The following is a 51194-nucleotide window of genomic DNA, read 5'->3' on the forward strand; positions in this document are numbered from 1 at the left end:
CCTATGGATGCCTTGAACCAGCTGAATGAGATAAAAAAGATTGCCGGCTTGTAGTTGGGCGTTTTCTAAGAAATTGATTTTTTTGATGTTATAGGAATGTGCCCGAAGGCCGCGAAAAAAGGGTGAAAAATTTGTGATTTTTTTGGCCGTTTGTGTTTGGGGAAAAGAAAAAAGGCTTATATTTGCACCTGCAATCGGGAAGGAAACGACAGAGATGCCGAAACGAAGGTGTCAGCCGGATTGCTAACATAAATAATGCGAAAATAGCTCAGTTGGTAGAGCACGACCTTGCCAAGGTCGGGGTCGCGGGTTCGAGTCCCGTTTTTCGCTCCACCTGAAAAACGAGAGGGCCTGAATTTCCAGGAAATCTCGTTTTTCTTTCCTTAAAAGCATGGTCTGCCCGGATGGTGGAATTGGTAGACACGCAGGACTTAAAATCCTGTGGCCATTGCGGCCGTGCGGGTTCAATTCCCGCTCCGGGTACCACTTTCAACAAAGCCTCTTGATTTTCAGGAGGCTTTGTTGTTTGGGTGTGATCCCTATTTTACTTATTTTAGCGCTTAAAATGAGGGTGTTCATGGCACAAAAAACAAATAAAAAAAGGGCCGTTGTTCAGAAAGGGAGAGATGCTGCCTTAAAGAGACAGCATAAAGTGACCGTTCTTCTTAATGATAAAGAGTTGGAAGCCATCGAGGTATACTGTAAAAAGTACAAGGTAAAGAGCAAGGCCGGTTTTTTACGCGAGGCGACCCTTCGTACCGTAATGGATCAGTTTTTGGAAGATTATCCGACCCTTTTTCACAAGCAGGAGCTGGACAGTTTGGTGGTTCGCCATGTGCCATGACCAGGTTTCCTTTCATAACCAAGGCTCACTTATTGTAAAAGCGGGGCAATTAATTTTACCCAGTTTTTAAGCCGGTAGTCGGTCAGATCCGGCTCATTGTCTTCGTCCAGTGCCAATCCTACCAAATTATTCCCTTTTGTCGCCCTTGAGGTCGTGAAATCGTATTCGTCGGCCGACCACTCACCAATAAACTGAACCCCTTTATTCTGGAGTAATTCATGGATTTTTCCCATCCCGTCGCAAAACGAATCGGGATAGTTTTGCTGGTCGCCCAGACCAAACAGGGCGATCGTCTTGCCTTCCAGATTTTGTTGTTGCAACAACTCCATAAAAGTATCAAATTCATCCTGTAAAAGTCCCACACCCCAGGTGGAGGTGCCCAGAATTAAATTCGGGAATTTGGCGATGCTTTCAGGGCTTACGGCGCTGGCTTCCATTAGCTGAGAACCAGGCAAAAGCAGTTCCAGTTTTTCGGCCACAAAACGGGTATTGCCCAGCGACGAGCCAAATATGATGAGGGTTGATTTTTGCATGGTTTTTTCGTGTTGTTTTATGACTAAGGAACAAAACAGAGGTGGAAGAGTTCATCGCAGGCGGCTATGAAGCGGACTATTATCGGCCAATTGTTTCGTGGATGAAATATGGAGCAGTGTGGAACCAATTACTTTTTCCGTATTAGAAGCAGACCGTCCCGTAGAGGTAAAATGGTCTTTTCCACGCGGGGGTCGTTTTTAACGAGGTCGTTAAAATCCATGATGCCTTTGGTGTAGGCGTCATCCGGCATGTTGGCCTGTGCCACTTTTCCGCCCCATAAAATATTGTCCGCCAAGATGTGTCCACCCGCATTTAAGAGTGGGAATACGGCTTCGTAATAGTCCGGGTACTGTCGTTTATCCCCATCTATAAACACCAGGTCAAAAGTAGTGGGGAGTTGCGGTATGATTTCAAGGGCATTGCCAATGTGCAGGGTGATCTGGTGTTCAACACCGGCTTTCTTGATAAAGGACCTTATGAGTTGTTCCAGTTCATCGTTGATTTCGATGGTGTGAATGTGACCGTCCTGCTCCATCCCCCTGACCATGCTGATGGCTGAATATCCTGTAAAAGTGCCTATTTCCAAAATATCTTTGGGTTGAACCATGCGGCAGATCATCTTCAGCAGGGAGCCTTGCAGGTGTCCGGAAATCATTCTGGGACGCAGCACATGTAAGTGGGTGTATCGATCCAGTTCCCGAAGAATGGCTTCTTCATCATCGATGTGATCCAGTATGTATTTTTCCAGGTCTAAGTCCATCAGCTTTGCCGGTAAATGAGGTAAGACAATAGAGCGGGGTCAAAAACTTCGTTGGCAATGTGCATGAGGTCTTCCGAAGTGATGCTGTCAATTTTTTGGTAGGTTTCTTCCAGGGAGTCCACCTTGTTGTACATCATGTAGCTTTTACCAATGGACAGCATCAGGTTTTCCCGGTTTTCGTTGGCGATGGTGATTTGACCCTTTAGTTGTCGCACGGCATTGTGCAATTGCAGTTTGCCCAACCTGGTTTCTCTCAGTCTTTTGAGTTCCCGGTGGACAATGCGCAGACTTCTGTTGATGTTTTCTTCATCGGTGCCAAAGTAAATGCAGAAAATGCCGGTGCCATAATAGGGTGTGTAGATGGATTCAATGTTATAGGCAATGCCGTTTTTTTCCCGCAGCGCCATGTTAAGGCGACTGTTCATGCCCGGACCACCAATGATGTTGTTCAGCAGTAACAGGCCGAATCTTTTCGGATGGTCCAGATCGTAAGCCACATTTCCCAGCACGATATGACTTTGAAAGGTGTCCATCTTTTTGTCCATACTCCTGGGTTGGTAGGGCAGGGTGATTGGTCTTTTTTGGGTTCTGTGGTTGGCCGGTACATCTTTGAAGTATTTGGAGGCTATCCGCAGTACTTTGGCCGGCTCCATTTGTCCCACCGAGCAAATAACCATCTGGTCGGTATGGTAATTGTTGCGGATAAACTTTTTGATGTCTTTTTGTTCAAAGGTGGTCAGCATTTCCGGTGTTCCGAGAATGTTTCGCCCCATCGGGTCCTTGTTGAAAATGAGCTCTTCAAAATCGTCGATGATGAGCTCCGAAGGGTTGTCCTTGTAGGAATTGATTTCATCAATGATGACCTCCTTCTCCTTTTCCAGTTCTTTAGCCGGAAAAGTGGAGTTGAAAGTAATGTCGTGCAACAATTCCAGCGCCCGGTCATAGTCCTGCATCAAAAACGAGGCATAAATACAGGTTTCTTCTTTGGTGGTATAAGCATTAAGCTCTCCGCCCACATCATCAATGCGACTTAGAATGTGGTAGGTTTTCCTTTTTTGGGTGCCTTTAAAAATGACGTGCTCAATAAAGTGGGCCATCCCGTGTTCGCTCTCCTTTTCGTCGCGCGATCCGGTATTAATCATGAGGCCACAATGCCCCACCGGTGACAGTGTCTTGTGATGAATCAGCCTGATTCCGTTGGGAAAAGTATGTGTAAATAGCTCCATTTAATCGATTTCAAAATCAACTACAAAAGTATAAAACCTAGCGGAATAAACGCGCTTAAACCGGAACGATCTCCAGGGCCGGGGTTTCCACCCAAAAAAAATAGGAAGCCCTGCGTTTTTGAGGGCGGTCCACTCGCCCTCGGCTCCCTGCTTTTGTGGGGATGCCTGTTTTTGAAAAGAAAGTTGCGGTTATAACTCTTTGAGAATTTGATGAGTAAACCCATACCGAAAGTCTGCACCAAGTTTGAGAGCAATATTTTTCATCTCAGCATTTTGAAGAAAGAAATCTTTCCGTATATTTGCACCGCGTTTTCAAAGAGGTACCATAGCTCAGTTGGTAGAGCAATGGACTGAAAATCCATGTGTCCCTGGTTCGATTCCAGGTGGTACCACAAGTCATTCATTGTTCATGACTGTTTTTTGAAGGTGATATTTTGAAAGGTTTTGCCAACAAAGATTGGAAGGGTTAAATGATTCCGGAGTAATGTTATTTTTGCTCCTTAAACTTAAAAGTAACGACGGGTACCATAGCTCAGTTGGTAGAGCAATGGACTGAAAATCCATGTGTCCCTGGTTCGATTCCAGGTGGTACCACCCACAAAGCCGGCTTTTTGCCGGCTTTGTTGTTTTACTACAGTTTCTTAGATTGATTAACACTTTGATGCTTTGATTTTGAGCATTTTTGGGTACTTTTGCAGGGCGTTTATGCCCCAGAAGATTAGGGCTTTGTCCTGTTTCTGATTTTGACCATAAACATAAGTGCTTTGGTGCTGTTTATTCAATAAAAAATATATATAATATCTCTTCTTATGGGTAAGAAAACAATATTGGTAATTTTAGACGGTTGGGGGTACGGAAACAAGTCCGACTCCGATATCGTTTACAAAGGTGATACGCCTTATTTTGACAGCCTTGTGGCTCAATATCCCAATTCTCAGCTTCAGGCTTCAGGTGAAAATGTGGGCTTGCCGGATGGACAAATGGGTAACTCGGAAGTGGGTCACTTGAATATTGGGGCCGGACGTGTGGTTTATCAGGATTTGGTAAAAATCAATCTGGCCATTCGTGACCATTCCATCGCACAGAATCCGGAATTGGTTAAAGCTCTGGCCTATGCCAAAGAAAACAATAAGCAGGTTCACTTTCTAGGTCTGGTTTCCAAAGGGGGCGTACACAGCAGTCAGGAGCATTTGTATAAGTTGACCGACGTGGCAACAGAGGCTGGTGTTGAAAAGGTTTTCGTACATGCCTTCATGGATGGTCGTGATACCGATCCCAGAAGCGGAAAAGGCTATCTGAACGAGTTGGTGAAGCATATTCAAGGGAATAACGCCGAAATAGCTTCTGTTATTGGTCGCTACTATGCCATGGACCGCGACAAGCGGTGGGATCGCGTTAAACTGGCCTATGATTTAATGGTCAAAGGGGTGGGTGAAGCCACCGGGGATGTTGTCGGGGCCATTCAGCAGTCGTACGACAACGGGGTAACCGATGAGTTTATCAAGCCCATTGTGAATGTGGATGCCAGCGGACAGCCGGTGGGTTCCATTCAGGAAGGGGATGTTATTATCTTCTTTAATTTCCGCAACGACAGGGCCCGTGAGATTACCGAGGTGCTCACCCAACGGGATATGCCCGAAGAGGGCATGCACACCCTTCCCTTGTACTATTGTACCATGACACCCTACGATGCTACTTATAAAGGCATGCATGTGTTGTTCGACAAAGACAATGTGAGCCGTACTTTGGGTGAAGTGGTGGCGGCCAACGGATTGGCGCAGTTGCGCATGGCCGAGACGGAGAAATATGCCCATGTTACTTTCTTTTTCTCCGGTGGACGTGAAGAAGTTTTTGCCAAAGAAGAGCGCATCCTGGTCAATTCACCCAAGGTAGCTACCTATGATTTACAACCTGAGATGAGTGCCTTTGAGGTGAAAGATAAAATGGTGGCCGAATTGAAAAAGCAAAAGTTTGATTTCATTGCTTTGAATTTTGCCAATGGTGATATGGTGGGACACACCGGTGATTATCAGGCCATATTGAAAGCGGTGAAAGCGGTCGATGAATGTCTGAAGGATGTGGTTGAAACGGCCAGGGAGAATGGCTACGAAGCCATTATTATTGCCGATCATGCAATGCCGACAACGCAGTCAATCCCGATGGTTCGCCGAATACGGCTCACTCCTTGAATCCTGTGCCTTTTATTTGGGTGACAGATCGCAAAGGAGAGGTGCAGGATGGTATCCTGGCCGATGTGGCGCCTTCTATTCTAACGCTCATGGGCATTGAAAAACCGGTTGAGATGACCGGAAAGAGTTTGATAGCCTTGGCGTAATGGAATAAAAATGATTTCTTTGTGCAGCAATTTCCTGGTGGAATTGCTGCATTTTTTTGATGATAAAAACTGAGCGATGGTTCAAATTGATGATAAATTGATTAGTCTGGATATTTTTGAGCGTCACTTTATTTGTGATTTGCCAAAATGTTTGGGGGCTTGTTGTGTAGAGGGAGAATCAGGCGCTCCTCTGGAAGATGAAGAGACCGCCATCCTTGAACGCATTTTTCCGGTCATTAAACCGATGTTGTCCAAAAAGGCTTTGGAGGAGATTGAGAAAACCGGGACCTGGGAAGTGGATGTGGATGGCGATAAAGTGACGCCCATTATTAATGGCAAGGAGTGTGTTTATACTTATTTTGATGACACGGGGGTGTGTAAGTGCAGCATCGAAAAAGCCTACAATGAAGGTTTAATTGATTTTAAGAAGCCCATATCCTGTCACTTGTATCCCATTCGGGTTACCAGATACAGCGACTTTGAGGCCATGAACTACCACCAATGGCCCATTTGTGGACCGGCTAAAGTTTTGGGGGCAGAAATCGGGGTGCCCATTTATAAATTTTTGCAGGAGGCCATTACCCGCAAATACGGGGCGGCCTTTTATCATGAAATGGAAGAAGCCGATAAAATTTTAAAAGAGCGGGGGTCAGACGATTCAGATAATTGATATTTGTTTAAATTTGTCACCCTAATTCGTCTTTGACGCTTTCTTACCAAAGACTGAAGAAACAGCAGTTTTTCTTATTGACACTAATTAATAACCGACAAGATGGGACGCGCATTTGAATATAGAAAAGCCCGGAAGATGAAACGCTGGGGTAATATGGCCAAAACTTTTACCAAAATTGGAAGGGAAATCGTTATTGCCGTGAAAAGCGGTGGCCCTGATCCGGTGGCCAACCCGCGTTTAAGGGTGCTGATGCAGAATGCCAAGGCTGCTAATATGCCCAAAGAAAATGTGGAGCGAGCTATTAAGAAAGCTTCCTCTAAGGATCAGGCAGACTATAAGGAAGTGGTTTACGAAGGGTATGGCCCCTTTGGTATTGCCATGATTGTTGAAACGGCCACCGATAATCCCACGCGTACGGTGGCCAATGTCCGGAGTTATTTTAACAAGAATAACGGCTCCCTGGGTACCACGGGCAGTGTGGATTATATGTTTGACCACAAATGTAGCTTTAAAGTGACCAATAAGGAGGGGGTTGATGCCGAAGAGCTGGAATTAGAGCTGATCGATTTTGGCGTTCAGGAGGTTTTTGTAGAAGAGGATTACATCATGGTCTATGGTGAATTCGAAGGCTTTGGACCCATTCAAAAGTATTTGGAAGAGAATGAATTCGAAATTTTGAATGCGGAATTTGAGCGCATTCCGCACGAGACGAAAACATTGAATGAGGAACAGCAGGCGGCTATAGAAAAGTTGTTGGGTAAATTTGAGGAAGATGATGACGTGACCAATGTTTTTCATAATATGGCTTAGAATCTGTTTAAAACAAATGCCCGCTTTTCGGGAAATCAAGCTGTGAGTGTTCGGTAAAAACCCCTTTAAAAAAGGGGTTTTTTGTTTGTCTTGGGTGCTGATTTTGCTATATTGCAATGTCTATGCCTGTTTTGGGATAAGTGTTTTTGCAAGGACTAATGGTATAAAAATTTTATGGGGAAGCGTTATTTTAAGCGTTCGGCGTGGGTGTCCGGACTCAGACTGGTTGTTGTTATGGTTTTGCTGGGGGCTTGTCAGACCAGTCGAAAACCCAGTGTTTCGGTGGAGGAACAGGTGCAGGATTCTTATGAACGCTACGTGCTGTTACTCGATGCGGGTGTCACCTCCATGATGGAGCTTAAATTGGTGGATGGCCAGGTGGAGGGGGAGATTTCCAGACCAACCGACGCGGATTTGGAAGCGTTTTTTTTGCTTTATACCGAGCATCCCTTGTGTGAGGATAGTGAAGATGAAGCGGCTGTGGTGGCTTGTTTGGTGGAGATATTGAAAGAAAAGGGCTGTGTGCGCCTGGCTACCTGTGCCGATTGTATTTATTTCTGCGACTAATAATGCAAGATATATGGATGATTTAAAGACTTATATTGCTGATAATCAGCAGAGATTTTTGGACGAGCTTTTTGAATTGATACGCATTCCTTCCATCAGTTCAGAAAGTAAGCATCGGCCCGATATGTATAGAGCGGCCGAGCAGTGGAAAAAGATTCTTTTAGACGGTGGTGCCGACAAGGCCGTTGTTATGGAAACAGCGGGTAATCCGGTGACCTATGGCGAGAAAGTTCTGGATGCGTCGTATCCCACTGTGTTGGTATACGGACACATGGATGTGATGCCGGTTGATCCGCTCAATCTCTGGGATACCGACTTTTGAACCGGTTATCAAAGCGGGGAAGATATTCGCCAGAGGCGCCGATGACGACAAGGGGCAGGCCTTTATGCACGCCAAGGCTTTTGAGTATCTGGTGAAGAACGACTTGCTCAAGTGCAATGTCAAATTTTTGATTGAGGGAGAAGAGGAGATAGGATCCCCCAATTTGCCTGCTTTTTGTGAGGCCCATAAAGAGATGCTTAAAGCCGATATTATTCTGGTCTCTGACACTTCCATTATTGCAAAGGATATTCCATCGGTGACTACGGGATTGCGTGGTCTGGCCTACTGGGAAGTTGAAGTGACCGGTCCCAACCGGGATCTGCATTCGGGGCTTTTTGGAGGTGCTGTTGCCAATCCCATCAACGTCTTGGCGAAGATGATTGCTGCCATGACGGATGAGAATAACCACATTACCATCCCCGGCTTTTATGACGATGTGATTGAAGTCAGTCAGGAAGAGCGCGCATTAATGGCAAAGGCCCCATACAATGAGGAGGCCTATAAAAAGGCCATTGATGTGGCTGAATTGTCGGGTGAAGCCGGTTACACCACCAATGAGCGAACGGGCATTCGTCCCTCTTTTGATGTGTGTGGTATTTGGGGCGGTTATACCGGAGAAGGTGCCAAAACGGTGCTGCCTTCCAAGGCCTTTGCCAAAATATCCACCCGCCTGGTACCCAACCAGGACCATGAAAAAATCGCAGAAATATTTAAGTCGCATTTTGAAAAAATGGCGCCAGCTTCCGTCCAGGTAAAAGTCACCACTTTACATGGAGGTCAGGGCTATGTCTGTCCCATAGATATCCCCGCCTATCAAGCTGCAGAGAAGGCCTATGAAAAAGTCTACGGCCAATTGCCCGTGCCGGTTCGCAGTGGTGGCAGTATTCCCATTATTTCCAGTTTTGAGGATATTCTGGGCATGAAATCGGTTTTGATGGGGTTCGGATTGGAGTCAGACGCTATCCATAGTCCCAATGAAAACTTTCCTGTCGAGCAGTTCCTAAAAGGTATCGAAGCCATCAGTTGGTTTTATCACCATTATAAAGGATAGAAAAAAGGAAATCCGGAGAAAGTCACCACCAGGTATAATAAGTGACTTTTCCGGATTTCTCAGGTTTAGGAAACGGAACGGTTTAGGACGGTTCTTTTTTATTCCCTAAGTTATTCCCCGCTCTTGCCATAGTTCGGAAGTATTCTGGCACTGGGGTCGTTGACATTACAGTTTTCCCATTCTTTATTGGGCATCCAAAAGTCTTTAATCATTTCCGCACGTCCCGGGAAGTGACTTTCAAAAATGTCCCGGTACATCAGGGATTCTTTAGAGAATGGAGTGGCATGTGGATACTTTTCTTTGGCTGCTTCTAAATCTGCGTCGGTGTAAATCTCTTCTGCGTAGGCTTTCAGATAATCCACCACGCTATGTCCTACGGCATCTGAAAAGGCCGCCTTTTCGCGGTATAAAATGTTTGTCGGCAGGTAATCCCCTTCAAATGCCTTACGGAGCAAGTATTTGCCGATGCCTGAAAAGTTCATTTTCTTTTCTGGATCAATGGCCATGACGTATTTTACAAACTCCAGATCACCAAAGGGAACCCTTGCTTCCAGTCCGTGCACGGAGATACAGCGGTCTGCCCGCAGCACATCATACATATAAAGCTCACGCAGTCTTTTTTCTGCTTCTTTTTGGAAAGCCTCTGCGCCCGGTGCAAAGTCGGTGTATTTATAGCCGAAAATTTCATCAGCGATTTCTCCGGTCAGCAGTACCTTTACCTCGGTATTTTTGGCGATGTATTCACACAAGAGATACATGCCCATGGAGGCACGAATGGTTGTGATGTCCCACGTCTCCGTACTGTATATTAAAGTGCTGAGCGAATCAAAGATCTGTTGTTTGGTAAACAATACCTCTGTATGGTCGGTTTTCAGATAGTCGGCCACAATGCGGGCATATTTGGTGTCGATGGGGCCATCTTCGATGCCTACAGCAAAAGTTTTGATGGGCTTATCGGTTAGTCTCGCAGCAATGGCACAAACCAGACTGGAGTCCAATCCCCCACTGCACAGAAAGCCCACCGGAGCATCTGCGTCCATACGTTTTTCCACCGATTTGGTAAACAGCTCGTTGATCTTTTCAAAGATGACTTCCTGTTCATCATCGTGAAATTTTTCCACCGTGGCAATGTCGGTATACTGGATCATTTTTTCGCCATCGTAGCAATAGCCCGGGGGAAAAGGGTGGATCTCGTCACAGATACGGTGAAGACTTTTCATCTCACTCGAAAAACATATGTTTTTCTGCTTGTCGTAGCCGTAAAACAAAGGCCGAATGCCTATAGGATCACGGGCTGCGAAATATTTCTTTTCAACATCATCATAAATGACACACACAAATTCGGCATCCAGCGCCTGGGCCATTCCAACGATGCCTTTCTCCATAAAAAGGGGAAGAATAACCTCGCAATCACTTTCCGATTGGAAGGAGAAGGTCGCTTCGTAATCTTTTCGCAATTGTCTGAAGTTATAAACTTCACCGTTGCATACCAGGTGGATATTATTATAACTGAGGGGTTGATTGCCGGCATCTGAAAGATCCATAATTTTTAAACGATGAAAGCCCATCCAGCCTTCATTTCCAAAGTCTCTGATAACGGTGTTGTCGGGCCCTCTGTACTGAATCTTTTTGAAATCATGGGCCATGTCAAGCTTCAGCTTTTTGTCCCCTCCGGTATAAACTGCAAATCCACACATGGTTTGATGTTTTTAAATAGTTAATTATAATGATTAGAAACAAAATACGATACAAAAGTAACGAACTGTTATGAAAAAACAAGCAATTGTGACAGAATGTTGCAAAAAATTTCAAAAATATGTCTTTTTGATATTCTGGTGTTGGTCTAACCTTTGTCAAAAAACGTCCCTATGTCTCAGCCATAAAGGGTTTTGTATTGTTTATGCTTAAAGCGTCATGAATTTGGCGCAAATAAAAATTCTTTTCTGGAATTGTTATTTTAGCAGAATACGGGTGTTAAAGAATTAAAAATGTCGCAAAAAGAACGATAAAAGTTTTAAAGTGTAAATTTTATATTTACTTTTGTGTTGTTTTAATACTTGTTAAGCGTAGTTTGTCTTAATGGGAGTCGAAATGAATATTCCTTCCCGGGCGAGAGCCCTCTCTTGCTTCAGAAAAAAAATAAAACAGAGTAATAAACCAGGTGTAAGACTCTGACAATGGTGAATGGGATTGCTGTCAGGATGGATGAAAGGTTAGGGTTTTACAAAGCCAGAAAATTATTTTAAGTATGAAAATGCGACAACGATTGCCTAAAGCTCAGGGGATGTATGATCCGGCCAACGAGCATGATAACTGTGGAATTGGGTTTGTGGCCAATATAAAAGGGGAGCAATCCAGTGAGATTGTACGCCGTGGGCTGGAAGTGTTGGTGAATATGACCCATAGAGGAGCCGAGAGTTCTGATAATAAGTCAGGTGATGGAGCCGGGATCTTGATGCAGTTGCCGCACGGTCTTTTCGCTGGTTTTGGTTTGAACTTGCCTGCTGCTGGTAAATATGGTTCCGGATTAATTTTTCTTCCCCGCAATGAAAAGGAAGGGATGGCTTGCGTGGATGAATTGAACCGCCAGCTTGAAAGTGAAGGTTTGGAATTGATAGGGTACAGAGATGTACCTGTCAACAATAAGGTTCTGGGTGAAATTGCCAAAAGCAATGAGCCGGTTGTCAAGCAGGTTTTTGTTCAGGGACAATATGAACAGGACGTGCTGGAGCGCAAACTGTTTATCGCGCGAAAGGTGACGGAAAACAAAATTCGTCAGTCCTCGCTCAAGCAAAAGGAGCATTTTTACATTGTGTCTCTTTCCAGTAAAATATTTATATATAAAGGAATGCTAACGCCCGAACAATTGGGCGATTACTACCTGGATCTGAGAAATCCCGCTATCGCCAGTGCCATTGCCCTGGTGCATTCGCGTTTTAGTACCAATACCTTTCCAACATGGGATTTGGCACAGCCTTTTCGCATGATGGCCCACAATGGAGAGATCAATACCATTAAGGGTAACCGTTTGTGGATGCAGGCCCGGGAAGGTTTGCTGGAGTCTGATTTGTTTGGTGAAGATTTGAAGAAATTGTTTCCGGTGATAGAGCCGGGCAAGAGTGACTCTGCATCGCTCGACAACGTCCTGGAGTTTCTGTTCATGACCGGCCGCACTTTGCCGCATGCCTTAACCATGTTGATTCCGGAGTCGTGGAACGACAAGAATCCCATTCCGCCCAGTCTGAAAGCTTATTACGAGTATCACAGTACCATCATGGAGCCATGGGATGGTCCGGCCTCCATTGTGTTTTCCGATGGTCGTTTTATTGGAGGAACGCTCGATCGCAACGGTTTGCGCCCCTCGCGTTACGTGATCACCAAAAACAATATGATCGTAATGGGTTCTGAAGTGGGGGTACAGACCTTCCCGGCTGAGGAGATTGTGGTCAAAGGCCGTTTACGGCCCGGAAAACTGTTGCTGGTGGATACGCAGTTGGGAATTATTATTCCGGATGAGGAGACCAAGTCGCAGTTGTCACGTCTTCACCCCTATGAAAACTGGTTAAGAGATAACCGGATCAGCATGAATGATATTGAAGTGAAACAAAGGGTTTCTTCTTCTTTGGGCGATAAGTTTAACACCTACTTAAAGGCTTTCGGTTATAATAAGGAAGATTTTGAGCAAATTATTTTTCCGATGGCCATGACTGCCAACGAACCGGTTGGTTCGATGGGCAATGACACGCCCATGGCTGCGGTATCCGGAAAGCCTCAACGCATGTTTTCCTATTTCCGACAGCTCTTTGCGCAGGTAACCAATCCGGCCATTGACCCTATTCGGGAAGGTCTGGTAATGGCTTTGACCAGTTATATTGGTTCGGTTTCTAAAAACCTGTTGACCGAAACTCCTGCTCAGTGCCGTTCCATTAAGTTTGCTTCACCTGTGGTAACCAATACCGATTTGGGTAAGATTAAAGATTACCGCCGGGAGGAATTTACGCATGTGACGATTCCCATGACTTATAAGGTCAGTGAGGGGGGAAAGGGGCTTAAAGCTGCCGTTGATGCCATTTGCAAAGCGGCCGAAAAAGCAGTGGATGATGATAAAAATTACGTGATTTTAAGTGACCGGAATATTTCAGCGGATGAGGCTGCCGTGCCTTCTTTGCTGGCTACTTCTGCGGTTCATCATCATTTGGTGAAAGCCAAGAAACGGATGCAAATCGGTTTGATTGTAGAGACCGGCGAGGCCCGCGAGGTGATGCACTTTGCACTGCTTTTGGGCTATGGTGCCAGTGTTATTAATCCCTATGTCTGTTTTGCTGCCATTGATGAGATGGTTAAGCAGGGAAAAATAAAAATGGGATACGATGAGGCGCGTGAAAACTACATAAAATCGGTTAACAAAGGTTTGATGAAGGTGCTGTCTAAAATGGGTATTTCAACGCTGAGAAGCTACCATGGCGCACAAATTTTTGAAGCTGTTGGGGTCGCCCGTGAAGTAATAGAGCCTTATTTTACAGGTACTTCTTCACGCATTGGCGGGGTTGGTTTTGATGAAATTGCCCGTGAAGCAGCGATGTTTCATGAGGCCGCCTTTGATGAGCTTCAGGAAGAAGGGCCTTTTGAAAATTTTGGTGCATACTCGTTTAGAAAAAAGGGTGAGAAACATGGTTGGAATCCTGAAACCATTGGTTTATTGCAGTGGGCCACTTCCGAAAACGATTATGCCAAATTCAAAGAGTACTCGCAAAGGGTGGATGAAGACAATCGGACGCCTTTGTTTTTGCGCGGCTTTTTGAAGGTGAAAAAAGGTGTATCCATTGATATTAAAGAAGTAGAGCCTGTTGAAGCTATAATGCGTCGTTTTGTGACCGGTGCTATGTCGTACGGCTCCATTTCAAAGGAGGCCCACGAGGCCCTGGCTCTGGCTATGAATAAGATTGGTGGACGAAGCAATACCGGCGAAGGTGGTGAAGATGCCAGCCGTTTTAAGTCCAAAGCCCGTAGTGCCATTAAGCAGGTGGCCAGTGGGCGTTTTGGGGTTACCAATAACTATCTGGTGAATGCCGATGAATTGCAGATAAAGGTGGCTCAGGGCGCTAAGCCCGGAGAAGGTGGTCAGTTACCCGGTTATAAAGTCGATAAGATCATAGCTCATTTGCGCAGTTCAACACCCGGGATTACCCTGATTTCACCGCCGCCTCATCACGATATTTATTCTATTGAGGATTTGGCACAGCTGATTTTCGATTTAAAATGTACCAATCCCAGTGCGCGGATCAGTGTGAAGCTGGTATCGGAGAGCGGTGTAGGTACAGTGGCTGCCGGGGTGGCCAAGGCGCATGCCGATCTGATTGTGATCAGCGGTACAGAGGGTGGTACGGGTGCCAGTCCCATGAGTTCTATCAAACATGCCGGCTTGCCGGTGGAGCTGGGGCTGACTGAAGTGCAGCAAACCCTGGTTTTAAACAATCTGCGTGGACGTGTGAAGCTGCAAACAGATGGCCAGCTAAAGACCGGTTTGGATGTCATTAAAATGGCCTTAATGGGCGCGGAGGAATATGGTTTTGCCACTTCCGGGTTGGTCGTATTGGGCTGCATCATGATGCGGAAATGTCACCTCAATACCTGTCCTGCAGGAATTGCCACCCAGGACGAGGATTTGCGGAAGCGTTTTATCGGGAAATATAAAAATCTGGTCAATTTCTTCACCTTTATTGCCATGGAGGTGCGTGAGCATCTGGCTGCCATGGGGGTTAAGTCGATGGATGAGATCATTGGTCGCGCCGATTTATTAAAGCAGGATCCGGAGGTGGGCAACTGGAAGACCAAGGGGCTGGACTTGTCGGCACTGACTTACTTTCCCAAAGAGGGACGGAAATATTCTTTGCGTCAAACCACCTTGCAGAAGCATAAAGTGGAAAATGTGCTGGATCATGAATTGATTCGTCAGGCCAGGCCAGCCATTCAAAATAAAACCAAGGTGTGGATGGCCCATCCGATTGGGAATACCGACCGTACCGTAGGGGCGATGCTTTCAGGTGAGGTTTCAAAAGTGTATGGCGAAGAAGGATTGCCTAAAGATACCATCAATTGCACATTTACCGGTTCAGCCGGTCAAAGCTTTGGCGCATTTCTGGTAAAAGGGGTGACTTTTCGTCTGGAAGGTGATGCCAACGATTACCTGGGTAAGGGCTTATCCGGCGGAAAAATTGTGGTCGTGCCACCCAAAGGCTCCAGCTTTAAGCCGGAGGACAATATTATTATTGGTAATACTGTGTTGTACGGTGCTACCGGTGGGTATTTATATGTACACGGCGTAGCAGGTGAACGTTTTGCCGTGCGCAATTCAGGAGCCAATGCTGTTGTTGAGGGGGTTGGCGATCATTGTTGTGAATACATGACCGGCGGAAGGGTGGCTGTCATCGGCACCACTGGCCGTAACTTTGCAGCTGGAATGAGTGGCGGAATTGCCTATGTGCTGGATGAGACAGGGCGTTTCGATTACTTCTGTAACAAGGGCCTTGTGGAGTTGAGTCCGGTGCACGATTATGAAGATGTGCAAGAGCTGCAGCTGATGTTAAGTAAGCATTTGTTGCATACCAACAGTGAAAAGGCACGGGAGATTTTAGTCAACTGGGATTTCTATTTGCCTAAGTTTATTAAGGTGATTCCGTTTGAGTATAAAAAAGTGCTGCAACAGGAAAAGCTCATTGAGTTGGAGCGTAAACTGGCTGAAACGGAGGATGCTCCCTACATCAGGGAATAAAAGTGTTTGAGGATGCTTGATAAATGGTATAGTTGAATTTGGGATGGGGCCTAAGGTCTTATCATAAAATAAAGAGTTATGGGAAATCCAAAAGGTTTTATAGAAGTTGAGCGCAAAGTGAGTGGCAACAGGGCCGTGAATGAGCGCGTAGATGATTACGGAGAGGTTGAGCAGGTGCTCAATGATCAGGATCGCCGTTTGCAGGCTTCCCGGTGTATGGATTGTGGCATCCCTTTTTGTCACTGGGCCTGCCCGGTAGCCAGTAAAATACCGGAGTGGCAGGATGCTTTATATAAAGGTGATTACGGGTTGGCCAGTCAAATATTACATTCCACCAATAGTTTTCCTGAATTTACCGGACGGGTTTGTCCCGCCCCCTGTGAAAAGTCCTGTGTCCTGGCCATTCATGATGAGTCGGTGACCATCCGTGAAAACGAAGCCTCTACGGTGGAGAAAGCTTTTGAGCTGGGTCTGATCAAACCCCGTATTCCTAAAAAGCGGACGGGTAAAAAAGTAGCCGTGATCGGTTCGGGTCCGGCCGGCTTGTCAGCAGCTGACATGTTAAATCAGGCAGGTCACACCGTTACGGTGTTTGAGCGGGATGATGCCATCGGCGGCTTGTTGCGTTATGGGATTCCTGATTTTAAGCTGAACAAAAAAGTGATTGATCGTCGTCTTCAGATATTTGAGACGGAAGGCATTGAGTTTAAGACCAATGTTTCCGTTGGTGAGACCATAACAGGGAAATCGGTATTGAAGCAATACGATGCTGTTGTTTTGGCCATAGGTGCCATGAAGCCACGCGATTTGGCGGCTGAAGGCCGGGAAATGAAAGGGGTTTATTTTGCCATGGAGTTTTTGAAGCAGCAAAATAAAGTCAATAGGGGTGTTATTTTGAACGGCGAGCGTATTGATGCCAAAGGTAAAAAGGTTTTGGTCATTGGAGGAGGAGATACAGGAAGTGATTGCGTAGGAACGTCTAACCGACAGAAAGCGGCATGGGTGGGACAGTTGGAAATTTTACCCAAACCACCTGTGAAACGTAAACCCGGAAATCCATGGCCCTATTGGCCGGCCACATTAAGAACTTCCTCTTCGCACGAGGAAGGGTGTGAGCGCATGTGGAGCTTGTCAACACGTCGTTTTATCGGAAAAAATGGTGCGGTTACCGGTGTTGAAGTCGTAGAAGTCGATTGGACCAATGTGGATGGTAAATGGCAGATGTCAGAAAAGGAAGATACGGTACGTGTCATTGAGGCGGATTTAGTGCTGCTTTCCATGGGGTTTGTGCACCCTGTGCATGAGGGATTAATCAAAGAATTGGGATTGGATCTGGATCAAAGAGGTAATGTAAAGATTGATGAAGCGTTTGCGACCAGTAAAAAGGGTGTGTTTGCTGCGGGTGACGCTGCCAATGGCGCCAGTTTAGTGGTCACTGCTATTGCCAAAGGCAGGGATGCCGCTGAAAATGTCCATAAATATTTAATGGGCTTATAATTGACATAGGTCATTCCCCTGTTTTTGGTAAGAGCCCCCAATTTTTTATGGTTGTGTGATGTTTGTTTATCTGTTTTGTAATAATGGATTGGTTTTGATGGGGGCTTTGCTTTGAAAATTATCGTATTTCAGACTTTTTAACAGCTATAATTAGGGGGTGTCTTCTAAAATTTGCATATTTGCACTGTCTAACTCTCAAACTAATAACTATATGGCAACTTTAAGATTTTTTGCATTGAAAGAGCTTCTGAACAGGAAGCCATTGACCATTGATGAGCCTGGAAGGCTGACTTCCGATTATTTCGGTAAGTTTGTGTTTGACCGGGCCAAAATGAAAAAGTATTTGTCCAGTGAGGCCTACGCCCATGTGATGGAAGCTATTGAAAAGGGGTCTCGCATCGACCGGAAAATGGCTGATCAGATTGCTTTGGGTATGAAGGCATGGGCCCTGGCTAATGGTGCTACTCATTACACACACTGGTTTCACCCCCTGACCGATTCAACAGCTGAAAAGCATGATGCTTTCATCGATATTGATGCCAACGGTGGTGTGGTAGAAGGGTTTAGTGGAAAGCTTTTGGTTCAGCAAGAGCCTGATGCCTCCAGTTTTCCATCAGGAGGTATTCGTAATACCTTTGAAGCACGTGGTTATACCGCCTGGGATGTTTCATCACCTGCCTTTATCGTAGGAACCACGCTTTGTCTCCCCACCATTTTCGTTTCCTATACGGGAGAGGCGCTGGATTACAAAATGCCTTTACTTAAAGCATTGGCTGCCGTTGATAAGGCTGCCGTAGATGTTTGTCAGTTTTTTGATAAGAATGTTTCTAAAGTCAATAGTAATCTTGGATGGGAACAGGAGTATTTTTTGGTTGACGAGGCCTTGTATATGGCGCGTCCCGATCTGATGCTGACCGATCGTACCCTGATGGGACACTCCTCTTCCAAGGATCAGCAGTTGGAGGATCATTACTTCAGCTCTATACCCACGCGGGTGATTGCCTATATGGAAGATTTTGAAAGGGAAGCTTATTTGTTGGGTATTCCTGTTAAAACCCGTCACAACGAGGTGGCTCCTAACCAGTTTGAAGTCGCGCCTATTTTTGAAGAGGCCAACCTGGCCAATGACCACAACCAGTTGGTGATGGATATCATGAAGAAGGTGGCCCGACGTCATAAATTCCGCATCCTTTTCCATGAGAAGCCATACAAGGGCATCAACGGGTCAGGAAAGCACAATAACTGGTCGTTGAGCACCGATACCGGGGTTAACTTACTGTCGCCCGGCAAGAATCCCCGCACCAATATGCAGTTTCTGACCTTCTTGCTGAATGTGTTGAAAGCGGTATATGAGCATCAGGATTTGCTGTTAGCGAGTATTTTAACAGCCAGCAATGCCCATCGCCTGGGTGCCAATGAGGCTCCACCATCCATCATTTCCGCCTTTTTGGGGCATGAACTGAATCGCATTCTTGATGAATTGGAAGAAACAGTACCTGATAAAAAGATGACACCTGATGAAAAAACCTCTATTAAACTGAATATTGGTAAGATTCCGGAGATTCTTTTAGACAATACAGACCGTAACCGTACATCGCCATTTGCCTTTACCGGTAATCGTTTTGAATACCGGGCTGTAGGTTCCTCGGCCAACTGTGCTTCTGCTTTGATTGTTTTAAATACGGTGGTGGCTGAGCAGTTGAAGAAATTCAAAAAAGAGGTGGATGCCATGGTAGAAAAAGGGGTGAAGAAAGACGAAGCCATCCTTCAGATTCTTAAGCAATACATTAAGGATACCAAAAAAATCCGTTTCGATGGAAATGGTTATAGTCAGGAATGGGTAGACGAAGCAGCCCGTCGCGGTTTGTTAAATATTTCAAGTGTGCCTGAGGCGCTCAATGCTTATTTGAAAGAGAAGTCGGTGAAGGTCTTTGCTGCCAACGACGTGTTCAATTCTAAGGAGCTGGAAGCCCGTGTGGAGGTTGAGTTGGAAAAATATACCAAAAAGATCCAGATCGAAGCTCGTGTTTTAGGAGATTTGGCCATCAACCACATTGTGCCAACAGCGGTAAGTTACATGAATACCTTGATCACCAATGTTCAGGGCTTGAAAGATTTGTTTGGTGATGGTGATGAATATAAAGCGTTGGTGGGAGACCGTCTTGAGCTTATTAAGAAGATTTCTAACCATATTCAAAGCATTAAAGCCAAAACGGCTCAAATGATTGATGAGCGAAAGATAGCCAATAAGGAGGAGGATATGCACAAGATGGCAGAGCTCTACAGTGAAAAAGTGAAGCCGTACCTGGAAGACATCCGCTACCACATTGATAAGTTGGAGCTGATAGTTGACAATGAAATGTGGCCTTTACCAAAGTATCGTGAGCTTCTGTTTGCGCGATAGTTTGATCAGATCTTTAATAAAAACATCCGGCCCCTTAAGAAAGTGGCCGGATGTTTTTTTTAGCGGCAATGCAATTTCGTTAAATCAATTCCTTGGCGACTTTTAAAGCAGCCTCGTAATCGGGCTCCTGAGCAATTTCAGGAACGTATTCTATGTATTTAATTTTGTTGTCCTTTCCAATGATGACGGTTCCCCGGGCGAGCAGTCGCAACTCTTCAATGACAAAACCATATTTGGCACCAAAATCAAGCTCCTTGTGGTCCGAAAGGGTCACAATGTTGTTCAGACCTTCTGCGGCGCAAAAGCGACTTTGAGCGAATGGCAGATCCACGGAGACGGAAAGTACGGCTACACCGTCTAACTTATCCGCTTCCTCATTGAACCGCCGGTTCTGTGCGGCACACACGCCTGTGTCGATGGAGGGGTAGACGGCAATTATTTTAACTTTCCCCTCGTAATCGGATAGTTTGACCGGTTCCAATGAAGATGAAAGCGCTGTAAAATCGGGGGCCGTTTCTCCCACTTTAGGCGTCTTTCCCAAAAGGGTCACCGGATTTCCTTTAAAAGTTACTTTTACATTGTTCTTGTCCATGTCTTAATGTATTTGGGTTATTAATTCAATTTTTTCACACACTTAATACCCATGAAACGCTCTTGGGGGCTAATTGTTTAAGCGTGGGGTCTTATTTTACTGCGATGTGGTTCTTTAAATGGCTCTTAGGTCTCTTTCAAAGCGGATGGAGCATATGGCGTAACTACATGTCCTGTTTTAGTTAAATTGTATAAGCAATTCTGAAATCTTATATAGACAAGGCCGACCAGCAGCCGGAGTGCTGCCAAATTTTTAAAAGTGTATCTCTTAGAAAACAAGGATACACTTTTTTGTGTCTGTTAGCTGCGGGCGATGGCGTCTTCAATAACCTCGGTAAATACCTTTTTAATGTCCAGCCCCTTCGCCGCAATTTGTTGGGGGATAAAGCTGGTAGGAGTCATTCCCGGTGTGGTGTTGACCTCCAATAAATAGGGTTGATGGTCACTGATAATGAAATCGACGCGAACAATGCCGTTACAATTGAGCAGGTCGTAAATGAGCGAGGAGGTGTTTTGTATTTCGGCTGTTAATTCAGGACTAATGCGGGCTGGTGTGATTTCAGTTACTTTTTCGGCGGTGTATTTGGCTTCAAAGTCAAAGAATTCATTTTTGCTGATGATTTCAGTGATGGGCAGGATTTCCGCTTTGTCGGCCGTCTTGTAGAGTCCGCAAGTGACCTCCGTGCCTTCAATAAACTGTTCAACCACCACTTCATGACATTCCATAAAGGCCTTTTGTATGGCCGCATCCAGATCCTCCATGGCCTTTACCTTGGTAATGCCGAAACTGGAGCCGCCTGCATTGGGCTTGACAAAACAAGGGAAGCCGGTTTTATGTGCAATGTCCGCTGTGTTGTAGGCGATGCCTTTCCTCACCAGGGCAGCCATGGCTATGGTTATACCAAAGCCTTTCAGATAATTATTGCAGGTGTATTTGTTGAAGGTTAATGCGGCTGGTAAAACATCGCAGGTTGAATGAGGAATGTTTAACAGCTTCAGGTAGCCCTGAAGCAGGCCGTCCTCACCAGGCGTTCCGTGGATGGTGATGTAGACGCAGTCGAACCGAATAACTTCCTGATCAATGGTCACTGTGAAATCGGCCCTGTTGATGGGATATTCCTGGTTGTTCCTGATGACGACCCATTTTTCAGGGGTCATCAATAAGGGAAACAATTGAAATTTCTCTGTGTCAATAAAGGAGAGGATGCCTTCGGCACTCCTTTGGCTCACGACCTCTTCGGAAGAGTAGCCCCCATAAACGACGGCAATATTTTTCTTATTCATAGGTTTGCAATGTGTTGGCCCATGTCAATGGCTTCTTACATACTTGTTTCGACCTCTCTTCCGGCGATGTAAGAGCGCCACTTGTCAATGGCCAGAACCATATCTTTGGGTAAATCGGAATTAAATTCCATATATTTTTCTGTGGCCGGATGTACAAAGCCCAATGTTTTGGCATGCAAGGCCTGACGAGGCAAAAGTTTAAAGCAGTTGTCCACAAACTGCTTATATTTCGTAAACGTGGTGCCCTTTAAAATTTGATTTCCGCCATAACGTTCATCGTTAAAGAGCGGATGTCCGAGGTGTTTGAAATGCGCCCTAATCTGGTGCGTTCTTCCGGTTTCCAAACGGCATTCCACCCATGTGACATAGCCCAGTCTTTCTAACGTGCTGTAATGGGTGACAGCCGGTTTGCCATATTCACCATCGGGAAAAACGGTCATTTGCTTTCGGTCTTTCAGACTTCTTCCAATGTGTCCGGTAATGGTCCCCTCTTCGGGATTCGGGGTGCCCCAGACGATGGCCTGATAGGTTCTGGTACTGGTTTTTTCAAAAAACTGAAGCGCCAGCTTCATTTTGGCTGTTTCTGTTTTGGCAATCACAAGAAGGCCTGAGGTGTCTTTATCAATGCGATGAACCAATCCCGGACGCGGGTCGTCCGAATTGAACCATGGCTGGTCTTTGAAGTGCCAGGCCAGAGCATTGACCAATGTGCCGGTATAGTTACCATAACCCGGATGTACCACCATGCCCGGTGTTTTATTGATGACGATGAGATGGTCGTCTTCAAAAACAATATTAAGGGGTATGTCCTCAGGAATGATTTCTATTTCTCGTGGCGGATAGGCCATCACCACTGAAATGACATCGTTGGGCTTGACTTTGTAATTGGATTTAACCGGCCGTTCATTCACCAGAATGCATCCGGCCAGCGCGGCATCCTGTATCTTGTTGCGCGAGGCATTTTCAATCCGGTTGACCAGGAACTTATCGATGCGCAGGTGTCCCTGTCCTCCATCCGCTACAAATCGGTGGTGCTCGAACAGAGCACCCTCTTCACTGTTTTCGGTGTTTAAATCCGGATCATCCAGCTCCTCAATACGATCGGTATTATCTGTCATGGTTTATTGGTAGCTGTTGCAATTGATGTTTTTAAAAATGCCGTTAAAAGAATTCGTCTTCGTAAGCATCACTTTCTTTATCAGTCTCTTCTTCATTCAGTGGTTGTTCCATTTCTGCTTCCCTGGCTTCAATCGTGTCGGGATGTAAAGCGAAGTCAGTACTCAGCCAAACGTCGATGGAAGCCCCCAGATTCAAGACATAGCCTTTGGCCGTTGGCGGATTTTGTCGCCAGACAAAAGCGTTGAGCGAGTCAATGGCTGTTTCGATGGTGTCGGCATAAACAATGGCCCCCAAATTCAGATAGACGCTTTGTGCGATTTTTTTGGCTTCTTCCAATTTCATGCCCATAAGGTTGGGAACCGCTGTTGTTTCGTTGCTCAGGCCTCGTCCAACCAGCAGGTCGATGGTAGCCCCTTTGCGGAGCAAGGTGCCCGGTTCAATCGGTTTCCCATCGTGGTGTTGTCCCAGCACCAGGTTGGTGTATTCCGAAGGAATATAAATGAGTTCTCCCACTTTGAGTCCATAGGATTCAAGGATCTCCTGAGCATTCCGAAGACTGTAATCGGTCAGATTGGGGACGACAATTTGTTCCTCCCCCCAGGCATTGATCGTAAAGAAGATGTTCCGGTTTTTCTTTACCTTTTCTCCGGGTCGGGGGGTTTGATCCACCACAATGCCTTTGGGGGCATTGTCAATATAGACGGAATCAATAATGGTGTAGCGCAAGTCCTCACTCTGAATAAGGTGTTGAAGTTGCTGTTCCGTCAATCCCGTGAAGTCAGGCACCGGGGCCCCTCTCCATGAAGTGTGTATATTTTAAGAAAGAAAAATACGGCAATGATTATCACTATGGAAGAACCGGCCAGGATGCGAGATGTTTCCAAATGGTATGATTAAATATTTTTTTCCACTGCAACATTGGTTCATGTTTTATCGGGTACAGGTCAAAAATAATACAAATACTCCAATTGTACTTATGGTAAGGCAACAAAAAAAGGCTCTTTAAAAAAGAGCCTTTTAATTTATTTAGAGCCTTTTAGGTTTAGGCTTTGTGTCTTTTCTCGCTGGAAACCGTTAAGCTTTTTCTTCCTTTTGCGCGTCTTGAAGCTAAAACTCTGCGGCCATTAGCTGATGCCATCCGGCTACGGAAACCATGTTTGTTTCTTCTTTTCCGGTTCGATGGTTGAAATGTGCGTTTCATGTGTATAAATTTTTATTGCTCCGTTTTATCTATATCAATAAGTTGTTCCTTCTTTCGGTCTGCAAAAATAGATATTATTTATTTTAATCCAAAAGAAAGAGCGACAATTTTAGAGGATTCTTTCAGAGCGTGAGGTGAACCAGTTTTTTGGTTTCAAAAAAGGGTTCTTCAAAATAGTCTGACAGTTGGGCCACAAAGACCCGCTTTTTAAAAGGTTGAATTTCAGCGGTGAGATCGCCGCCTTTGAGATATAAAATGCCATTGCCGATGGCATTTTTGGGTTGGGGCGCTATTAAATGGCGGGTCTGATTCACAAATAGGGGCAAAGTGGTTACTGCCCTGCTAATAATAAAGTCATACTGTCCTTTATGCTGTTCCGACCGGGTGTTCTGCGCTTTAACATTTGAAAGCTGCAGCGCCTCAGTCACAGCCGAAACAACTTTTATTTTTTTACCGATGCTGTCGATCAGGGTGAATTCTGCTTTTGGAAATAGAATGGCCAGAGGGATGCCCGGAAAACCGCCACCTGTCCCCACGTCAATGATCCGCGAACCCGGTTCGAAAGTGATGAATTTGGCGATGGATAAGGCATGAAGTACATGGTGTTCGTAAAAGGCATCCATGTCTTTGCGGGAAATGACGTTAATGCGTTCATTCCACTCGGCATATACCGCCTGAAGCAAGTCTATTTTTTTTATCTGATCTGGAGTCAGTGCTTTAAAATACTTATAAACCGGGTTCATCTTTGATTTTTAAATTTTACTATTCTGACCCGATCAAAGTGGATGGAGTGAATGCTTACATTCAGATGAGCCGGGCGTTTTCCTTTGAGGGGCATTCAGTGTTGCCCTGCAGCATAGGCCTTTACTAACGCTTGACTTCGGAGTTTTTCAGGGTGTTGTACAGAAGTTCTCTGGCCCTGAAAAGCTGGGCTTTGACCGTGCCCAGAGGAAGATCCAGTTCATCCGAAATCTCTTCATAGGAATACTCTTTGAAATAGCGCAGTTCGATCAAGGTGCGGTACCGTGGTTTCAGCTTTTGAACGACCGTCCGCATTAACACCGCTTTTTGAGACCGGATCAGAAACTCTTCCGGATCGGGTGTTTCATCTTTGAGATGAATCTGAGGTTCCGATTCTTTATCGTCCGAAAATGACCCATCAATGGAAATGTGATTGGAGCGTTTTTTTCGCAGGTAATCAATACAGTTATTGGAGGCGATCTTAAACAGCCAGGTACTAAAGGCGTAATGTGGAGAATATTGTCCCAGGTTTTTGAATGCCTTGCCAAATGCTTCAATGGTCAGATCTTCCGCATCGGTTTTGTTGTTGATCATTTTGAGAAGCATGAAATAAATGGCATCCCTGTATCTGGCCATCAGTTCAGCATATGCTTTCTGGTCGCCGTTCTCCGCCTTATTAACCAGCTCGAGGTCATGTTTGGCCTTGTCTGAGAGATTGGGGTTTATTTCCATCTGTATTTGTTTCTTCTTTTACGGTTGCTGATTTGCGCCAATAATAATAACCAAGGGTGTAGCCAATCGTAAATCAGCACAGACCAGTACAGGCTTCCTTGATTGAGCTCTTTGGCTGCTCTTCGCCATAAAATCAATTGAATTGATAATCTTATTACGATAAGGCCAATGGCCACTAGGGCAAATGTATTAAAAATTATTAAATAAGCAGAAGTGAACAGGAAAATTTGACGACTGAGTGGCTCCAGAGCCAACTCGGATTTGACGCCTGTTTTGTAGTGGCGGTTGGTGCTTAAGTGCCTGCGCTTTTGCTGTAACCATTCCTGAAAGGAGGCCGGTGGAATAGAATGGGTATGGGCGGCGGCCTTAATGACCACTGTGGTGTTTTGTTGGTTGGCCCTTTCTTGCACAAACAAATCATCATCTCCTGAAAGCAAGTGGGCGTGCTTTTTAACCCCCCCGTTATTCACAAAAAGGGCTTTGGTGTAGGACAGGTTTCTGCCCACCCCCATATAAGGTTTTCCGCTTAAAGCAAATCCCAGGTACTGAATGGCTGTAAAAAATGCATCATAGCGCACCAGGTTGTTGAGCAGTCCTCTGCGTTTTTCGTATCCGCCAAATCCCAAAATAATTTCCGTTTGGTTCCCGGCAAAGCCTTGCGCCATCTCCTTCAGCCAGTCCTCACCTGCCGGTTGACAGTCCGCATCGGTGAGCAGCAGATACTTGTTTTTAGCCGCCTTAACCCCGAGGGTTAAGGCCAATTTCTTGCCATGCGAGAATTTTCGGTCCTTAGGAATGGTGGTATAATATAATTGCGGGTGCTTTTGTTTGATACTCGCCAGCACCAGATCCGAATCATCTTCCGAAGAATCATTGACCACAATCACTTCAAAAGCGGGGTAGTTCTGACGGAGTATCAGAGGAAGGAATTTTTTCAGATTTTCGGCTTCGTTTTTGGCGCAAATGATAACTGATACAGGTTCTTGAAAAGAGGACCTGGTCTGAGCTTGTTTAAAAAAGGCCAACGGCCGCACCCTTACCAGCAGAAACCAAAGTTGTATTAACCAGCTAACACCAATGGTGATGAGAAGGATGGTTTCTGTTAACGAAGGAGCCGAAAAAATCATAGGTCTTTTTATTTGGGTCAAAAATGCGACTTTTTTCTTTTGTCTGCAAACAAATGAAGCAGGGGAGTAGGAATAGTTAAGGCTTAATTTCGGATTCAAATTGTATCTTTGCCATGGAAAAAAATATTTAACGTTCAGATGGATTTTGTATTACAGCACAAGGATAGAAATTCGAAGGCACGTGCCGGTGAAATTTCGACCGATCATGGTCGCATTCAAACCCCCATTTTTATGCCGGTGGGCACGGTCGGATCGGTCAAAGGGATACAAGTTAAAGACTTGGAGCAAGAGGTGAAGGCCCAAATTATTTTGGGCAATACCTATCATTTATATCTGCGACCAGGTTTGGACGTATTGAAGCAGGCCGGCGGTTTACACCGTTTCAATGCTTGGAAGCGACCCATCTTAACAGACAGTGGGGGTTTTCAGGTGTTTTCCTTGAGCCACCGAAGGAAATTGAATGAAAAGGGAGCCGAGTTTCAGTCGCACATCGACGGTTCCAAACATTTTTTCTCTCCCGAAGGGTTGTCGACATTCAAAGAGTCATTGGGGCTGATATTATTATGGCCTTCGACGAATGCCCGCCGGGTGATTCGGATTATAAATATGCCAAATCGTCCATGGAGCTGACACATCGTTGGCTAAAGCGCGGTGTGGAGCGTTTTGATGCCACTGACCCCATTTATGATTATCAGCAGAGCTTTTTCCCCATTGTCCAAGGGGCCGGATACCCGGACCTTCGCCGGCAGTCGGCCGAGTACATTGCCTCCCTTAACCGGGACGGCAATGCCATTGGTGGTTTGGCCGTAGGAGAGCCCGAAGAGGTGATGTATGAAATGATAGAAGTGGTCAATGCCATTTTGCCTGAGGACAAGCCCAGGTATTTGATGGGGGTGGGCACCCCTGCCAATATTCTGGAAGCGATTTCTCTGGGTGTCGATATGTTTGATTGTGTGATGCCTACGCGCAACGGGCGCAACGGTATGCTGTTTACAGCGCAAGGCATTATCAATATAAGAAACGAGAGATGGAAGGACGATTTTTCCCCCATCGATGCCGATGGTCATTGTCCGCTTGATTTGACCTATTCAAAAGCCTATCTTCGTCACTTGTTTATATCCAAAGAAATGCTTGGCCCCCAATTGGCTCCATACATAACCTGTCGTTTTATCTTTGGCTGGTGGGTGAAGCCCGGGAGCAGATAATGAAGGGCACGTTTTTTGAATGGAAAGATAAAATGATTAAGCAATTGACGGTGAGGTTATAGTTTTCGCACCATAAAATATGGACATTTGAAAAAGCTGGATTTTTATATATTGGGAAAGTTTTTGGGCACCTTTGTGTTTGCCATTTTGCTCATTATCAGCATATCGGTTGTTTTTGATTTAGCGGAAAAAATTGATGACTTTTTAGAGCACTCAGCACCTTTGAATGCCATTGTTTTTGATTATTACGCCAATTTTATTCCCCATTTTGCGAATCTCTTTACGCCACTCTTTGTATTTATAGCGGTTATTTTCTTCACCTCAAAAATGGCCTATCAAACCGAAATTATTGCCATCCTTTCAAGTGGTGTGAGTTTTAGGCGATTAATGGTTCCCTATCTGATTGGCGCCGCATCATAGGTTCTTTTTCCTTTTTAATGGGGGCCTATATTATTCCTCCGGCCAATAAAGTGCGTCTGGATTTTGAAAATACTTATATCAAAAAGCGCCGGGAGACGGGCATGAATAATATTCATATGCAAATAGAGCCCAATGTATTTGTTTACGTACGGCGCTATTCTTCCTTGCGGGAAGTGGGCGATGATTTTAGTCTGGAGATTTTTGATGGGAAGTTGTTGAAGAAAAAAATAACCGCCTCATCGGCCGTATATGATACCGCCACTCTGGGCTGGTCACTGAAAAATTACGAAGTGCGGGAATTTCTGGAAAATGACCGCCAGCTTATTTCGGAAGGGGCCCAGATGGATACGGTACTGAATATGAAGCCCGCAGATTTTAAGGAAGAGCGAAAGTTTTTCGAAACCATGAACAACACCGAACTCGACAGGTATATCAATGAACAACAACAGCGAGGTGTGGGTAATGTGGAAGAGTTTTTAATAGAAAAGCACCGGCGGACAGCTGCTCCCTTTTCTGCTTTTATTCTCTCCATAATGGGGCTCTCTTTGGCCTCCCGCAAAGTCAGGGGCGGAATGGGACTGCACATTGGCGTGGGAATTGCCCTGAGTTTTGGATACATTCTCTTTATGACGGTGTCTACCACCTTTGCCATCAATGGTAATATGAGTCCCTGGTTAGCGGTATGGATGCCCAACTTTGTTTTTGCCCTTATTGCGGCCTTCTTATACCACAAAGCACCCAAATAGTCCCCTTCCTGAAAGTCGAACAGACCTTTTTACAGATAGCTTACTTAGGTGGCATGGTTGATATTGTCTTCATTCTTTTGTAACTTACTTCTCCCGGCCCTTTTTTTGTATACAGATATATCGATACGTTTATTTGAGATCGCTTAAAAACAGCTGTTTTTGCGTTCTTTTTAACGGTTTTTTATTTCCCTGTTAAACAGGGGGTTAGTTGAAAAGAATGAAAATTTATTGAATTAAATGTATGTCGTTGCCACTAAAATTTGTAATTATGTACCGCATTTAGTTTGCCAAGAACCAGTACAAATAATTGGCAGGCAGCAATTTAACCAAAACTAATTGAGTATGTCATTAAAAAAGCACATCCTTGATCTTCGCAAAAGAAGAGAAAAGGTTCAGTTGGGAGGCGGTGAGAAAGCCATTGAAAAACAGATGGCTATGGGTAAAATGACCGCCCGCTCGCGTATTTTGGCGCTTCTCGACAACGAATCTTTTACCGAGTACGACCTTTTTGTTGAACATGAAGCCCGTGATTTTGGGATGGACAAAAAGGAATTGCACGGTGATGGTGTGATCATAGGAACCGGAACCATTTATGGGGCGCCGGTTTGTATTTTTGCACAGGATTTTACTGTTGCCGGTGGTTCATTGGGACTTATGCATGCCCGGAAAATCACCAAAATTATGGATCACGCTTTAAAAATGCGTGTGCCACTGATCGGAATCAATGATTCAGGTGGTGCCCGTATTCAGGAGGGGGTGAATTCATTGGCCGGATATGGCGAAATCTTTTACCGCAATACCATTGCTTCAGGTGTAATTCCGCAAATTTCTGTGATTCTCGGACCCTGTGCCGGAGGTGCCGTTTATTCGCCGGCGCTGACCGACTTTGTATTTGTGGTGGATCAGATCTCTAAGATGTTTATTACCGGCCCCAGTGTTATCAAAACGGTATTGGGCGAGGAAATCTCCATGGAGGAGCTGGGGGGTGCCCGTGTGCATGCTGAAATTACCGGTAACGCCCATTTCTTTGCCGGCAGTGAGTTGGAATGTTTTGAGCAGATTAAAAAATTAATCACTTATATTCCCTGGAACAATACTCAAAAGGCTAAGGTGTTTCCGCCTAAGGAGCCCAAATTTAAGGGTAAAATCGAGGATATTATTCCTTCAGACCCTAAGCAGCCTTACGATGTTCGGGATGTGATCAAGGCCATTGCGGATGATTCAGATTTCTTTGAAATCATGGAGTTTTTTGCCCCCAATATTGTTATTGGTTTTGGTCGCATGAACGGTCAGACCACCGGCTTTGTTGCTAACCAGCCTTTGGTTTTGGCCGGCGTTCTGGATTGTGACAGTTCCGATAAGGCGGCGCGCTTTATTCGCTATTGTGATGCCTTTAACATTCCCATCATAACACTTGAGGATATGCCGGGTTACTTGCCGGGCGTAGATCAGGAGCATGCCGGGGTGATTCGTCACGGTGCGAAAGTGCTGTATGCTTATTCAGAAGCGACTGTACCAAAAATTACGGTGATTCTGCGTAAGGCCTATGGGGGTGGTTACATCGCCATGAACAGTCGCCACCTGGGTGCCGACTTCATGTTTGCCTGGCCTACTGCAGAGATTGCGGTTATGGGACCTGAAGGGGCTGCCAATATTATCTTCAAGAAGGAGATTGAGGAGGCCAAAGATCCGGATAAAATGCGTGAACTGAAGGTGCAGGAGTACATTGAAAGGTTTGCCAATCCTTACGTGGCCGCAGCCAAAGGTTATGTCGACTCTGTTATTGAGCCGGAGGAAACCCGTAAAATGTTGTTGCATGCCATTGAGGTGTCTACCAACAAAGACGATCAAAGGCCCTTTAAAAAGCACGGAATTCCACCATTTTAATGTGTTAAACTATGGAAGAAAAAAAGCTGGAGCTGGTTGATTTCGTGGTTAATACACGAAAGTACAAAACCTTGCTGACCATTAAATATGCCAATCGCAAGCCCTATAAGGTGCCCAATCCCAACGAGATCATGTCCTATATTCCGGGAACTGTTATCAAGTTGAAAAAGAAAAAAGGTGCCAAGGTGAAAGAAGGAGAAGTTATTCTCATTCTCGAGGCGATGAAAATGATGAATAAGGTATTGATGCCGTTCAATGGAAAAATTAAAAAGATTTACGTTGAAGAAGGTCAAAAGGTACCTAAAGGTCATTTAATGATAGAAATTGAGTAGAAAAAACGCCCCGCAAGGGGCGTTTTTGTTTATACCAGCATTTTTGTTTTAATGTGTCGGCATTTAATAAACAAATCACTATTTTTGTCGGCTATAAGGTTCGAATTTACAAGTGATTGTAGGTTGTTAGATGGATAACTGATTAAATTTATTATATGCGACGAACAAAAATTGCTGATATTTTACAAAATGGAGTTGTAGGAGAGGACTTTCTTGTTAAGGGATGGGTCAGAACCCGCAGAGGGTCGAAGCAGGTCAATTTCATTGCCTTAAATGATGGTTCTGTTATTCATAACCTCCAAATTGTTGCCGATGTGGAAATATTTGGTGAGGAATTGTTGAGAAGGGCCACTACCGGAGCCTCTTTAGCTGTTACAGGGAAGTTGAATGCCTCGCAGGGTGCGGGTCAGAATGTGGAGATGGTGGCTGAGAAGCTGGAGGTTATTGGTGACTGTGATCCCAATGAGTATCCTTTACAACCCAAAAAGCACTCGTTGGAGTTTTTAAGAGAAAAGGCGCATCTGCGCTTTCGGACCAGTACCTTTAGTGCTGTCGCACGTGTGCGCCATGCCATGATTTTTGCCGTTCATAATTTCTTTACTTCAAAAGGTTTTGTGAATATTCATACCCCTATTATTACGGCTTCTGATGCCGAAGGTGCCGGTGAAATGTTTCAGGTCACTACCCTGGACCTCGATAATGTACCAAAAACGGAGGCGGGTAAAATTGATTTTAGTCGCGATTTCTTTGGGAAAGCCACCAACCTGACCGTTTCGGGCCAGTTGGAAGGTGAATTGGCTGCCATGGGTCTGGCCGACATTTATACTTTTGGTCCTACTTTCAGGGCAGAAAATTCCAATACCACCCGCCACCTCGCTGAATTTTGGATGATTGAGCCTGAGATGGCTTTTTATGATCTGAACGACAACATGGATCTGGCCGAGGAGTTTTTGAAATATCTCATCAAATATGCTTTGGAGCATTGTCCTGATGATTTGGCTTTTTTGAGCAGTCGCCTGATGGAGGAGGAGCAAAATAAGAAGGCAGAGGACCGAAGCATGGAGTTGCTGGAGAAGTTGCGTTTTGTGTTGGAAGATGATTTTGTTCGACTCACCTACTCTGAAGCCATTGAGATATTAAAAAATTCAAAGCCCAACAAAAAGGGACAGTTCAAATATACCATTGAAGGTTATGGGGCCGACTTGCAAAGTGAGCACGAACGCTTCCTGGTCGAGAAACATTTCAAAAAGCCGGTGGTGCTCACCGATTATCCAAAAGAAATCAAGGCTTTTTACATGAAACTGAATGAGGACAATAAAACCGTTCGGGCCATGGATGTTTTATTCCCTCAGATTGGTGAGATAATTGGCGGTTCGCAGCGTGAAGAGAACCATGAAAAGTTATTGGCACGTATGGCGGAGATGGATATCCCCTCTGAGGAGATGTGGTGGTATCTGGATACCAGGAAGTTTGGCGCCGTACCGCACAGTGGATTTGGTCTCGGTTTTGAACGTTTGATGCTGTTTGTCACCGGAATGGGCAATATTCGCGATGTTATTGCCTTCCCAAGGACACCCAAAAATGCCGAGTTTTAAGAACTTGAAAATTTTTTATGGAGGTCGCGCCCGAAGTTTCTTTGGGCGCGATTTTTTTTTAGCGGATGGACTGGGACTCCGCGAAAGCTGTTTTGTAATAAATGTGAATAATTGTCGCATTTCATAAAACATTTTCGGGTTAATACAGTATAAAAGGAGAATATTGGTTACCAAAGCCTGTTTATGTGAAGTTGAGGAGAGGGATAGTGTCATTGTTGTTGCTTTTTTGGGGTCTGACAGACTTAATTGCTCAGAGCCTGATTTGTCGTTTTCCAGATTGGCGGGCTTTAATCAATTGTCCAGTCACTACATCACCTGCATGGCCCAGGATCAGGACGGTTATATATGGATAGGCACTCAGGATGGATTGAATCGTTTTGATGGGCAGGATGTTAAAGCCTATAAAACCTTTAATGGTGGGTCGGAAATGGGGCTTATTGGCAATCAGATTGATCATCTGGTAGTGGATCATCACAACCGTATCTGGATTTCAACCCCTTATGGAATTTCTGTTTACAATCCCCGAAAGGATTTTTTTGAAGTGGTGGCCTCAGAGCAAGCACTTAAAGGATTGGGCAGTGTTTATCTAAATTTTATGCAGGTGGATGATCAAGGCGCTTTGGTGGTCGGCTCCAGTGATTTTATTTATAGGTTTGAAGAGGCTACCCAATCTTTTGTGCCGGTCATTCAATCTCCTTTTGGATTTATTTCCAGCCTGCTGATAGATGCGGATAATAACTGGTGGTTGGGTCACTTTGAGGGTGGAGGTGTCACCCATTACCCGGACATCCGGGACACCACGAGTTACCAGCGTTTCGTGGAAGCGTTTCAGCCCGAGGAAGCCGATTTTATGGTGATGGATATGACCATGGCCGAAGGATATATTTGGATGGCCATTGAGGAGAGCGGACTGGCACGTTTGGATACCTCCACCAAGGAAATAGAAATTTTTTTCGGGGGAGGGGGCGAACGTTTCTTTTTTGATCTTTATACCGATCGGGACAATCGTCTCTGGACCTGCGATTACAGCGGACTGAAAATGTATCAGTCAGCCACTGAGCAGTTCGCCTCCTATTATCACGATCCCCAGGTGCCCCATTCACTTCCCAATAACTTAAATGGTGTTTTTCAGGACCAACAGGGCAATATTTACACCTTTCACAATGGCGATGGGGTACATCTTAGTACCATGCCAAGGGGCTTCCAGACCTACAATACCTCTGATCGATTTTATTGGCATACCACCAATCAGAACATCTCATCGGTTCATGAAGACGCTAAAGGCCAGCTTTGGTTGGGGAGTTTTAATGGGGGTTTAGATGTTTTTCTGTGGGAGGACCAAAGGATGGTTCATTACCCTTCCAGAGACAATGATACGCCGGAATCCTTGGGACGGGGAAGTGTGCTTTCCCTCTACAGAGATAGTCGTCAGCAAATGTGGGTGGGGACACATGCCGGTGGATTGCATCTGTTTGATGAAGCAGCCGGGAAGTTTCAGTCCTGGCGAAAATCATTTAACAAACCTTCCATTTCCCATAATGATGTCCGCAGTATCAGCGAAGATTCTCTGGGCAATTTATGGTTGGGATTGCACGGGGGAGGTGTGGACCACTTTGATCAGACAACCGGTATGTTTACCAATTACAATGAAAAGAATGCCGGATTAACTTCTGATTGGGTTCATGATGTGCTGATCGATTCCAGGGGACGGCTATGGGCAGGAACGGCCTACGGTCTCAATCACCTGGATCCCGGGTCGACTCGTTTTGATCATTATATGGCCCAATTCGGCAGGGAAGGTGCCTTGCAGGGCAATCAGATCATCTGTTTGTTTGAGGACAGTCAAAACCGACTGTGGATTGGTACCAACAATGGTCTTTATTTGTATGATGATTCCTCTGATTCTTTTGTCCGTTACGATTCCGAAGCGAATAATAATTTCATTGCTGCCATAGAAGAGGATCAAAACGGATTTATTTGGTTCAGCACCATGGGGGGATTGTATCGATTGGAGGTTTCCACCAAACATCTGTTTCGTTTTGATGAAGAGGATGGATTGCAAGGTCTGGGATTTAATTTGCGGGCCTCCTATTTTAATGGCAAAGAAATCTTGTTTTTTGCCGGAAGCAAGGGGGTCAATTCCTTCAATCCGGAAAAGCTTGTTTTTAATGAAGTGCCTCCTGTTGTGCGATTTTCGCGATTTAAGCTCTTCAATGAACCGATTGTTCATTATGGTGAAGGGAGTGTGCTTGCGGGTGAAATAAACACCGTAGATGAAATTACCCTGGCCTATGATCAGAATTTTTTCACCTTCGATTTTATTGCCTTGAATTTTATTAATCCGGAGCGTAACCAGTACGCCTGTCAGATGGAAGGTTTTGATGACGATTGGGTTTATTTGGGGAAGGACCGGTCGGCTTCCTACACCAATCTGAATCCCGGAAGGTATACTTTTAGAGTGAAAGCGGCTAACAATGATGGCGTTTGGAATGAAGAAGGGATTTCCATAGACATTCGAATTTTGCCACCCTGGTGGTTCAGTATATGGTTTTTAACAAGTTTTCTGGTGGTGCTGGTGTTGTTGGTATATGGCATCTTTAGATTAAGAACGGCCCGTTTAAGAAGACAAAAAAGGCTGCTGCTGAGTCAGGTGTCCGACCAAACCGCCCGTTTAAGAAATAGCAATAAAATTTTGAAGGATCGGGCTGAGGAGTTGGATCGTGTTAATCAGGTTCTGGAGGAGCGACAGAGGCTGATTGTTGAACAGGCAGAGGAGTTGGAAAGTCAGGCAGAAAATTTACAGAAAAGCAATCAGGAGCTGGTAAAGCATATCAAAACCAAGGACAAATTGTTTTCGATCATTGCCCATGATTTGCGTGCCCCCTTTAATACCATAATGGGTTTTTCTTCGTTGCTGACAGAGATCAGTGAGGAGGATGATAAGGAGCAGGTGAAATCCTATGCCCGCTACGTGAATGATGCATCTCTTTTGGTGTTTAATTTGCTGGAAAATCTATTGTACTGGGCCCGCTCACAAACCAACGAGATTCAGTTTGTGCCCGGGGTTTTTCAATTGCAGGAGGTGATTAAAGATAATGTGGGACTTGTCAGGGAGACCGCCATCAAAAAAGAGATTCGCATCGATGATCGTGATTGTAAAAATTTTGAAGTTTTTGGCGATGAGAATATGATGCGCACGGTACTTCGTAATTTAATCATTAATGCCGTTAAGTTTACCCCAAGGGGCGGAGTGGTCACTGTGACGACCAAAGCGCATAAGGACGGGGTGGAGGTTTGTGTGGCCGATACGGGAACGGGCATGAGCGAGACGGATATAGAAAAAATACTTCATTCGGGCGCTGGTTATTCCCAAAAAGGAACCGATGGGGAAAAGGGCTCCGGATTGGGCCTTGTGCTCTGTCAGGAGTTTATTGTCCGCAATGGCGGTCACCTCCATGTGACCAGCAAGTTGGGTGAGGGCAGCTCGTTTTGCTTCACCATACCGAGGCCAGACTGATTTATAGTTGCTCTGTGTGGATCACATAATTGTCCGCCCATTCGGTCTCTGGCTTGTTTTTGAATAGGCCAAATACGGCGGATCCGCTGCCCGACATGGCTGCATACAAAGCGCCCTGGTTGTATAAGTGTTCTTTGATGGCCATAATTTCCGGATACCTTTCGAATACAGAGCTTTCAAAATCATTTTTCAGGGTTGCTTTCCAATTTTCAATGGGGCGGGATAACAGATCTTCCAGTGAGGACTCCGGTTGGAAAGGCGAAATGTTGCTGTAGGCATGTGCTGTGGGCACATGTATGGGTGGTATCACAATCTGCAACCAAAGGTGGCTGAGGGATAGATTTATTGGTGAGAATTCATTGCCAATTCCCCTGGCCAATACCGGCTTGTTTTCAATAAATACGGGACAATCAGCTCCCAGTCGGGCCGCCATTAATTCAAGTGTGCGGGTGCTTAAATTCAAGTGGTATTGCTCATTTAAAAGCTTGAGCATGAAGGAGGCATCGGCGGAGCCACCTCCCAATCCTGCGCCAAAGGGGATTTTCTTGTGCAAATGAATTTTTAGTGGCGGAAGGGGCGCGCACTCCCTAATAAGCGCCAGCGCCTTAAGAATGAGGTTGTCAGATGCCGGACCATCAATGACCAGTCCGGAGGTGCTGAAGACATCCTCTTTTTCATCATTGTCAATCACTTCCAGAATGTCGCACAGTTGATGCACCGGGTGGAAAATGGTTTCAATATTGTGGTAGCCATCCGGTCTTTTGGAGGTGACCAACAGCCCTAAATTGATTTTGGCATTGGGAAATACAATCATTTTCGCTTTCTTTTCTGCAAAGAAAAGCAATTATCCTGTTAATTGAATAGGTCGAACTTTGTTTCATTATTTTTTGAGCACCTTTTGTTTGGCCAACCATGTTAATAACTTTCACGGTTTTATTTGTTGATAAAAGGTGCTCGGTTTTGAATATGAGTTGTTAGCGCTGTTGAAAAAGTTGTTAATATCCTGTTAGAAGCCTGACTAATTAATGGACGAATAGGGGAAGTGTTTTTAGGCAAGGGAGTTTTTGTTACCTTTGTCTTCCGCAAAAAATACGACACAGAAAATGGCCGAAAAGCGTTATAACAATACCAGAAAGAAAGCAGACCCAGTTGATTTAGGCGTGGGTAAAATGCCCCCTCAGGCCTTGGAGTTGGAGGAGGCTGTTTTGGGTGCCATGCTTTTGGAGAAGGACGCTTTTATCAACGTTTCTGAAATTTTAAAATCAGATTGTTTTTATAAAGAGGCACATCAGCATATTTTTGAAGCCATCACCAATCTGTTTAGTCGGGAACAACCGGTCGACATACTCACCGTTACTGAAGAGTTGCGGCGCATGTCCAAACTCGACGAAGTGGGGGGGGCTTTTTATATTACCCAGTTGACAGGTCGTGTGGCCTCTGCGGCGCATATTGAGTATCACTCCCGCATCATTTATCAGAAATTTCTGCAGCGTGAAATGATTCGCATTTCAGGTGTGATCCAAACCAAGGCTTTTGATGACACCGAGGATGTGAACGACCTGCTGGAAGAGGCTGAGAACTCGTTGTTTATGCTGTCGCAGGGCAGTATGAAGCGGGATGCGGTGCAGATCAATCCGGTGATTTCTGAAGCCATTGAAAACATCAAAAAAGCGAGTCAGCGGACCGATGGTTTGAGTGGTGTGCCCAGTGGTTTTACCGAGTTGGATCGTATTACCTCGGGCTGGCAGGCTTCTGACATGGTGGTTATTGCTGCGCGCCCGGCCATGGGTAAAACCGCTTTTGTGCTTTCCATGGCGCGTAACATGGCGGTGAAGTACAAGCAAGGAGTGGCCGTTTTTTCTTTGGAGATGGCCAATGTGCAGCTGGTGAATCGTCTGATCGTGTCGGAGACGGAACTGAATGCCGATAAAATTAAAAATGGCAGACTGGAACCCTATGAGTGGGAGCAGCTCGACCATAAAATAAAGTCCCTGATTGATGCCCCCTTGTTTGTGATGATACGGCCGGACTATCCGTCTTTGAGTTGCGCGCTAAAGCGCGACGCCTCAAAAAGCAACACGATATCAAAATCATCATCATTGACTACCTTCAATTGATGAATGCCAGCGGTATGAATCCCGGTAACCGTCAGGAAGAGGTGAGTATGATCTCCCGATCTCTTAAAGGGTTGGCCAAAGAATTGAATGTGCCTATTCTGGCGCTGTCACAGTTGAGTCGGGCGGTCGAGAGCCGCACGGGAGAAGGGAAGCGTCCGCAATTGTCCGATTTGCGGGAATCGGGTGCCATTGAGCAGGATGCGGATATGGTTTTGTTCATACACCGCCCGGAATACTATAAAATTACAGAGGATGAGCAGGGAAACAGTTTAATTGGCCTGGCCGAAATTATTGTAGCCAAGCACAGAAATGGGGCCACAGGAGATGTGCGACTTCGTTTCCGCCCGGAAGCCATTCGTTTTGAAGATATTGTTGACGAAGGTTTCGGTGGTGGCTTTGGCATGGAAGAGGCGGCTGTACCCATGACCCTGGGTTCAAAAATGAACGAATCTTTGTCCCCAGGTGCCCCTGCGCAAGGTCAATTTGGCAATAATCTGAATCTGGGTAGCAGCTTTGAGCGGGATGCCGATTTCTAAAGCCAGCCAATGAGTTCTTTGAGCGAATGGATTTCCTTAAAGACCTTTTCAGCGTGTGGTGTTCGATGGGGATTAAAGAATACATGGTCCAGGCCAAAGTTTTTCGCCCCCTGTATATCGATTTCCAGACTGTCACCAATAACTAAACTCTCCTTTTTTCGAGCATTACAACTTTTTATGGCCTTTTCAAAAAAAGCCACTTTGGGTTTTTGCGCACCCACCTCTTCAGAGATAAACAATTTTTGAAAATAGGGCCGGAGGCCACTCACCTCCATCTTTACTTTTTGGGCCTCCACAAATCCATTGGTTATAATGTGCATGTGGTAATGGGGTTTCAGGTAGTCGAGCAACTCAAAAGTGTGCGGCATTACCGTCTCTTTTTGTGAGTTGAAAGCCACAAAATCATGGGCGAATTTTTCGGCCAATTCTAATTGGTCGAGGCCGGCCGTCAAGAAGGTATGGTGAAATCTGCCAATGTTCAGCTCTGCCTTTTTTATTTGGCCAAGCCGGTACTTAATCCACAAATCGGCATTGATGGGTTGGTAGCTTTGAAAGAAGACCTCAAAACTTTCAAAATGCCCCCCCAGACTGTAGTTGTTATACAAATCGGTCAGTGTTAATTGCTCATTGGCCGCAAAGTCCCATAGGGTATGATCGAGATCGAAAAAGAGATGTTTGTATGGACGCATGTGGATGGACGATTTAAACGTATCAACCATGAATCTTACCGACTTACACAGAAAGTTGCCTTTGGCGTAAATCAGCAAAACTCATGGCTGATGTGATTGTAGCAAAAATTCTTTAGGATAAGGTCTCTTTTTGGCCCTGTTTGACAAGAATTTTCGATGGTTCATTTTTAAGAGGTCGATGCCTGTAACGATTAGTTGGCCTGCACCACCAGGTATTTAGAGATGCTCCAGAACTGACGTTTGTCGGTGATCACCAATATCAGCATTTCGTCTTCCCCGGCAGTCAACTCATAAGAATCGGCAGGATGTGCGGTTAACACTTCTGCTTTGTCCGAATAAAGAGGGAATTCCTCTTTTTCGCGAATATCGATCTGGTTGAAGTATTGTTTGTCGAAATCCTCCTTCAGTACATGGGTGCTGCCAAAGAACAGGAATCCCTCACGGGTCAGTATGTTTTTTTCGCGCAATTCCCTGCGGGTGCCGATGGCAAACCAGGCTGTGTTGTACTCGTCGGTGGTCATGTCCAGCTGACTTCTGGTAGCTTCCGTTACCTTCCTGATGGAGTCAAGTTCGTAGTTCAGACCAAATAGTTCGTTGGATAGGTGGGTGATGTGCACATCCCGTTGTTCCAGCTGGTCCTGCAAGGCAATGATTTCTTCCGACTGGTTTTGCAGTTGCTGGTTGAGACCGGCCACTAACTTGCTCAACCTGGAATTGTCCACCCCGGAGTTTTTCATTTGGCTTTCGAGCTCCTTGATGCGATCCTTGTTTTGAACCATCAGATCGTAAATCAACTGAATGTCCTCATTGATTTGTTCGCCGGCCCGTCCTCTGGTGTCACCTGATTCGGCCTGCATCGAAATAATCTGTTCCTTCTCTTTAATGAGGCGGATGTTTTCTTCAATTTCCCCCATGGTTTCCACAAACTGGTTCAACTGAATTTCTTTTTGGGCTGTTTCCATTAAAAGAGAGTCGTTCATTTGACGCAACTCTGTTTTTGAGGGCCCCGGATTGCATTGCCATAATACCAATGGCAACAACAGTAAAAATGCTAAATTTTTCATTTTACCATGCATTTAAATTGTGACTTAATAATTAATTGAGATGGTCACTGAAATTGAAAATATGGGGTAAATTCAACTATTCCAAAGTTAGGAATCTTTTTTGCCTTCTACAACTAAAACAATTTCACCTTTAGGGGGATGTTCCGTGTACCAGGCGGCCAATTCTTCCACGGTGCCTCGCCTGATTTCCTCGTGCAGTTTGGTCAGTTCACGACAAACAGCCGCTTTTCTGTCTGAAGCAAAGAAGTCCACGCATTGTTGCAGGGTTTTGACCAGCCGGTGGGGTGATTCGTAAAAAATCATGGTTCTGGACTCTTCCTGAAGGGATAAGAATTTTTTCTGGCGTCCTTTTTTGGGGGGTAAAAAACCTTCAAAGCAAAAGCGATCGTTGGGCAGTCCGGCAGCAGCAATGGCAGGAATAAGGGCAGCGGCGCCGGGCAGGCATTCCACCGTAATGCCGGCTTCAATGCAATGGGCCACCAAAAGATAGCCGGGATCTGAAATGCCCGGTGTACCTGCATCGGTAACCATGGCTGCTGTTTCTCCTGCCTGGATCCGGGAAGTGACCCGCTCAACGGTGGCATGCTCGTTAAATTTGTGGTGCGAAACCATACGGGTTTCTATTTCAAAGTGCTTCAGAAGAAATCCGGTGGTTCGGGTGTCTTCCGCCAGTATAAAATCCGCTTCCCGCAACATTCGCAAGGCGCGCAGTGTGATGTCTTCGAGGTTCCCGATAGGTGTTGGAACCAATATTAATTTGCCCATAGTGGGGATTTATTGGTTGGCAAAGCGTCGCTTCAATAAAGCCATAAAACTGGTGACGGCTTCATTCTGAGGGTTCCAGTTGAAATTGGCAGAAATGAAGGCCGAAGCCGCCTCCATGTTGTTCAAACCATTGAGTTGATCAATGGTCTGGTTAAAGAGTTCAGTATTGCCGCCGAACAACTCACGCTGGAAAAAGAAACGGTCGTTGATGCCTATGGCTTTTCTTAAGTCATCGATGGGAGGGTGCGACTTAGAATGGACCGGCTCTTGTTTTTCTGCCAGCCTTTCGTTGAAGGAAGGCTTGTTCTTACCCAACAGTTCGCCAATGACGGTCGCGTTGTTGCTGTTTTTTGGCGTCACGGTAACGGCTGGTTCCAACGTTTTTTTCTCTGGTTCCCGGGGTTTGTCCGCGCTCGGTTCCGGGGTTTTCTCCACTACCACCTTTTCAGGTTCGGTAACAGTCGGTTTTTCTACGACTTCCTCTACGGATAACTCTGCTTCCGGCGGTTTTGCTGCTGGCTTTTCGGGGGTTACAGACGGTACGGGGACAACCGGAGTTTCTTTGATGGAGGCTAAAAGCTGGATTTCATCCAAAATGCCCTGTGTTTTGCTTTTGGACAATTGGATAAATACATCGGGGATTTGGCTTTTCCCTTTGAAAGTAGTAACCAGGGTTTCTAACTCTTTGATATCTTGTAGGATGATCGTAAGAAGTGCTTCCTTTTCCATAGTGACTTATTAACAACCTTTTTTCTTTACCTTTGCAAAGGTAGTGATTGAAATGTAACAATTCGGTCAAATTTATTATATTTTATTACGGGCTATAGGATCATGAAATATGTTTTTGGAAAATAGAATTGATAAGAATAAGCGACAGGGTTGGGTCGAAGTAATTGCCGGATCCATGTTCTCCGGAAAAACGGAAGAATTGTTGCGGCGGCTCAAGCGGGCGCGCATTGCTCAAATGAATGTGGAGATATTCAAACCGGTTGTTGATCAGCGTTACAGTGAACTGGAAGTCGTATCTCATGACGCCAACAGCATCCGATGTACCCCCGTAAACAGTTCCGGAAATATTTTGCTGCTGAGTGGCGGCAGTGATGTGGTAGGGATCGATGAGGCCCAGTTCTTTGATAATGGCTTGATAGAGGTCTGTAATACCTTGGCTTCGCAGGGGATTCGCGTGATTGTGGCCGGACTGGACATGGATTTTAAGGGGAAACCCTTCGGTCCCATGCCGGGCTTAATGGCCACGGCGGAATACGTTACCAAGGTACATGCCATATGCATGGAATGTGGTGATTTGGCGCAGTTTTCTTATCGTACCAAGATCAGTGATAAGCTGGTAGAGGTTGGCGCCTCAGAATCCTATCAGGCCGTTTGCCGCGGTTGTTATCAGTTACTGAAAAAACGGGATGGGTCAAAAGCATAAAGAATATTGAAAACTTTAGGGTTTATGTACACATTTAAGGAAATTGCCGAAGTTATTGGCGGAGATTTGGTGTCGGATGCCGACGGAAATGTGGATCGTCTGGTGTTTGATACCCGTTTGCTGGTGGGGACTTCCGGTTGTTTGTTTTTTGCCTTAAAGAGTGACCATAAAGATGGGCACCGCTATGTTTCAGCAGCCTATGAGAAAGGTATCCGGTTTTTTGTGGTACATACGGACTTTGAGGTGCCCCTAAAGCTGAAAAATGCCGGTTTTATAAAGGTGCCCGATACCCTGAAGGCCCTTCAGGAACTGGGGCGTTTTCATCGCTTGAAATTTCAATTGCCGGTCTTGGCCATAACCGGAAGTAATGGTAAAACCATTGTCAAGGAGTGGCTGAGTCAGGCCTTATCCTTTGCTGAGAAAATCACCCGTTCGCCACGCAGTTACAACAGTCAGATCGGAGTGCCTTTGAGTGTCTGGCAAATGGATGCACACACCACTTTAGGGATTTTTGAAGCCGGTATTAGTCAACCCGGTGAAATGGAGCGGCTTCGTGAAATTATCCAGCCAACACTGGGGCTTTTTACCAATCTGGGGTCGGCCCATCAACAACAATTCTCATCCCCGGAAATGAAGTTGGCTGAAAAATTGCGTCTTTTCCGGCATGTGGATCTCGTCTTTTATGGTCGGGATGATGCCTTGGTCCATGAGCAAATAACCACCACTTATCCACAAAAGGAGTTTTTGACATGGGGGAGGCATCCGGAGGCGGATCTGAATCTCATTGGTGAGGAAGGCAATGGGGAAAAGCATTTAACGATGAAATGGAAGGGAGAATTGTATCATTTCGACCTTCCTTTTGGAGATGCCATTTCTATAGAAAATGTGCTGCCCGTTATTTTGGTGATGTTTTTTAAAGGTTTTTCTGCTGAAGTCGTACAACGGCAAATTTCTCTTCTACAACCCGTGGCCATGCGTATGGAGCAAAAAGAAGGCGTCCATGGAACTTTGCTGATTAACGATAGTTACAATTCCGATATTACATCACTGGAAACCGCCTTGGGTTTTTTGGAGCAACAAGGAAGGAAAAATGGTCGTCTGCGGACCTTAATCTTGTCCGACATGTTTCAGACCGGTCTTGAGGCGGATGCCCTTTACCCTCATGTCGCTCAGCTGATAAGAGGAAAGGGTATTGATCGCTTTATTGGTGTGGGAGAGGTTTTACAGAAATATGCCGGCCATTTCAGAGAAAGCGATTTGTTTTTTAAAACCACGGAAGCGCTTTTAGAGGCTTTGCCGACCATGAATTTTCGTAACGATGCGATTTTGATTAAGGGAGCACGTGCTTTCAGGTTTGAGCGAATCGTCGGGAAGCTGGAACTGAAGCAACACAGCACCGTGCTCGAAATTGATCTGGATGCCCTGGCCAACAATTTGAATGTGTTCAGGCGGCGACTTAATCCGGGCGTTAAAACGCTGGCGATGGTCAAGGCTTTTGGTTATGGCAGTGGCCTCTTTGAAATAGCAGGCGCCTTGCAGCATCAAAAAATCGACTATTTGGGAGTGGCCTTTGCCGACGAGGGGGTCGAATTGCGACAGGCAGGGATTGCACTGCCCATTATCGTGATGAATCCGGAAGTGAAGAGTTTCGGACAAATGCTGGAATACCAGTTGGAGCCGGAGATTTATAGTTTCAGGATTCTGGAGGCCTATCACCGGATGGTACAAAAGGAAACAAATGAGCTACAACCCATTCATGTGAAACTGGACACAGGCATGCATCGTTTGGGTTTTATGGATGATGAGGTGACGGACCTGATGGATCGTTTAAAAGCGATGCCCGAACTCAAGGTGCAATCCGTGTTTTCCCATTTGGCCGGAAGCGATGAGGCGCAGCACGATGGCTTCACGCACGGGCAACTGGTTCAATTTGAGGCCGCCTGTAAGGTGATCCGGGACGGCCTGGATTATCCTTTCATGCGTCATGTTCTCAACTCCGGCGGCATCGAACGATTTCCTGAATACCAATTCGATATGGTGCGTCTGGGTATTGGTCTCTATGGGGTTAGCGCTGTAGGAGAACCGGATTTAAAGCATGTGACCACGCTTAAAACGTACGTGTCGCAGATAAAACAGGTGAAAGCGGGTGCCACCATTGGTTATGGCAGACGTGGCACGGTTCAGGAAGGCGGTCAGATTGCCGTTTTGCCCATTGGTTATGCCGATGGCCTCAATCGGCGCCTGAGCAATGGGGTGGGACAGATGTGGGTGGGGGACCGTTTGGTCCCCATCGTTGGAAATATCTGCATGGATATGTGTATGATAGATGTGACTGGATTGAGTGTGGCAGAAGGAGATGAAGTCATTGTTTTTGGAGAGGTCCCTTCTATCGTAGCCCTGGCTGATCAGTTGGACACCATTCCCTACGAAATACTGACCAGTATCAGTCGCCGGGTGAAGCGGATCTACTTTAAAGAATGAGGTTTCAATATCGGGGGGTGGGTTAATGAATGCTTGTGAAAATGGATTAACCCAGTTTGGAAATCCTTTCCAGGCTTTCTTCGTCCAGGATTCTAATCACCCGCCCTTCAACTTCAATCAATTTTTCTTTGGTGAAAGTGGTTAAGGTTCGAATGGCATTGGATGTGGTCATGTTGGAGAAGTTCGCCAGATCTTCCCGGGATAAATTAATATTAAGAGTGCCTTCCTCATCGTCGTAACCGTAGATATCTCTTAGTAGCATGAGACTTTCTGCCAGACGTCCCCGAATGTGTTTTTGGGTCAAGGAAACCGTTCTGAAACGGGTAAAACCCAACTCCGAGGCAAAAGATTTAATGATATTCATGCAAAGGCGGTTGTTCTTAAGCATGAGCTGCTCAATAACCTCCTTGCTGATATGAAAGATAATGCAGGGCTCAATAACGACTGCGGAAGCAATATGCGGCCCCCCGGCGAACAAAGCCCTATAGCCGATAAAGTCGGGCGCTTTGGCTAATCTTACAATTTGGTCCCGTCCACCAACACCTTCTGTAAATACTTTAACTTTACCTGATCCAAGGCACAGCAAACCGCTCGGATTTTCACCTTCCTGGTAAATAATCTGATTTTTTCTGTATTTAAGAACCGTATGATTTCTGTCCAGATAATCCCTCTCCTCGGCACTCAATACGCTGTAAACAATTGAAATGTCTTTTATGGTTGGTTCCGGGACTGTTGATTTTTTGTTTGTTGCCATATTATAGTCGTGTTCTAAAACACTGTTCTAAAACACCCAAAAATACAAAAAAAATGTGGCGCCAGCTAAGAAACACTAAAAAATAAAGCCGAACTCAAAGACCAGCCTGTTTAAAATGGCTTTGTCATCAAAATAGTCATGATCGGTGACATCCATGAATCCATTGTTGAAGAGTACGCCGATCATGAGCGCATTGCGGCCACCCAGGGAGTATTCAATGCCGCCTCCCAGGTGATAACCCAAATCAAAAAGCCGTACCTCCTCATTGATGCTTTTGCCGCCGCTGTTTTGCGCCTGAATGTTTATTTGAGGCGACAGACCAAAGCGACCGTATATATTGGTTCGGTGCATATCTTCTGATCGGAGCTTTAAGCCCAGAGGTATTTCAATGTATTTCAATTGGTAGGTTTGACTCATGGCAGAAAAAGTCTCCGTGCCATTGGTTGTCACTGAGGGGTAGGCCAGTTTTCCGCCCGTTGTATTGATGGTTAGTCCCGTTGAAAAGGCATAATTGTGGCTAAAAAAGCGGTCCATGATAATCCCGAAGTTGTAACCGAACTGGGAGCCCTTGTTGTCGACGTCGGTATGGTCTGATTTTACCCAGGAAATTTGAGGTGTTAGAACAAAAGAAAAACGGTAGTCGCCGGCACTCTGGGCCGTTAATAGTTGAGCGGATATGAAAAGGAGGATAAGCAGAGCTGTCTTTCTCATGTGTTGTTTTTTTTATATTAATTAGCTTGGATATTTACGCAGGCGTCAATCATCAAATATTGTTCCTGTCTTTTCTATCAGAACACAAACTTAGTGAAAACCGCCCGTTTTGCTTGCAAAAACGGTGCTATATTTCTAATATTGCTCTTTCAATCTATGTGGCAGGAAGCCACTCCATCAAATCAATCTCAGATGAAATTAGTTTTTGTATCATCCATTGTTACCCTTTTATTGATGACCATGGCTTGTTCGAGCGGATCAAAGGCCCCGGATGTGAGCCATGTGGATGTGGATTTTGAGTTGATTCCATTTTACGAAGACCTCTTTGCCATTCACCCGGATAGTTTTGCCGGGGAGGCCGAAGCCCTCAAAGCGAAGTATGGTCAGTACCTGGAAGCCTACAGCTTGGGGGTTATCGCTGCAGGGTCAACCGAGGATGAGGATTTTGTTGAGAATATGCAGTTTTTCCTGTCCTATGAGCCCAATCAGGAAGTCCTGGATACCTGTCGTTTGGTTTTTGGTGATACTGCCCCATTGGAAGAGGAACTGGAAAGTGCGTTCAAGTATTATCGCTACTATTTTCCCGAAGCGGAAGTCCCAGATGTTTATCTGCATATTTCCGGATTTAATCAATCGGTGGTGGTCGATTCCTCCTGGATATCGGTAAGTGTGGAAAAATACCTCGGTCGCGGCTGCCTGTTTTATGAATGGCTGTCCATTCCCGTTTATTTACGGCGAAGAATGTCGCCTGAAAAAGTTGTTCCGGATGTAATGATGGCTTTGGCCATGACCGAATTTGCCTACAACGATTCTGTGGATGATTTGCTCAATCAGATGATTTATGAAGGTCAATTGCGCTACTTTGTCAAACAATTGATACCGGACATTCCGGATACCACTCTGTTGGATTTTTCAACCGAACAAATGTCTTGGGTGGAGAACAATGAAGAACGCATGTGGTCCACCATTGTTGAAAACAAGCATTTGTTCTCGAACGATCGCATGACTTTGCAACGTTTTGTGGGCAAAAGTCCCTTTACCTATTATTTTGGGGAGGAGTCGCCAGGTGGAACCGGAATTTATTTGGGTTACCAAATTGTGAAAGCCTATATGGAGCGTCATCCTGAGACTCCTTTAGCGTCCTTAATGCAGATGAATGATGGCCACGCATTTTTTCGCTCGGCCCGCTATCAACCATAATTCATGGCGCGGGAGTTTGCCTGTAATTCCGTTTAATAGAATGAGAAAAATGGAGATGATCCAAAAAAAGAAAGCTTTACGAAAGCACATTACCTATTTGAAGAGCGTAGTCCCTTTGTTGCAAATGCAGGAGGAAAGCCGGCACGTGGTGGCAGCCATTGAGGCCTTGGCGGTTTTTAAGCAGGCCCGAACGGTGCTGGCTTATTGGCCCATGTTTAAAGAATTGGATTTAAGTAGTTTGCTGAATAAGTGGCAAGCTGAAAAAGTGTTTTTGCTGCCGGTGGTGCAGGGCGATTCGCTCGAAATTCGTCGCTTTCAGGGAGAAACATCATTGGCGCCGGGGCCGTCTTTTGGAATCATGGAGCCAGTTGGCCCTGCTTTTAATGCCTTTGGGGATATTGATTTGGTGCTTGTGCCCGGTGTGGCTTTTGATGAGGAGGGCCGTCGCATTGGGCATGGCAAAGCCTATTACGACCGACTCTTGCCGCAATTGACCAAGGCCTTTAAGATCGGCGTTGGTTTCTCTTTTCAGTTGGTTGAGGATGTGCCTTCAGAGGCACATGATGTAAGGCTGGATTTGGTGGTGGTGCCACCAATGAAACCAAAGGATATCGGAAAATAAAAAACCCGTCTGTTGGGACGGGTTTTTTATTTTTTCGCTTATGCGGGATGGATGGCCTCTGTGGGGCAAACATCTGCACATGCACCACAGTCGGTACAAGCCTCGGCGTCAATCACATAAATATCACCTTCGCTGATGGCGTCAACCGGACACTCGTCGATGCAAGATCCGCATGCAATGCAATCATCATTAATTACGTATGCCATTTTCTTTTAGTTTTTAGTAATTCGATTGGACAAAATTATAGGGATTTTTTATTTAAAAAAATCATTTGCGGTTATTTTGAGCAATTTGTAAGGGTTTTAAATTATATAAGGGATCAATAGTTGTTCTATTTGTCAATTAATCAGGGTTGTAGCATGTTGAGGGCCACCCATGTCATTAATCCGCAGGAAGTTTCCAACGATTTCTCGTTGAGATTGAAACGGGGCGTGTGCAATGCCCCGGTTTCTCCATCGTTTTGGCGCACGCCAAAACGGTAAAAGGTCGCCGGGAATTCCTGACTGTAAAATCCAAAGTCTTCTGCCGTCATCCTGGTTTCCATGGTTTCGACATGTGCCTTGCCCAGATATTCGGTGGCCAGTTCCTGTGCCCTGGCAGTTACCTCCTCATTGTTGAGAACCATGGGATAACCGTCCTTGATATCCACTTCGGCCCTGCATCCATAAGTCGCTGCAGTGGTCTCAGCTATGTGCCGGATCTTATCTTTGATCCTACTGCGCCAATCTTCATTCATGGTCCGTAAAGTGCCGGCAATGGCTACTTCTTCGGGGATAATGTTGGTGGCTCCCTTTCCCTCGATGTGACCGAAAGAAAGAACGGTGGGGATGTTGGCAGGGACAATTCTGCTCACAATTTGCTGCAAATTGACAATGACCTGCGAGGCTGCCAGGATGGTATCATTGAGTGTATGGGGCATGGCGGCGTGTCCACCCTTCCCGTTCACGGTTATATAGACTTCATCTCCTGAGGCCATGTACATGCCTTTTTTAAAACCCACGTTACCGCTGGCCATTTCGGGCAGGACGTGCTGACCAATGATGAGATCCGGTCGGGGATGATTCAGGGCGCCTTCTTTCAGAATGAGTGATGCACCTCCTGGAAATTTTTCTTCGCCGGGTTGAAATATTAAAAGGATGGTGCCTCCCCATTGCTTTTTTAGGCGGTTCAGAATGATTCCTGTACCCAGGAGGGACGCAGAATGGGCGTCGTGCCCACAAGCATGCATGACCCCGTTGTTTTGAGAGGCAAAGGGCAGTCCGGTCGCCTCCCTTATGGGCAGTGCGTCCATGTCGGCCCGCAGAGCAATCGTTCTGCCTGTCCCCCTTTCTCCCTGGATGGTAGCAATGATGCCTGTCCCGGCAATGCCCTCTCTGATAGGAATGTCATGATTACGGAGGATTTGGGAAATATACCTGGCTGTTTCATTTTCTTCAAAGGACAATTCCGGATTTTGGTGAAGCTGCCGTCTGTAAGTAAGCAGGTCCTTATAGATTTCTTGTGTTAATTTTTGGATGGTTTCCCTATCAATGTTATGCATAAGGCTTATTTAAGTTTTTACAAAAATACACAGATGATTTTCTTTATAAAAGCAATTGGGCATTTATAAAAAAGAGGCTGTCTTTTCAGACAGCCTCTTTTTTATAAAAAGTTGATAAAGTGGGCTATTTATTGTAGAAGATCTTCCAGAACCGTGATGAGTTCTTCACCTCTTATCTGCTTTTGCATGATCTTACCATCTTTGTCCAACAACCAGGTGTTGGGAATACTTTGTACCCCGTAAGTCTGGGCCACAGTGCCCGCAGAGTCGCGCAGAAGCGTCCAGTTTAGTTCATCCTCTGCCACAGCCTGTTGCCATGCTTCGGCCGTTTGATCCAAAGATACACTCACGATTTCGAAGTTCTCTCCACCAAAGCGATCGTAAGCTCTTTTAAGAATGGGATTTTCTTCGCGACAGGGACGACACCATGCTGCCCAAAAATCAACAAATACATATTTTCCTTTAAAATCGTCGAGACTGACCTCACTTCCCTCCATGTTGGGCAGCGTAAACAAGGGGGCTTCATTGCCCACATTAAGGGCTGCTTCAGCTTCTTTTTGGGCTTTTATGGGCTCCATCATTTCCTTCAGTTGAACAACGTAAGGATGTGTGCTGAGATTGGCTTCAAGGTTGGTGGTTATTTCTTCCAGTTCTTCAAATTCAAGCGATTGGGCCATGTTCAGGGCCAAAAAGGCACCGACCACATTATCGCTGTTTTCCTTTACAAAATTGCGATAATAAGCCTGTTGCTCCTCAATAATGGTTTCCATATCGGCCATGATGCTTTCCATGGTCGCCTGGTCGCCTTGACTCTGAGCTGCAAAGAACTCCTCACGCATTTTTTCGACCTGTTCCATGTGGGGAACTTCTTCGTTGAAGGACGCAAATAAAGTACTTAGCTCAGATCCTTTAACCTCGGCATCATCCATGCTTTCGGTATTGGCTGTGATCGTTGTATTCGTGTTTTCAAGAAAAAAGGCAATGGGGGTGC

General features: G+C 45.5%; 44 protein-coding genes, 4 tRNA genes and 2 pseudogenes (1 of these 50 only partly in view). 28 read left to right on the forward strand and 22 right to left on the reverse strand.

The window, feature by feature from the left end; genetic code table 11:
• The 4 genes from mutS to JCM15548_RS01165 form a co-directional block, all read left to right on the forward strand.
• Window positions 1-54, forward strand: partial view of a DNA mismatch repair protein MutS gene (gene mutS, locus JCM15548_RS01150; protein WP_227625297.1) — the 3' portion only. The gene continues 2526 nt to the left of window position 1, outside the view; the window shows 54 of its 2580 coding nt (coding positions 2527-2580); the start codon falls outside the window, past its left edge; it ends in the stop codon at window positions 52-54.
• Between the two features lie 203 nt (window positions 55-257).
• Window positions 258-333 (forward strand) — tRNA-Gly (locus tag JCM15548_RS01155).
• 65 nt (window positions 334-398) lie between these two features.
• A tRNA-Leu gene (locus tag JCM15548_RS01160) sits at window positions 399-486 on the forward strand.
• 91 nt (window positions 487-577) lie between these two features.
• Window positions 578-844: a hypothetical protein gene (locus tag JCM15548_RS01165; RefSeq protein ID WP_062122062.1), complete on the forward strand. Its 267-nt coding sequence runs from the start codon at window positions 578-580 to the stop codon at window positions 842-844.
• A 29-nt stretch (window positions 845-873) separates the two neighbouring features.
• On the opposite strand, the gene JCM15548_RS01170 is transcribed toward JCM15548_RS01165, so the two are convergent.
• The 3 genes from JCM15548_RS01170 to JCM15548_RS01180 all read right to left on the reverse strand — a co-directional run bounded on the left by JCM15548_RS01170 (window position 874) and on the right by JCM15548_RS01180 (window position 3364).
• Window positions 874-1377: a flavodoxin gene (locus JCM15548_RS01170; protein WP_062122063.1), complete on the reverse strand. Its 504-nt coding sequence runs from the start codon at window positions 1375-1377 to the stop codon at window positions 874-876.
• Between the two features lie 128 nt (window positions 1378-1505).
• On the reverse strand, window positions 1506-2138 hold the full coding sequence (locus JCM15548_RS01175; protein WP_227625298.1) for an O-methyltransferase: 633 nt from the start codon (window positions 2136-2138) through the stop codon (window positions 1506-1508).
• A complete protein-coding gene (locus JCM15548_RS01180; RefSeq protein WP_062122065.1) occupies window positions 2138-3364 on the reverse strand; it encodes a M16 family metallopeptidase in 1227 nt (408 codons plus the stop codon). Before JCM15548_RS01180 ends, JCM15548_RS01175 begins: the two co-directional genes overlap by 1 nt.
• Window positions 3365-3683: 319 nt before the next feature.
• Between JCM15548_RS01180 and JCM15548_RS01190 the strand changes: the two genes are divergently transcribed.
• The 9 genes from JCM15548_RS01190 (at window position 3684) to JCM15548_RS01220 (ending at window position 9122) form a co-directional block, all read left to right on the forward strand.
• Window positions 3684-3756, forward strand: a tRNA-Phe gene (locus tag JCM15548_RS01190).
• Window positions 3757-3885: 129 nt separating this feature from the next.
• Window positions 3886-3958 (forward strand) — tRNA-Phe (locus JCM15548_RS01195).
• A gap of 215 nt (window positions 3959-4173) precedes the next feature.
• Complete coding sequence (gene gpmI / locus JCM15548_RS01200; protein WP_369403657.1) at window positions 4174-5553, forward strand: 2,3-bisphosphoglycerate-independent phosphoglycerate mutase; 1380 nt, start codon at window positions 4174-4176, stop codon at window positions 5551-5553.
• 20 nt (window positions 5554-5573) lie between these two features.
• Complete coding sequence (locus JCM15548_RS26055) at window positions 5574-5699, forward strand: hypothetical protein (RefSeq protein ID WP_369403658.1); 126 nt, start codon at window positions 5574-5576, stop codon at window positions 5697-5699.
• A gap of 76 nt (window positions 5700-5775) precedes the next feature.
• Window positions 5776-6369, forward strand: a complete 594-nt coding sequence (locus tag JCM15548_RS01205) for a DUF3109 family protein (RefSeq protein ID WP_062122067.1) — start codon at window positions 5776-5778, stop codon at window positions 6367-6369.
• Window positions 6370-6471: 102 nt separating this feature from the next.
• Window positions 6472-7182, forward strand: coding sequence for a YebC/PmpR family DNA-binding transcriptional regulator (locus JCM15548_RS01210; RefSeq protein WP_062122068.1), 711 nt, complete (start codon window positions 6472-6474; stop codon window positions 7180-7182).
• Between the two features lie 174 nt (window positions 7183-7356).
• The gene (locus tag JCM15548_RS01215) at window positions 7357-7749 is read left to right on the forward strand and encodes a hypothetical protein (RefSeq protein ID WP_062122069.1); all 393 of its coding nucleotides are present in this window, start codon (window positions 7357-7359) and stop codon (window positions 7747-7749) included.
• A gap of 13 nt (window positions 7750-7762) precedes the next feature.
• Window positions 7763-8071 carry a hypothetical protein gene (locus JCM15548_RS22530; RefSeq protein WP_227625299.1) on the forward strand — a complete coding sequence of 103 codons (309 nt, stop codon included), beginning with the start codon at window positions 7763-7765 and terminating at the stop codon, window positions 8069-8071.
• On the forward strand, window positions 8037-9122 hold the full coding sequence (locus tag JCM15548_RS01220) for a M20/M25/M40 family metallo-hydrolase (RefSeq protein WP_227625300.1): 1086 nt from the start codon (window positions 8037-8039) through the stop codon (window positions 9120-9122). Before JCM15548_RS22530 ends, JCM15548_RS01220 begins: the two co-directional genes overlap by 35 nt.
• A gap of 110 nt (window positions 9123-9232) precedes the next feature.
• On the opposite strand, the gene asnB is transcribed toward JCM15548_RS01220, so the two are convergent.
• The gene (asnB, locus tag JCM15548_RS01225) at window positions 9233-10819 is read right to left on the reverse strand and encodes an asparagine synthase B (RefSeq protein ID WP_062122070.1); all 1587 of its coding nucleotides are present in this window, start codon (window positions 10817-10819) and stop codon (window positions 9233-9235) included.
• Between the two features lie 551 nt (window positions 10820-11370).
• Between asnB and gltB the strand changes: the two genes are divergently transcribed.
• From gltB to JCM15548_RS01240, 3 genes are all read left to right on the forward strand, one after another.
• Complete coding sequence (gene gltB, locus JCM15548_RS01230) at window positions 11371-15894, forward strand: glutamate synthase large subunit (protein ID WP_227625301.1); 4524 nt, start codon at window positions 11371-11373, stop codon at window positions 15892-15894.
• A 78-nt stretch (window positions 15895-15972) separates the two neighbouring features.
• Window positions 15973-17391, forward strand: a complete 1419-nt coding sequence (locus JCM15548_RS01235) for a glutamate synthase subunit beta (RefSeq protein WP_062122071.1) — start codon at window positions 15973-15975, stop codon at window positions 17389-17391.
• 211 nt (window positions 17392-17602) lie between these two features.
• Entirely contained in the window at window positions 17603-19795 is a 2193-nt protein-coding gene (locus JCM15548_RS01240; RefSeq protein WP_062122072.1) for a glutamine synthetase III family protein, read from the forward strand.
• A 79-nt stretch (window positions 19796-19874) separates the two neighbouring features.
• On the opposite strand, the gene tpx is transcribed toward JCM15548_RS01240, so the two are convergent.
• The 8 genes from tpx to JCM15548_RS01275 form a co-directional block, all read right to left on the reverse strand.
• Window positions 19875-20387: a thiol peroxidase gene (tpx, locus tag JCM15548_RS01245; protein ID WP_062122073.1), complete on the reverse strand. Its 513-nt coding sequence runs from the start codon at window positions 20385-20387 to the stop codon at window positions 19875-19877.
• Between the two features lie 299 nt (window positions 20388-20686).
• Entirely contained in the window at window positions 20687-21670 is a 984-nt protein-coding gene (locus tag JCM15548_RS01250) for a D-alanine--D-alanine ligase (RefSeq protein ID WP_062122074.1), read from the reverse strand.
• Between the two features lie 35 nt (window positions 21671-21705).
• Complete coding sequence (locus JCM15548_RS01255) at window positions 21706-22788, reverse strand: RluA family pseudouridine synthase (RefSeq protein ID WP_062122075.1); 1083 nt, start codon at window positions 22786-22788, stop codon at window positions 21706-21708.
• 43 nt (window positions 22789-22831) lie between these two features.
• Window positions 22832-23557, reverse strand: a complete 726-nt coding sequence (locus tag JCM15548_RS01260; RefSeq protein ID WP_262486839.1) for a PASTA domain-containing protein — start codon at window positions 23555-23557, stop codon at window positions 22832-22834.
• A 274-nt stretch (window positions 23558-23831) separates the two neighbouring features.
• Window positions 23832-23990, reverse strand: a complete 159-nt coding sequence (gene rpmH, locus JCM15548_RS20860) for a 50S ribosomal protein L34 (RefSeq protein ID WP_083984905.1) — start codon at window positions 23988-23990, stop codon at window positions 23832-23834.
• A gap of 122 nt (window positions 23991-24112) precedes the next feature.
• Window positions 24113-24733: a 16S rRNA (guanine(527)-N(7))-methyltransferase RsmG gene (rsmG, locus tag JCM15548_RS01265; protein ID WP_062122076.1), complete on the reverse strand. Its 621-nt coding sequence runs from the start codon at window positions 24731-24733 to the stop codon at window positions 24113-24115.
• 124 nt (window positions 24734-24857) lie between these two features.
• Entirely contained in the window at window positions 24858-25463 is a 606-nt protein-coding gene (locus JCM15548_RS01270) for an RNA polymerase sigma factor (protein WP_062122077.1), read from the reverse strand.
• A complete protein-coding gene (locus tag JCM15548_RS01275; RefSeq protein WP_062122078.1) occupies window positions 25454-26590 on the reverse strand; it encodes a glycosyltransferase in 1137 nt (378 codons plus the stop codon). Before JCM15548_RS01275 ends, JCM15548_RS01270 begins: the two co-directional genes overlap by 10 nt.
• 138 nt (window positions 26591-26728) lie before the next feature.
• Between JCM15548_RS01275 and tgt the strand changes: the two are divergent.
• The 7 genes and pseudogenes from tgt to JCM15548_RS01305 all read left to right on the forward strand — a co-directional run bounded on the left by tgt (window position 26729) and on the right by JCM15548_RS01305 (window position 36292).
• A pseudogene (gene tgt, locus JCM15548_RS01280) lies at window positions 26729-27857 on the forward strand (tRNA guanosine(34) transglycosylase Tgt).
• Window positions 27858-27882: 25 nt separating this feature from the next.
• A complete protein-coding gene (locus tag JCM15548_RS24920; RefSeq protein WP_262486840.1) occupies window positions 27883-28215 on the forward strand; it encodes an LptF/LptG family permease in 333 nt (110 codons plus the stop codon).
• A gap of 17 nt (window positions 28216-28232) precedes the next feature.
• Window positions 28233-28961: an LptF/LptG family permease gene (locus JCM15548_RS01285; RefSeq protein WP_262486841.1), complete on the forward strand. Its 729-nt coding sequence runs from the start codon at window positions 28233-28235 to the stop codon at window positions 28959-28961.
• A gap of 342 nt (window positions 28962-29303) precedes the next feature.
• Complete coding sequence (locus JCM15548_RS01290) at window positions 29304-30848, forward strand: acyl-CoA carboxylase subunit beta (RefSeq protein ID WP_062122079.1); 1545 nt, start codon at window positions 29304-29306, stop codon at window positions 30846-30848.
• An 11-nt stretch (window positions 30849-30859) separates the two neighbouring features.
• Complete coding sequence (locus JCM15548_RS01295) at window positions 30860-31180, forward strand: biotin/lipoyl-containing protein (RefSeq protein WP_062122080.1); 321 nt, start codon at window positions 30860-30862, stop codon at window positions 31178-31180.
• A gap of 155 nt (window positions 31181-31335) precedes the next feature.
• Window positions 31336-32775, forward strand: a complete 1440-nt coding sequence (gene asnS / locus JCM15548_RS01300) for an asparagine--tRNA ligase (protein WP_062122081.1) — start codon at window positions 31336-31338, stop codon at window positions 32773-32775.
• Window positions 32776-32938: 163 nt separating this feature from the next.
• Complete coding sequence (locus JCM15548_RS01305; RefSeq protein ID WP_062122082.1) at window positions 32939-36292, forward strand: sensor histidine kinase; 3354 nt, start codon at window positions 32939-32941, stop codon at window positions 36290-36292.
• A 1-nt stretch (window position 36293) separates the two neighbouring features.
• Here the strand turns inward: JCM15548_RS01305 and ispE are convergent, their stop codons facing one another.
• Window positions 36294-37106, reverse strand: coding sequence for a 4-(cytidine 5'-diphospho)-2-C-methyl-D-erythritol kinase (gene ispE / locus JCM15548_RS01310; RefSeq protein ID WP_062122083.1), 813 nt, complete (start codon window positions 37104-37106; stop codon window positions 36294-36296).
• 400 nt (window positions 37107-37506) lie between these two features.
• On the opposite strand from ispE, the pseudogene dnaB reads away from it, so the two are divergent.
• Window positions 37507-38945 (forward strand): annotated as a pseudogene (gene dnaB / locus JCM15548_RS01315) (replicative DNA helicase).
• On the opposite strand, the gene JCM15548_RS01320 reads toward dnaB, so the two are convergent.
• The 4 genes from JCM15548_RS01320 to JCM15548_RS01335 form a co-directional block, all read right to left on the reverse strand.
• The gene (locus JCM15548_RS01320) at window positions 38942-39634 is read right to left on the reverse strand and encodes a YjjG family noncanonical pyrimidine nucleotidase (protein ID WP_062122111.1); all 693 of its coding nucleotides are present in this window, start codon (window positions 39632-39634) and stop codon (window positions 38942-38944) included. The pseudogene dnaB and the gene JCM15548_RS01320 sit on opposite strands and share 4 nt — an antisense overlap.
• 191 nt (window positions 39635-39825) lie before the next feature.
• Window positions 39826-40698, reverse strand: coding sequence for a Cbp1 family collagen-binding glycoprotein adhesin (locus JCM15548_RS01325; RefSeq protein ID WP_227625303.1), 873 nt, complete (start codon window positions 40696-40698; stop codon window positions 39826-39828).
• 87 nt (window positions 40699-40785) lie between these two features.
• Window positions 40786-41463, reverse strand: a complete 678-nt coding sequence (gene rsmI, locus JCM15548_RS01330) for a 16S rRNA (cytidine(1402)-2'-O)-methyltransferase (RefSeq protein ID WP_062122085.1) — start codon at window positions 41461-41463, stop codon at window positions 40786-40788.
• A gap of 9 nt (window positions 41464-41472) precedes the next feature.
• Entirely contained in the window at window positions 41473-42192 is a 720-nt protein-coding gene (locus tag JCM15548_RS01335) for a DUF8457 domain-containing protein (protein ID WP_062122086.1), read from the reverse strand.
• Window positions 42193-42301: 109 nt separating this feature from the next.
• On the opposite strand from JCM15548_RS01335, the gene JCM15548_RS01340 reads away from it, so the two are divergent.
• Entirely contained in the window at window positions 42302-42895 is a 594-nt protein-coding gene (locus JCM15548_RS01340; protein ID WP_062122087.1) for a thymidine kinase, read from the forward strand.
• Window positions 42896-42919: 24 nt separating this feature from the next.
• Window positions 42920-45376 (forward strand): bifunctional UDP-N-acetylmuramoyl-tripeptide:D-alanyl-D-alanine ligase/alanine racemase, encoded by a 2457-nt coding sequence (locus JCM15548_RS01345; RefSeq protein ID WP_062122088.1) that lies wholly within the window; start codon window positions 42920-42922, stop codon window positions 45374-45376.
• 46 nt (window positions 45377-45422) lie between these two features.
• On the opposite strand, the gene JCM15548_RS01350 is transcribed toward JCM15548_RS01345, so the two are convergent.
• On the reverse strand, window positions 45423-46130 hold the full coding sequence (locus tag JCM15548_RS01350) for a Crp/Fnr family transcriptional regulator (protein WP_062122089.1): 708 nt from the start codon (window positions 46128-46130) through the stop codon (window positions 45423-45425).
• Window positions 46131-46205: 75 nt separating this feature from the next.
• The gene (locus tag JCM15548_RS01355) at window positions 46206-46841 is read right to left on the reverse strand and encodes a porin family protein (RefSeq protein WP_062122090.1); all 636 of its coding nucleotides are present in this window, start codon (window positions 46839-46841) and stop codon (window positions 46206-46208) included.
• Window positions 46842-47033: 192 nt separating this feature from the next.
• Here JCM15548_RS01355 and gldB point away from each other — a divergent pair, with 192 nt between their 5' ends.
• Together gldB and JCM15548_RS01365 are read left to right on the forward strand one after the other, a co-directional pair.
• Window positions 47034-48041 (forward strand): gliding motility lipoprotein GldB, encoded by a 1008-nt coding sequence (gldB, locus tag JCM15548_RS01360; RefSeq protein WP_062122112.1) that lies wholly within the window; start codon window positions 47034-47036, stop codon window positions 48039-48041.
• 49 nt (window positions 48042-48090) lie between these two features.
• The gene (locus JCM15548_RS01365; protein WP_162198157.1) at window positions 48091-48663 is read left to right on the forward strand and encodes a 5-formyltetrahydrofolate cyclo-ligase; all 573 of its coding nucleotides are present in this window, start codon (window positions 48091-48093) and stop codon (window positions 48661-48663) included.
• 38 nt (window positions 48664-48701) lie between these two features.
• Here the strand turns inward: JCM15548_RS01365 and fdxA are convergent, their stop codons facing one another.
• From fdxA to JCM15548_RS01380, 3 genes are all read right to left on the reverse strand, one after another.
• The gene (gene fdxA / locus JCM15548_RS01370) at window positions 48702-48869 is read right to left on the reverse strand and encodes a 4Fe-4S ferredoxin (protein ID WP_062122092.1); all 168 of its coding nucleotides are present in this window, start codon (window positions 48867-48869) and stop codon (window positions 48702-48704) included.
• 140 nt (window positions 48870-49009) lie between these two features.
• The gene (locus JCM15548_RS01375) at window positions 49010-50203 is read right to left on the reverse strand and encodes a M20 metallopeptidase family protein (RefSeq protein WP_062122093.1); all 1194 of its coding nucleotides are present in this window, start codon (window positions 50201-50203) and stop codon (window positions 49010-49012) included.
• Between the two features lie 128 nt (window positions 50204-50331).
• On the reverse strand, window positions 50332-51194 hold an 863-nt coding region (locus JCM15548_RS01380; RefSeq protein WP_062122094.1), incomplete at its 5' end, for a peroxiredoxin family protein.

Source organism: Geofilum rubicundum JCM 15548, assembly GCF_000974365.1.
Taxonomy (GTDB): Bacteria; Bacteroidota; Bacteroidia; order Bacteroidales; family Marinilabiliaceae; genus Geofilum; species Geofilum rubicundum.

What these genes read in the sequence shown, in the direction of transcription:
- JCM15548_RS01165 (WP_062122062.1), top strand. Translation starts at nt 578, where the DNA reads ATGGCACAAAAAACAAATAAAAAAAGGGCCGTTGTTCAGAAAGGGAGA.
- JCM15548_RS01170 (WP_062122063.1), bottom strand. Translation starts at nt 1,377, where the DNA reads ATGCAAAAATCAACCCTCATCATATTTGGCTCGTCGCTGGGCAATACC.
- JCM15548_RS01175 (WP_227625298.1), bottom strand. Translation starts at nt 2,138, where the DNA reads ATGGACTTAGACCTGGAAAAATACATACTGGATCACATCGATGATGAA.
- JCM15548_RS01180 (WP_062122065.1), bottom strand. Translation starts at nt 3,364, where the DNA reads ATGGAGCTATTTACACATACTTTTCCCAACGGAATCAGGCTGATTCAT.
- gpmI (WP_369403657.1), top strand. Translation starts at nt 4,174, where the DNA reads ATGGGTAAGAAAACAATATTGGTAATTTTAGACGGTTGGGGGTACGGA.
- JCM15548_RS01205 (WP_062122067.1), top strand. Translation starts at nt 5,776, where the DNA reads ATGGTTCAAATTGATGATAAATTGATTAGTCTGGATATTTTTGAGCGT.
- JCM15548_RS01210 (WP_062122068.1), top strand. Translation starts at nt 6,472, where the DNA reads ATGGGACGCGCATTTGAATATAGAAAAGCCCGGAAGATGAAACGCTGG.
- JCM15548_RS01215 (WP_062122069.1), top strand. Translation starts at nt 7,357, where the DNA reads ATGGGGAAGCGTTATTTTAAGCGTTCGGCGTGGGTGTCCGGACTCAGA.
- JCM15548_RS22530 (WP_227625299.1), top strand. Translation starts at nt 7,763, where the DNA reads ATGGATGATTTAAAGACTTATATTGCTGATAATCAGCAGAGATTTTTG.
- asnB (WP_062122070.1), bottom strand. Translation starts at nt 10,819, where the DNA reads ATGTGTGGATTTGCAGTTTATACCGGAGGGGACAAAAAGCTGAAGCTT.
- gltB (WP_227625301.1), top strand. Translation starts at nt 11,371, where the DNA reads ATGAAAATGCGACAACGATTGCCTAAAGCTCAGGGGATGTATGATCCG.
- JCM15548_RS01235 (WP_062122071.1), top strand. Translation starts at nt 15,973, where the DNA reads ATGGGAAATCCAAAAGGTTTTATAGAAGTTGAGCGCAAAGTGAGTGGC.
- JCM15548_RS01240 (WP_062122072.1), top strand. Translation starts at nt 17,603, where the DNA reads ATGGCAACTTTAAGATTTTTTGCATTGAAAGAGCTTCTGAACAGGAAG.
- tpx (WP_062122073.1), bottom strand. Translation starts at nt 20,387, where the DNA reads ATGGACAAGAACAATGTAAAAGTAACTTTTAAAGGAAATCCGGTGACC.
- JCM15548_RS01250 (WP_062122074.1), bottom strand. Translation starts at nt 21,670, where the DNA reads ATGAATAAGAAAAATATTGCCGTCGTTTATGGGGGCTACTCTTCCGAA.
- JCM15548_RS01255 (WP_062122075.1), bottom strand. Translation starts at nt 22,788, where the DNA reads ATGACAGATAATACCGATCGTATTGAGGAGCTGGATGATCCGGATTTA.
- rpmH (WP_083984905.1), bottom strand. Translation starts at nt 23,990, where the DNA reads ATGAAACGCACATTTCAACCATCGAACCGGAAAAGAAGAAACAAACAT.
- rsmG (WP_062122076.1), bottom strand. Translation starts at nt 24,733, where the DNA reads ATGAACCCGGTTTATAAGTATTTTAAAGCACTGACTCCAGATCAGATA.
- JCM15548_RS01270 (WP_062122077.1), bottom strand. Translation starts at nt 25,463, where the DNA reads ATGGAAATAAACCCCAATCTCTCAGACAAGGCCAAACATGACCTCGAG.
- JCM15548_RS01275 (WP_062122078.1), bottom strand. Translation starts at nt 26,590, where the DNA reads ATGATTTTTTCGGCTCCTTCGTTAACAGAAACCATCCTTCTCATCACC.
- JCM15548_RS01285 (WP_262486841.1), top strand. Translation starts at nt 28,233, where the DNA reads ATGGGGGCCTATATTATTCCTCCGGCCAATAAAGTGCGTCTGGATTTT.
- JCM15548_RS01290 (WP_062122079.1), top strand. Translation starts at nt 29,304, where the DNA reads ATGTCATTAAAAAAGCACATCCTTGATCTTCGCAAAAGAAGAGAAAAG.
- JCM15548_RS01295 (WP_062122080.1), top strand. Translation starts at nt 30,860, where the DNA reads ATGGAAGAAAAAAAGCTGGAGCTGGTTGATTTCGTGGTTAATACACGA.
- asnS (WP_062122081.1), top strand. Translation starts at nt 31,336, where the DNA reads ATGCGACGAACAAAAATTGCTGATATTTTACAAAATGGAGTTGTAGGA.
- ispE (WP_062122083.1), bottom strand. Translation starts at nt 37,106, where the DNA reads ATGATTGTATTTCCCAATGCCAAAATCAATTTAGGGCTGTTGGTCACC.
- JCM15548_RS01320 (WP_062122111.1), bottom strand. Translation starts at nt 39,634, where the DNA reads ATGCGTCCATACAAACATCTCTTTTTCGATCTCGATCATACCCTATGG.
- JCM15548_RS01325 (WP_227625303.1), bottom strand. Translation starts at nt 40,698, where the DNA reads ATGAAAAATTTAGCATTTTTACTGTTGTTGCCATTGGTATTATGGCAA.
- rsmI (WP_062122085.1), bottom strand. Translation starts at nt 41,463, where the DNA reads ATGGGCAAATTAATATTGGTTCCAACACCTATCGGGAACCTCGAAGAC.
- JCM15548_RS01335 (WP_062122086.1), bottom strand. Translation starts at nt 42,192, where the DNA reads ATGGAAAAGGAAGCACTTCTTACGATCATCCTACAAGATATCAAAGAG.
- JCM15548_RS01340 (WP_062122087.1), top strand. Translation starts at nt 42,302, where the DNA reads ATGTTTTTGGAAAATAGAATTGATAAGAATAAGCGACAGGGTTGGGTC.
- JCM15548_RS01345 (WP_062122088.1), top strand. Translation starts at nt 42,920, where the DNA reads ATGTACACATTTAAGGAAATTGCCGAAGTTATTGGCGGAGATTTGGTG.
- JCM15548_RS01350 (WP_062122089.1), bottom strand. Translation starts at nt 46,130, where the DNA reads ATGGCAACAAACAAAAAATCAACAGTCCCGGAACCAACCATAAAAGAC.
- JCM15548_RS01355 (WP_062122090.1), bottom strand. Translation starts at nt 46,841, where the DNA reads ATGAGAAAGACAGCTCTGCTTATCCTCCTTTTCATATCCGCTCAACTA.
- gldB (WP_062122112.1), top strand. Translation starts at nt 47,034, where the DNA reads ATGAAATTAGTTTTTGTATCATCCATTGTTACCCTTTTATTGATGACC.
- JCM15548_RS01365 (WP_162198157.1), top strand. Translation starts at nt 48,091, where the DNA reads ATGGAGATGATCCAAAAAAAGAAAGCTTTACGAAAGCACATTACCTAT.
- fdxA (WP_062122092.1), bottom strand. Translation starts at nt 48,869, where the DNA reads ATGGCATACGTAATTAATGATGATTGCATTGCATGCGGATCTTGCATC.
- JCM15548_RS01375 (WP_062122093.1), bottom strand. Translation starts at nt 50,203, where the DNA reads ATGCATAACATTGATAGGGAAACCATCCAAAAATTAACACAAGAAATC.